Annotated in this window: 63 protein-coding genes; 37 read left to right on the top strand and 26 right to left on the bottom strand. The window is 62.4% G+C overall.

The genetic code is table 11. The features are described 5' to 3' along the window. Positions 1-688, top strand: a 688-nt coding sequence (locus tag NKJ06_RS19235) for a P1 family peptidase (RefSeq protein WP_352810410.1), incomplete at its 5' end; no start/stop codon positions are given. Positions 689-702: 14 nt separating this feature from the next. On the opposite strand, the gene NKJ06_RS19230 is transcribed toward NKJ06_RS19235, so the two are convergent. After that, on the bottom strand, positions 703-957 hold the full coding sequence (locus NKJ06_RS19230; protein WP_352629121.1) for a DUF2171 domain-containing protein: 255 nt from the start codon (positions 955-957) through the stop codon (positions 703-705). 129 nt (positions 958-1,086) lie between these two features. Here NKJ06_RS19230 and NKJ06_RS19225 point away from each other — a divergent pair, with 129 nt between their 5' ends. The 4 genes from NKJ06_RS19225 (at position 1,087) to NKJ06_RS19210 (ending at position 4,455) form a co-directional block, all read left to right on the top strand. Continuing rightward, entirely contained in the window at positions 1,087-1,812 is a 726-nt protein-coding gene (locus NKJ06_RS19225) for a DUF2259 domain-containing protein (RefSeq protein WP_352629123.1), read from the top strand. Between the two features lie 110 nt (positions 1,813-1,922). Continuing rightward, positions 1,923-2,336, top strand: coding sequence for a hypothetical protein (locus NKJ06_RS19220; protein ID WP_352629125.1), 414 nt, complete (start codon positions 1,923-1,925; stop codon positions 2,334-2,336). 59 nt (positions 2,337-2,395) lie between these two features. After that, a complete protein-coding gene (gene purB / locus NKJ06_RS19215; RefSeq protein WP_352629127.1) occupies positions 2,396-3,697 on the top strand; it encodes an adenylosuccinate lyase in 1,302 nt (433 codons plus the stop codon). An 8-nt stretch (positions 3,698-3,705) separates the two neighbouring features. After that, a complete protein-coding gene (locus NKJ06_RS19210; protein ID WP_352629128.1) occupies positions 3,706-4,455 on the top strand; it encodes a metallophosphoesterase family protein in 750 nt (249 codons plus the stop codon). 21 nt (positions 4,456-4,476) lie between these two features. Here NKJ06_RS19210 and NKJ06_RS19205 read toward each other — a convergent pair whose 3' ends face one another. Continuing rightward, on the bottom strand, positions 4,477-5,295 hold the full coding sequence (locus NKJ06_RS19205; protein WP_352629130.1) for a VOC family protein: 819 nt from the start codon (positions 5,293-5,295) through the stop codon (positions 4,477-4,479). 243 nt (positions 5,296-5,538) lie between these two features. Between NKJ06_RS19205 and NKJ06_RS19200 the strand changes: the two genes are divergently transcribed. Then, positions 5,539-6,093 carry an RBBP9/YdeN family alpha/beta hydrolase gene (locus NKJ06_RS19200; protein ID WP_352629133.1) on the top strand — a complete coding sequence of 185 codons (555 nt, stop codon included), beginning with the start codon at positions 5,539-5,541 and terminating at the stop codon, positions 6,091-6,093. A 6-nt stretch (positions 6,094-6,099) separates the two neighbouring features. Here NKJ06_RS19200 and NKJ06_RS19195 read toward each other — a convergent pair whose 3' ends face one another. Together NKJ06_RS19195 and NKJ06_RS19190 are read right to left on the bottom strand one after the other, a co-directional pair. After that, on the bottom strand, positions 6,100-6,873 hold the full coding sequence (locus NKJ06_RS19195) for an HpcH/HpaI aldolase family protein (protein WP_352629135.1): 774 nt from the start codon (positions 6,871-6,873) through the stop codon (positions 6,100-6,102). 167 nt (positions 6,874-7,040) lie between these two features. Continuing rightward, positions 7,041-7,361: a DUF1476 domain-containing protein gene (locus NKJ06_RS19190; protein ID WP_352629137.1), complete on the bottom strand. Its 321-nt coding sequence runs from the start codon at positions 7,359-7,361 to the stop codon at positions 7,041-7,043. A 275-nt stretch (positions 7,362-7,636) separates the two neighbouring features. On the opposite strand from NKJ06_RS19190, the gene purC reads away from it, so the two are divergent. From purC to NKJ06_RS19155, 7 genes are all read left to right on the top strand, one after another. After that, the gene (gene purC, locus NKJ06_RS19185; protein ID WP_352629140.1) at positions 7,637-8,431 is read left to right on the top strand and encodes a phosphoribosylaminoimidazolesuccinocarboxamide synthase; all 795 of its coding nucleotides are present in this window, start codon (positions 7,637-7,639) and stop codon (positions 8,429-8,431) included. 44 nt (positions 8,432-8,475) lie between these two features. After that, a complete protein-coding gene (purS, locus tag NKJ06_RS19180; RefSeq protein WP_027028126.1) occupies positions 8,476-8,718 on the top strand; it encodes a phosphoribosylformylglycinamidine synthase subunit PurS in 243 nt (80 codons plus the stop codon). A gap of 18 nt (positions 8,719-8,736) precedes the next feature. After that, positions 8,737-8,991, top strand: coding sequence for a hypothetical protein (locus NKJ06_RS19175; protein ID WP_352629141.1), 255 nt, complete (start codon positions 8,737-8,739; stop codon positions 8,989-8,991). After that, positions 8,988-9,656 (top strand): phosphoribosylformylglycinamidine synthase subunit PurQ, encoded by a 669-nt coding sequence (gene purQ / locus NKJ06_RS19170; protein WP_352629143.1) that lies wholly within the window; start codon positions 8,988-8,990, stop codon positions 9,654-9,656. The genes NKJ06_RS19175 and purQ overlap by 4 nt, the downstream gene beginning before the upstream one ends. Positions 9,657-9,737: 81 nt before the next feature. Next, entirely contained in the window at positions 9,738-10,403 is a 666-nt protein-coding gene (locus NKJ06_RS19165; protein ID WP_352629145.1) for a glutathione S-transferase family protein, read from the top strand. Continuing rightward, positions 10,400-10,807, top strand: coding sequence for a hypothetical protein (locus NKJ06_RS19160; protein ID WP_352629147.1), 408 nt, complete (start codon positions 10,400-10,402; stop codon positions 10,805-10,807). The genes NKJ06_RS19165 and NKJ06_RS19160 overlap by 4 nt, the downstream gene beginning before the upstream one ends. A gap of 4 nt (positions 10,808-10,811) precedes the next feature. After that, the gene (locus tag NKJ06_RS19155) at positions 10,812-11,453 is read left to right on the top strand and encodes a Pr6Pr family membrane protein (protein WP_352629149.1); all 642 of its coding nucleotides are present in this window, start codon (positions 10,812-10,814) and stop codon (positions 11,451-11,453) included. Between the two features lie 60 nt (positions 11,454-11,513). Here NKJ06_RS19155 and NKJ06_RS19150 read toward each other — a convergent pair whose 3' ends face one another. Continuing rightward, entirely contained in the window at positions 11,514-11,765 is a 252-nt protein-coding gene (locus NKJ06_RS19150; protein WP_352810408.1) for a DUF1127 domain-containing protein, read from the bottom strand. 93 nt (positions 11,766-11,858) lie between these two features. Here NKJ06_RS19150 and NKJ06_RS19145 point away from each other — a divergent pair, with 93 nt between their 5' ends. Next, complete coding sequence (locus tag NKJ06_RS19145) at positions 11,859-13,277, top strand: aminotransferase-like domain-containing protein (protein WP_352629153.1); 1,419 nt, start codon at positions 11,859-11,861, stop codon at positions 13,275-13,277. Between the two features lie 77 nt (positions 13,278-13,354). On the opposite strand, the gene NKJ06_RS19140 is transcribed toward NKJ06_RS19145, so the two are convergent. Then, positions 13,355-13,519: a hypothetical protein gene (locus tag NKJ06_RS19140; protein ID WP_352629155.1), complete on the bottom strand. Its 165-nt coding sequence runs from the start codon at positions 13,517-13,519 to the stop codon at positions 13,355-13,357. A gap of 273 nt (positions 13,520-13,792) precedes the next feature. On the opposite strand from NKJ06_RS19140, the gene purL reads away from it, so the two are divergent. The 5 genes from purL to NKJ06_RS19115 all read left to right on the top strand — a co-directional run bounded on the left by purL (position 13,793) and on the right by NKJ06_RS19115 (position 18,855). After that, positions 13,793-16,024, top strand: a complete 2,232-nt coding sequence (gene purL / locus NKJ06_RS19135; protein WP_352629157.1) for a phosphoribosylformylglycinamidine synthase subunit PurL — start codon at positions 13,793-13,795, stop codon at positions 16,022-16,024. Continuing rightward, positions 16,021-16,533 carry a hypothetical protein gene (locus tag NKJ06_RS19130; protein WP_352629159.1) on the top strand — a complete coding sequence of 171 codons (513 nt, stop codon included), beginning with the start codon at positions 16,021-16,023 and terminating at the stop codon, positions 16,531-16,533. Before purL ends, NKJ06_RS19130 begins: the two co-directional genes overlap by 4 nt. A 133-nt stretch (positions 16,534-16,666) precedes the next feature. Then, a complete protein-coding gene (locus NKJ06_RS19125; protein WP_010909092.1) occupies positions 16,667-16,900 on the top strand; it encodes a BolA/IbaG family iron-sulfur metabolism protein in 234 nt (77 codons plus the stop codon). A 180-nt stretch (positions 16,901-17,080) separates the two neighbouring features. Continuing rightward, positions 17,081-17,416, top strand: a complete 336-nt coding sequence (grxD, locus tag NKJ06_RS19120) for a Grx4 family monothiol glutaredoxin (protein ID WP_006332883.1) — start codon at positions 17,081-17,083, stop codon at positions 17,414-17,416. Between the two features lie 170 nt (positions 17,417-17,586). Continuing rightward, positions 17,587-18,855: a multidrug effflux MFS transporter gene (locus NKJ06_RS19115; RefSeq protein ID WP_352629161.1), complete on the top strand. Its 1,269-nt coding sequence runs from the start codon at positions 17,587-17,589 to the stop codon at positions 18,853-18,855. Positions 18,856-18,914: 59 nt separating this feature from the next. On the opposite strand, the gene NKJ06_RS19110 is transcribed toward NKJ06_RS19115, so the two are convergent. The 4 genes from NKJ06_RS19110 to rpsD all read right to left on the bottom strand — a co-directional run bounded on the left by NKJ06_RS19110 (position 18,915) and on the right by rpsD (position 21,898). Further along, positions 18,915-19,322, bottom strand: a complete 408-nt coding sequence (locus NKJ06_RS19110) for a UCP034077 family protein (protein ID WP_352629163.1) — start codon at positions 19,320-19,322, stop codon at positions 18,915-18,917. Between the two features lie 84 nt (positions 19,323-19,406). Further along, on the bottom strand, positions 19,407-20,234 hold the full coding sequence (locus NKJ06_RS19105; protein WP_352629165.1) for an inositol monophosphatase family protein: 828 nt from the start codon (positions 20,232-20,234) through the stop codon (positions 19,407-19,409). Continuing rightward, the gene (ttcA, locus tag NKJ06_RS19100) at positions 20,224-21,111 is read right to left on the bottom strand and encodes a tRNA 2-thiocytidine(32) synthetase TtcA (protein ID WP_352810407.1); all 888 of its coding nucleotides are present in this window, start codon (positions 21,109-21,111) and stop codon (positions 20,224-20,226) included. The genes NKJ06_RS19105 and ttcA overlap by 11 nt, the downstream gene beginning before the upstream one ends. 169 nt (positions 21,112-21,280) lie before the next feature. Next, positions 21,281-21,898 (bottom strand): 30S ribosomal protein S4, encoded by a 618-nt coding sequence (gene rpsD / locus NKJ06_RS19095; RefSeq protein WP_352655828.1) that lies wholly within the window; start codon positions 21,896-21,898, stop codon positions 21,281-21,283. A gap of 376 nt (positions 21,899-22,274) precedes the next feature. On the opposite strand from rpsD, the gene NKJ06_RS19090 reads away from it, so the two are divergent. Next, entirely contained in the window at positions 22,275-22,481 is a 207-nt protein-coding gene (locus tag NKJ06_RS19090; protein ID WP_352810406.1) for a hypothetical protein, read from the top strand. A 118-nt stretch (positions 22,482-22,599) separates the two neighbouring features. On the opposite strand, the gene NKJ06_RS19085 is transcribed toward NKJ06_RS19090, so the two are convergent. The 3 genes from NKJ06_RS19085 to NKJ06_RS19075 form a co-directional block, all read right to left on the bottom strand. Continuing rightward, positions 22,600-22,782, bottom strand: a complete 183-nt coding sequence (locus NKJ06_RS19085) for a DUF3008 family protein (RefSeq protein ID WP_352810405.1) — start codon at positions 22,780-22,782, stop codon at positions 22,600-22,602. Between the two features lie 66 nt (positions 22,783-22,848). Further along, on the bottom strand, positions 22,849-23,637 hold the full coding sequence (murI, locus tag NKJ06_RS19080; protein WP_352810403.1) for a glutamate racemase: 789 nt from the start codon (positions 23,635-23,637) through the stop codon (positions 22,849-22,851). Next, positions 23,630-24,550 carry an RNA methyltransferase gene (locus tag NKJ06_RS19075; RefSeq protein WP_352810402.1) on the bottom strand — a complete coding sequence of 307 codons (921 nt, stop codon included), beginning with the start codon at positions 24,548-24,550 and terminating at the stop codon, positions 23,630-23,632. The genes murI and NKJ06_RS19075 overlap by 8 nt, the downstream gene beginning before the upstream one ends. Positions 24,551-25,137: 587 nt before the next feature. Here NKJ06_RS19075 and NKJ06_RS19070 point away from each other — a divergent pair. From NKJ06_RS19070 to NKJ06_RS19050, 5 genes are all read left to right on the top strand, one after another. Then, positions 25,138-26,103, top strand: coding sequence for a right-handed parallel beta-helix repeat-containing protein (locus NKJ06_RS19070; RefSeq protein ID WP_352810400.1), 966 nt, complete (start codon positions 25,138-25,140; stop codon positions 26,101-26,103). Positions 26,104-26,691: 588 nt separating this feature from the next. Continuing rightward, on the top strand, positions 26,692-27,753 hold the full coding sequence (locus tag NKJ06_RS19065) for a right-handed parallel beta-helix repeat-containing protein (RefSeq protein WP_352810398.1): 1,062 nt from the start codon (positions 26,692-26,694) through the stop codon (positions 27,751-27,753). A gap of 252 nt (positions 27,754-28,005) precedes the next feature. Beyond that, positions 28,006-29,217, top strand: coding sequence for an NADP-dependent isocitrate dehydrogenase (locus NKJ06_RS19060; protein WP_352810397.1), 1,212 nt, complete (start codon positions 28,006-28,008; stop codon positions 29,215-29,217). A gap of 23 nt (positions 29,218-29,240) precedes the next feature. After that, positions 29,241-29,855 (top strand): glutathione S-transferase family protein, encoded by a 615-nt coding sequence (locus tag NKJ06_RS19055; protein ID WP_352810396.1) that lies wholly within the window; start codon positions 29,241-29,243, stop codon positions 29,853-29,855. A gap of 19 nt (positions 29,856-29,874) precedes the next feature. Further along, complete coding sequence (locus NKJ06_RS19050; RefSeq protein WP_352810394.1) at positions 29,875-30,456, top strand: demethoxyubiquinone hydroxylase family protein; 582 nt, start codon at positions 29,875-29,877, stop codon at positions 30,454-30,456. Positions 30,457-30,459: 3 nt separating this feature from the next. On the opposite strand, the gene NKJ06_RS19045 is transcribed toward NKJ06_RS19050, so the two are convergent. The 4 genes from NKJ06_RS19045 to recA form a co-directional block, all read right to left on the bottom strand. Continuing rightward, a complete protein-coding gene (locus NKJ06_RS19045) occupies positions 30,460-30,939 on the bottom strand; it encodes a DUF2269 family protein (RefSeq protein ID WP_352655810.1) in 480 nt (159 codons plus the stop codon). Then, on the bottom strand, positions 30,936-32,249 hold the full coding sequence (locus tag NKJ06_RS19040) for an SDR family oxidoreductase (protein ID WP_352810393.1): 1,314 nt from the start codon (positions 32,247-32,249) through the stop codon (positions 30,936-30,938). Before NKJ06_RS19040 ends, NKJ06_RS19045 begins: the two co-directional genes overlap by 4 nt. Positions 32,250-32,258: 9 nt before the next feature. Beyond that, a complete protein-coding gene (alaS, locus tag NKJ06_RS19035; RefSeq protein ID WP_352810392.1) occupies positions 32,259-34,925 on the bottom strand; it encodes an alanine--tRNA ligase in 2,667 nt (888 codons plus the stop codon). 298 nt (positions 34,926-35,223) lie between these two features. Continuing rightward, complete coding sequence (gene recA, locus NKJ06_RS19030; RefSeq protein ID WP_057145834.1) at positions 35,224-36,321, bottom strand: recombinase RecA; 1,098 nt, start codon at positions 36,319-36,321, stop codon at positions 35,224-35,226. 281 nt (positions 36,322-36,602) lie between these two features. Here recA and NKJ06_RS19025 point away from each other — a divergent pair, with 281 nt between their 5' ends. From NKJ06_RS19025 to NKJ06_RS19005, 5 genes are all read left to right on the top strand, one after another. Continuing rightward, the gene (locus tag NKJ06_RS19025; RefSeq protein WP_352810391.1) at positions 36,603-37,547 is read left to right on the top strand and encodes a carbohydrate kinase family protein; all 945 of its coding nucleotides are present in this window, start codon (positions 36,603-36,605) and stop codon (positions 37,545-37,547) included. Positions 37,548-37,622: 75 nt separating this feature from the next. Further along, a complete protein-coding gene (locus tag NKJ06_RS19020; RefSeq protein WP_352629185.1) occupies positions 37,623-38,540 on the top strand; it encodes a pseudouridine-5'-phosphate glycosidase in 918 nt (305 codons plus the stop codon). Between the two features lie 236 nt (positions 38,541-38,776). Next, positions 38,777-40,051, top strand: coding sequence for a tyrosine-type recombinase/integrase (locus tag NKJ06_RS19015; RefSeq protein ID WP_352810390.1), 1,275 nt, complete (start codon positions 38,777-38,779; stop codon positions 40,049-40,051). Next, on the top strand, positions 40,048-40,269 hold the full coding sequence (locus tag NKJ06_RS19010; protein WP_352810389.1) for a hypothetical protein: 222 nt from the start codon (positions 40,048-40,050) through the stop codon (positions 40,267-40,269). Before NKJ06_RS19015 ends, NKJ06_RS19010 begins: the two co-directional genes overlap by 4 nt. Continuing rightward, positions 40,266-40,487: a DUF2158 domain-containing protein gene (locus NKJ06_RS19005; RefSeq protein WP_352810388.1), complete on the top strand. Its 222-nt coding sequence runs from the start codon at positions 40,266-40,268 to the stop codon at positions 40,485-40,487. Before NKJ06_RS19010 ends, NKJ06_RS19005 begins: the two co-directional genes overlap by 4 nt. Before the next feature lie 180 nt (positions 40,488-40,667). Here NKJ06_RS19005 and NKJ06_RS19000 read toward each other — a convergent pair whose 3' ends face one another. The 7 genes from NKJ06_RS19000 to NKJ06_RS18970 form a co-directional block, all read right to left on the bottom strand. After that, complete coding sequence (locus NKJ06_RS19000) at positions 40,668-41,036, bottom strand: hypothetical protein (protein ID WP_352810386.1); 369 nt, start codon at positions 41,034-41,036, stop codon at positions 40,668-40,670. A gap of 3 nt (positions 41,037-41,039) precedes the next feature. Beyond that, positions 41,040-41,318 carry a hypothetical protein gene (locus NKJ06_RS18995; RefSeq protein WP_352810385.1) on the bottom strand — a complete coding sequence of 93 codons (279 nt, stop codon included), beginning with the start codon at positions 41,316-41,318 and terminating at the stop codon, positions 41,040-41,042. 116 nt (positions 41,319-41,434) lie between these two features. Beyond that, on the bottom strand, positions 41,435-41,689 hold the full coding sequence (locus tag NKJ06_RS18990; RefSeq protein WP_352810384.1) for a hypothetical protein: 255 nt from the start codon (positions 41,687-41,689) through the stop codon (positions 41,435-41,437). Then, the gene (locus NKJ06_RS18985; RefSeq protein WP_352810383.1) at positions 41,686-42,873 is read right to left on the bottom strand and encodes a hypothetical protein; all 1,188 of its coding nucleotides are present in this window, start codon (positions 42,871-42,873) and stop codon (positions 41,686-41,688) included. The genes NKJ06_RS18990 and NKJ06_RS18985 overlap by 4 nt, the downstream gene beginning before the upstream one ends. After that, on the bottom strand, positions 42,870-43,793 hold the full coding sequence (locus NKJ06_RS18980) for a YqaJ viral recombinase family nuclease (protein WP_352810381.1): 924 nt from the start codon (positions 43,791-43,793) through the stop codon (positions 42,870-42,872). The genes NKJ06_RS18985 and NKJ06_RS18980 overlap by 4 nt, the downstream gene beginning before the upstream one ends. Further along, the gene (locus tag NKJ06_RS18975) at positions 43,790-43,972 is read right to left on the bottom strand and encodes a hypothetical protein (RefSeq protein ID WP_352810380.1); all 183 of its coding nucleotides are present in this window, start codon (positions 43,970-43,972) and stop codon (positions 43,790-43,792) included. Before NKJ06_RS18975 ends, NKJ06_RS18980 begins: the two co-directional genes overlap by 4 nt. A 220-nt stretch (positions 43,973-44,192) precedes the next feature. Further along, on the bottom strand, positions 44,193-44,621 hold the full coding sequence (locus NKJ06_RS18970; protein WP_352810379.1) for a helix-turn-helix domain-containing protein: 429 nt from the start codon (positions 44,619-44,621) through the stop codon (positions 44,193-44,195). 164 nt (positions 44,622-44,785) lie between these two features. On the opposite strand from NKJ06_RS18970, the gene NKJ06_RS18965 reads away from it, so the two are divergent. From NKJ06_RS18965 to NKJ06_RS18935, 7 genes are read left to right on the top strand one after another with little or no spacing between them, the layout of a single operon-like run. Continuing rightward, positions 44,786-45,076, top strand: coding sequence for a helix-turn-helix domain-containing protein (locus NKJ06_RS18965; protein ID WP_352810377.1), 291 nt, complete (start codon positions 44,786-44,788; stop codon positions 45,074-45,076). Between the two features lie 54 nt (positions 45,077-45,130). Further along, the gene (locus tag NKJ06_RS18960) at positions 45,131-45,415 is read left to right on the top strand and encodes a hypothetical protein (RefSeq protein WP_352810376.1); all 285 of its coding nucleotides are present in this window, start codon (positions 45,131-45,133) and stop codon (positions 45,413-45,415) included. Continuing rightward, on the top strand, positions 45,412-45,822 hold the full coding sequence (locus NKJ06_RS18955) for a VRR-NUC domain-containing protein (RefSeq protein WP_352810375.1): 411 nt from the start codon (positions 45,412-45,414) through the stop codon (positions 45,820-45,822). Before NKJ06_RS18960 ends, NKJ06_RS18955 begins: the two co-directional genes overlap by 4 nt. Then, a complete protein-coding gene (locus tag NKJ06_RS18950; RefSeq protein WP_352810374.1) occupies positions 45,819-46,322 on the top strand; it encodes a hypothetical protein in 504 nt (167 codons plus the stop codon). The genes NKJ06_RS18955 and NKJ06_RS18950 overlap by 4 nt, the downstream gene beginning before the upstream one ends. After that, entirely contained in the window at positions 46,319-46,522 is a 204-nt protein-coding gene (locus NKJ06_RS18945) for a hypothetical protein (RefSeq protein WP_352810373.1), read from the top strand. Before NKJ06_RS18950 ends, NKJ06_RS18945 begins: the two co-directional genes overlap by 4 nt. Further along, entirely contained in the window at positions 46,519-47,295 is a 777-nt protein-coding gene (locus NKJ06_RS18940) for a hypothetical protein (protein WP_352810372.1), read from the top strand. Before NKJ06_RS18945 ends, NKJ06_RS18940 begins: the two co-directional genes overlap by 4 nt. A gap of 1 nt (position 47,296) precedes the next feature. Beyond that, the gene (locus NKJ06_RS18935) at positions 47,297-47,590 is read left to right on the top strand and encodes a hypothetical protein (RefSeq protein WP_352810371.1); all 294 of its coding nucleotides are present in this window, start codon (positions 47,297-47,299) and stop codon (positions 47,588-47,590) included. An 11-nt stretch (positions 47,591-47,601) separates the two neighbouring features. Here the strand turns inward: NKJ06_RS18935 and NKJ06_RS18930 are convergent, their stop codons facing one another. Together NKJ06_RS18930 and NKJ06_RS18925 are read right to left on the bottom strand one after the other, a co-directional pair. After that, complete coding sequence (locus NKJ06_RS18930; protein ID WP_352810370.1) at positions 47,602-47,805, bottom strand: helix-turn-helix domain-containing protein; 204 nt, start codon at positions 47,803-47,805, stop codon at positions 47,602-47,604. 3 nt (positions 47,806-47,808) lie between these two features. Continuing rightward, a complete protein-coding gene (locus tag NKJ06_RS18925) occupies positions 47,809-47,940 on the bottom strand; it encodes a hypothetical protein (protein WP_352810368.1) in 132 nt (43 codons plus the stop codon). Positions 47,941-48,055 lie beyond the last annotated feature (115 nt).

Genomic DNA, 48,055 nt, shown 5'->3' with positions numbered 1-48,055 from the left:
CCGGCTCGACCTGCGCAATGGCGGCGACAAGGATTGGGGCCGTTATCCGCCCTACCGCGCGCTTGGGTATGAAGCAGCGCAAAAGGCCGCTGCCGATTTCGAACTCGGCACCATCGGCGCCGGCACCGGTACGTTGACCTCGGGGCTGAAGGGCGGCCTCGGCTCGGCCTCGACGCTGCTGGACAATGGCGTCACCATCGGCGCACTGGCCGCCGTCAATCCGACCGGCTCAGCAACCATCAGCCGAACTCGCCATTTCTGGGCGGCACCGTTCGAAATCGGCGACGAATTCGGAGGACTTGGTTATCCCTCGCCGATGCCGGACGACGCGAAAACGATCCTGCTGAAATACCGCGACAAGCATATGGGCAGACAGGCCGGCGGCAACACCACGATCGCCGTCATCGCCACCGACGCGGTTCTCACCAAGGCCGCTGCAAAGCGCCTGGCAATCTCAGCGCATGACGGCTTCGTGCGCGCCATCTGGCCGACACACACGCCGGCCGATGGCGACCTGGTATTCGCGCTGGCAACCGGCACGAGCGGCATCGAACTCACCGCCGACGCGGCAATCGACCTCTATGCCGCGGCCGGCGCCACGATGGCGCGCGCCATCAGCCGCGGCGTGTTTGCCGCGACGCCGGCCGAAAACGATCTGTTTCCGGTCTGGTCATCGCGCCTGGGATAAACAGAGGCCCTCGATCATACTCGATCGGATTTTTCTTCCTCGAAGGTCACCGCGACATCGGAATTCGCGGACAGCCACACCTTGTTGCCGTCGACCTCGGCAATCAGGCTCACGGGAACATAATGGTGATGGCCCTTGTGAGCGCCCTGACCGCTATCGGCCTTGGTCAGCTTGATGCGCTGGCCGTCGACCTTGTCGACGGTGCCGACATGCACGCCATCGGCGCCGACGACTTCCATATGCTCGCGAATTTTGCTGGTGTCGGTCATGGTGGTTCTCCATTGGGACTGCCGACATTAACAAATGAGGGGCCGATTGGATGCATCGGCTTTCGCACCGCACGACGTTTTGATTCTGTCGTGCTAGTGGATTGAAACGATCACGGGGGGTGAAGACCGATGCGAATGCTATTTCTGTTTGCAGTTGCCCTGCTTGCACAGTTTGCGACCTCGATCGCCGCACGTGCCGGCGATGTCGCTGAACTTGAAATCCTCGGCTTCGCCAAGGACGGCAGTGTCTTCGCTTTCGAGGAATATGGCGTGCAGGATGGATCGGGCTTTCCCTATGCCAACCGCTACTACATCGACACCAGCACCGACAGCTTTCTCAAGGGCACGCCGATCCGGGTGCGGCTTGAGGACGAGAATGCCAAGCTGGACGCGGCGCGCCTTCAGGCCCGGCAAAAAGGTGAAGCCATCGTCAGTCAGGCCGAGCTGAGCGCCAACCGCGGCATCACCGCGGGTTTCAACCCGGTGACCGAACTTTCAGCCGATCCGCACCGGATGGCGGTCAACCCGCGCCCGATCTTCTCTCCGGTCGATCAGCCGCTCGAATTCCGGCTGGACGAGCTGGGCATGAACAACACCGAAGGCTGCGAGAGCCAGGGCGAGATCAACGGTTTTCGCTTGCTGCGTATCGAGGCCCAGGATGGCGGCACCACCAAGCTGCTGCACGAGGACAAGGCGATACCGAAAAGCCGGGGTTGCCCGAACGGCTATAGCATCGGCGCCGTGCAGACCTTTTCAATGGACAGTCTCAGCGCCTACGCGGTGCTGATCGCGGTGCGCCAATACGGCTTCGAGGGGCCGGACTTTCGCTGGATCGCGGTGACCGGCCGCCTGTGACACCTTTTGTTGTTCAACCCGCCAGGCGCGATCGTGCGCTGAACCGCCTTTGCCGCGCGGTACCGACGCCGCGCATAGCGTTTTTCGGCGCCTTGTTGTGGGCGGTGACGATGGGGGCCAGCGCGCTGGTCAACCTGTTCTTGAACAACTGGGAGACCCCGGCGAAAATCCGCATTGTCACCCTGCTGTTCGCGGTGGGAGCTGCGCTGGCCTTTCCGATTGGCCTGTTTGCCGCGAAGCTGGTCTCGCAGGGCAGGCGCTGGGAGGTCGCCTTCGCAGCAGCCTTTGTGTGCCTTGCCGCAGCAACGGTCGGCCTGACCTCTGGGCTGTTTGCGCTGCAGTACCGCTCCTACTATGCAGAGTGGCATGCACCTGCCTTTACCCACACCTGGGCCCTCCAGTTCGTCTTCACGACCTTGATTGCGCTCTACCAGTTCGTGGTGCTGGGCATCCGGCTTTATTTTCCGCTTGGTTTCGTGGCCTTGTTTGCCGCGAGCGTCTGGTTTGCGCGCCAGCAGCGTTGAGCATTTTGCTCGCCTCTGTTAGGACGCGGGCAAACCTCTCGATACGTCAGGACTGACCGATGATCCCTCGCTACTCCCGACCGGAAATGGTCGCCATCTGGTCGCCCGAAACCCGGTTTCGCATCTGGTTCGAAATCGAAGCCTATGCGTGCGATGCGCTGGCCGAACTCGGCGTCATCCCCAGGGAAGCGGCCAAAACCATCTGGGAAAAGGGCAGTGCGGCAAAATTCGATGTCGAGGCGATCGACGAGATCGAGCGCGTCACCAAGCACGACGTCATCGCCTTCCTGACCCATCTCGCCGAATTCGTTGGGCCGGACGCCCGTTTCATCCACCAGGGAATGACGTCGTCGGACGTGCTCGACACCTGCTTTGCCGTGCAGCTTACCCGCGCCAGCGACATCCTGCTCGCCGACATCGACGGCCTGCTTGCAGCGCTCAAGCGCCGTGCTTTCGAGCACAAGGACACCGTCACCATCGGCCGTAGCCACGGCATCCATGCCGAGCCGACGACCTTCGGCGTCAAGCTGGCGCAAGCCTATGCTGAGTTCTCGCGCTGCCGCGAGCGCCTGGTGCATGCGCGCGAAGACATTGCCACCTGCGCGATTTCTGGCGCGGTCGGCACCTTCGCCAACATCGACCCCTATGTCGAGGAACATGTGGCGGCAAAGCTCGGCCTGAAGCCCGAGCCGGTGTCGACTCAAGTGATCCCCCGCGACCGCCATGCCATGTTCTTCGCCACGCTGGGCGTCATCGCCTCGTCGATCGAGCGGCTGTCGATCGAGATCCGGCATCTGCAGCGCACCGAAGTGCTGGAAGCGGAAGAGTATTTTTCGCCGGGCCAGAAAGGCTCCTCGGCAATGCCGCACAAGCGCAACCCGGTGCTGACCGAAAACCTCACCGGCCTTGCCCGCATGGTGCGGTCGATGGCGCTGCCGGCGATGGAGAATGTGGCGCTCTGGCACGAGCGCGACATTTCGCACTCGTCGGTCGAGCGCATGATCGGGCCGGACGCCACGGTGACGCTCGATTTCGCGCTGTCACGGCTGACCACCGTCATCGACAAGCTGCTTGTCTATCCCGACAACATGCTGAAGAACATGAACAAGTTCCGCGGCCTCGTGCATTCGCAGCGCGTCATGCTGGCGCTGACGCAGGCCGGCCTGTCGCGTGAAGACTCCTACCGACTGGTGCAGCGCAACGCCATGAAGGTGTGGGAGCAAGGCGCTGATTTCCTTGAAGAACTGCTCGCCGACAAGGAAGTGACCGCAGCGCTGCCGGAAGCAGAAATCCGCGAGAAATTCGACCTGGGCTATCACACCAAGCATGTCGACACGATCTTCAAACGGGTGTTTGGATAGAATATTCAATGCGACTGGCTGTTATTTCAGACGTCCATGGGAATCTGCGCGCGTTGGAGGCAGCTCATGCGCGCATCAGGGAAAGTTCTCCGGATATCATTGTCAATTTAGGCGACTGTGTCTCCGGCCCGTTATGGCCCGAGGAAACCGCGCAATATCTGGTCGCCGAGAACTGGCCAACCGTGCGCGGGAATCACGACCGCGTGCTTGTCGAGCCCCCTGTTTCCGGGTTGGAAGATGTTGACGCGTTTACCCGTCAATGCCTCTCACCGGCGTCCCTGGCATGGCTTTCGGCATTGCCGATCACCTTGCCACTCGCTCCTGAAATCCTGCTCTGCCACGGCAGCCCCAGCGACGACGAGGCGTTCCTGCTTGAAGAAGACGGCGTCGACCACTTTTATCCGTCCGGAGAAAATCAGATCAGGAGCAAGCTCGGAAATACCGATGCCAGCCTAATCTTGTGCGGCCATACCCACACGCCACGCCTCGTGCATCTGTCCGACAGTCGGCTGATACTCAATCCCGGCAGCGTGGGCGTCCAGGCCTTCCCCGGCCTCACCGTGACCGGCAGCCCGCATGCGCGCTTCGCAATCGCCACGCGCAACAACGGCGAATGGTCTTTCAGCCAGCACGTGATTGGTTATGACTGGGCGCAGTCCGCCGTGCGTACGGCGGCAACTGGGTTCACCAGTTGGTCGCACGGATTGCTGACGGGTCACGCTGCCGGATCCAGCTATGAACCACCTAGCGGCATCTGAACCGGCGACAAGCCTCCGATCCTATCGGCCAGCCTTGCCGGGAACAGTCCTGATGACCGTGCCCCAGGGATCTTCGCGGGTTACCGGGCTGGTCACATTGTCCGAGCGCATTTCAACCCAGGCCAGGCCCGACCGCGTGGAATCGCGGCGGCCGGCGCCCGAACTCTGCCAGGCGTTGGCGCCGATGTGGTGGTGATAGCCGCCGGACGACAGGAACACCGCCTGGCCGCCATATTTCGCCACCGTGTCGAAGCCGAATTCCTGGTTCCACCAGGCTTCGGCGTCTTCCGGCCTGCCGACACGCAGGTGAACATGGCCGACAATGCTGTTTTCCGGCGCTCCCTGCCAGCCGGCGTCGCCCGCCGGCACTTCGGCAACGACAGACGGAATGTTCAGCCGTTCGGTCGCCATCGCGATCTTGTCGCCATTCCACTTCCAATCCTGCGAGCGGCGGTCGGCATAGATCTCGATGCCGTTGCCCTCGGGATCGGTCAGATACAGCGCTTCGCTGACCAGATGGTCGGAGGCACCCTCGATAGCGATCTTGTCGGCGATGGCATGGTTGATCCAGCGACCGAGATCGGCGCGGCTGGGCAGCAGGAAGGCGGTGTGGAACAGCCCGGCGCTGCGCGGATCATCCGGCTTTGCCGAAGGATCGGCCTCGATGACCAGCAAGGGACGGTTGGCGGCGCCCAGCGTAATCGCACCGTCGGCACGGCTCAATTCCTGCAGACCGACGACGCTGCGGTAATATGCGGCAAGACTTTCGGCATCGCGCGCTTTCAACCCAACGCGGGCAACGCTGACCGGCGTGGTGGCGGCAAAGGGCAGTTCACTCATCAAATGCTCCGTTCGACCGGCCTGTGATGAAGCTCCCAAGGTGAGAAGCCCCGCGCCGCCAATCATCATACGTCGTGTCAGTTCCAAAGTCAGGGTTCCCGCACACGGCTGTTTCTTTTCGTGACCACAGATCGTCCATCGGCATCGTTCACACAAGACGCGAAGAAGCGAACATCGTGTTCACTATCAAGAACGCCGTTCATGGCCATTGCATGAAGCGACGCCCCTCGCTATCTCAGCGCCATGAAGGTCAAGGAAGCAGATATTCTCATCGTGCCGGGCTACACCAACTCCGGCCCCGACCATTGGCAGAGTCGCTGGCAGTCGAAGCTGTCGACGGCGCGCAGGGTCGAGCAGGCGGAGTGGTCGAAGCCGGTGCGCGAGGACTGGACGGACAATGTTGCCAAGGCGGTCAACGAAGCGGAGCGTCCGGTCGTCATCGTCGCGCACTCGCTCGGCGTGGCCACGGCGGTGCAAGCCATCCCACAGTTCCGCAAGCCGGTTGCCGGAGCCTTCTTCGTGGCGCCGCCCGATGTCGCCAATCCGGAGATCAGGCCGAGGCATCTGATGACCTTCGGCCCCTACCCGCGCGAGCCGCTGCCTTTTCCGTCCATCGTGATCGCCAGCCGCAACGATCCGTTCTGCGCTTTCGATGTCGCCGAGGACATTGCCGGAGCGTGGGGTTCGCTGTTCGTCGATGCCGGCGAAACCGGTCACCTCAACGCGGATTCGGGCTTTGGTCCGTGGCCCGAAGGCTCGATGACCTTCGCCAAATTCCTGACGGACCTGAAGGCCTGAGCTCCCTCAGGACCCGATCGAATCCCTGACGCTGTTGATCAGGGTTTTTGCACCAAGCCCGATCAGCGCGTGTTCCGAGCCCATGGCCAGCAGGCGGTAGCCCATCGCCACGACACGACCGGCAATTGCCGGGTCGACAACATAGATCGCCGCATGTTTGCCGGCCTTGCGTGTGCGCACGGCGACCGACGCCACCGTCTCCATCATGCTTTCCAGCGTCGAATTGACCGTGGCGCCATTGCTCCAGGCGATCGAGAAATCCGACGGGCCAAGGAAGATGCCGTCGATGCCGGGCGTGTCGAGAATGCCGTCGAGGGCATCGAGGGCGGCGCGCGTCTCGACCATGGCGAAGGCCATGGTGCGCTGGTTGGTGTCGCGCAGCCATTCGGCCTGGTCGCCCTTGCCGTGGCGTGGAAAAGCGTAGGTCGGGCCCCAGGAACGCTCACCGAGCGGCGGGTATTTCATGGCGGCGGCGAACAGTTTTGCGTCAGCCACCGAATTCACCATCGGCGCAATGACCGCCTCGGCGCCAAAATCGAGCGCGCGGCTTGCCATGTCGAAACGGCCGACGGGAATGCGCACCAGCGCCGGCTTGCCGGCAGCGAGCACCGGCACCAGACCGCGCAGCACGCTGTCCTCGTGATGGCCGCCATGCTGCATGTCGAGCGTGACGGCATCAAAGCCCTGCTTGGCGACGATTTCGACGGTCAAGGCATCCGGTACGCCGGACCATGCGGTGAACAGCGTTTCATCGGCCGCGAGGCGGGACTTCAGGGACATGACACTTTCCTTGTTAACGATCGCAGTTCAGCCGGAAACCGCGGCAAAGGCAAAGAAAAACCGCCCGGATAGGCCGGGCGGTCGATTGGTCCAATCATTCTTTCGTCTGTCGCAGCTTCTTTATCGCAAAACCGTGGGACACTTTTGCGGAACCTGCTTCGGTCGGATCAGGTGTTCTTGATCTGCTCGATCGCCTGCGCCATCAGCTCGTCCATGGTACGGCGGATCTGATGGTCCGACTGGTCGATGCCGGCCGCATCGAAATCCTTGCGGATCTTGCGGAACACGTCGTGATCGCCGGCTTCCTCGATGTCGGAAACAACCACTTCCCTGGCATAGGCGTCAGCGTCGGTGCCGGACTTTCCGAGCTTTTCGGCGGCCCACAGGCCGAGCGCCTTGTTGCGGCGCGCCGAGGCCTTGAACCGAAGTTCCTCGTCGAAAGCAAACTTGCGCTCGAAGCCCTCTTCGCGGTCTTTCATGCTGTTCATGGCGTCCCTCCGGGTCAAATTCGATTCGTCGGCAGTGAATATGTGTGTTGCAGATGCACAAACCAAAAGGTCGCGGGCCGGTCAATACGCTTCGTTGCATGCTGCGCTGCGGCATTTCAGTCCCGAAAGCGGTTGATTGGAAGGATTTGCCGATTGAGCAAACGATGTGATTGGGATAGACCCGGCATTGAACCCTACCGTAGCCGCACTATTTCAGGCAGACGGACAGGAAATGGTCTGATACCGCCTGTCCGGAACCCCAGAGAAAAAATCAGATGAAAAATCGCCGCCGCATTTATGAAGGCAAGGCCAAGATCCTCTATGAGGGACCCGAGCCGGGTACGCTCATCCAGTTCTTCAAGGACGACGCAACCGCGTTCAACAAGAAGAAGCATGAAGTCGTCGACGGCAAGGGTGTGCTCAACAACCGTATTTCCGAGCACATATTCAACCATCTCAACCGCATGGGCATCCCGACCCATTTCATCCGCCGGCTCAACATGCGCGAGCAGCTGATCAAGGAAGTCGAGATCATTCCGCTCGAAATCGTCGTGCGCAATGTCGCCGCCGGTTCGCTGTCCAAGCGCCTCGGCATCGATGAAGGCACCGTTTTGCCGCGTTCGATCATCGAATTCTACTACAAGGCAGACGCGCTCGACGATCCGATGGTGTCGGAAGAGCACATCACCGCGTTCGGCTGGGCGAGCCCGCAGGAGATCGACGACGTCATGGCGCTGGCCATCCGCGTCAACGACTTCCTCTCCGGCCTGTTCATGGGCGTCGGCATCCAGCTCGTCGACTTCAAGATCGAATGCGGCCGCCTGTTCGAGGGCGACATGATGCGTATCGTCGTCGCCGACGAGATTTCGCCGGATTCCTGCCGCCTGTGGGACGTGGCGACGCATGACAAGCTCGACAAGGACCGTTTCCGCCGCGACATGGGCGGCCTCGTCGAAGCCTATCAGGAAGTTGCCCGCCGCCTCGGCATCATGAACGAGAACGAGCCGCCGCGCCCCACCGGCCCGGTGCTTGTCGCCTCGACCGACGGCCTCAAAGGCAAGCCGCACTGAATAGCGGCTTGCAACCCGATAGTCAGAACAGGAGCATGTCCAGCGTGATCAAGGCCCGCATTACCGTCACACTCAAGAACGGCGTGCTCGACCCGCAAGGCAAGGCGATCGAACACGCGCTGTCGGGCCTGGGCTTTGGCGGCGTGGGCGCGGTGCGGCAGGGCAAGGTGTTCGACGTCGAGCTGGCGGAAAGCGACAAGGCCAAGGCGGAGGCGGACCTCAAGGCGATGTGCGACAAGCTGCTGGCGAACACGGTAATTGAGAATTATAGTGTGACGCTTACCTGAGGTTGTGTCGGAGGCACTATGTCGGAAGCCACGAATGACTTGATGTTCGAGCTTCTGAAGCGCGTGCATCATGAAATTGGTGAACTTCGTCAGGATGTGTCCGAGGTGAAGCGTGAGTTGAACGTGCTTCGAGGCCATATGGTCGCAATACAAAGCGATATTCATAACATCTATGGCATTCTCGCCCGTCACGACGACCGCCTCGAACGCATAGAACGTCGTCTCGACCTGCGAGAACTTGCCGAAGCACAGAGGCCTTACGAACCGAAATGAAATCAGCTGTCGTCCTTCTGCCCGGCCTCAACCGCGACCGCGACATGATCGCGGCGCTGACCAAGATTTCGGGAAAGCCACCGGTCACTGTCTGGCAGACCGACACCGAAATCCCCGATGTCGACCTGATCGCCATTCCAGGCGGTTTTTCCTTTGGCGATTATCTGCGCTGCGGCGCTATCGCCGCGCGCATGCCGGTCATGCGGGCGGTGGCCGAAAAGGCAGCCGCGGGCGTGACGGTCATCGGCGTCTGCAACGGTTTCCAGATCCTGGTCGAGGCCGGCCTGCTGCCGGGCGCCTTGATGCGCAACACCTCGCTGAAATTCGTCTGCCGTCAGGTGAAGCTTGAGATCACCAACGCCAACACCATGTTCACCCGCCGCTATCAGCCAGGCCAGATCATCCGCACGCCGGTTGCGCATCATGACGGCAACTATTTCGCCGACGCCGACACGCTTGCCCGTCTCGAAGGCGAAGGCCAGGTGGTGTTCCGCTATGCGGACGGCACCAATCCCAACGGCTCGATCAACGACATTGCCGGCATCATCAACGACCGCGGCAATGTGCTTGGCCTGATGCCGCACCCGGAAAACCTGATCGAAGCAGCCCATGGCGGTACTGACGGCCGTGGACTGTTCGAAAGTGCGCTTGGCATTGCCGCCTGAAATCGAGGCGGGCGTCTTGAAAACAGCCGGACATTCCTGTCTCTTTGGGGCAAGTCCGCTTTATGGGGGAGAAAAACGGTCATGAAACTCTATTCGCGACCGTTGTCGCCCTACTCGTCGATCGTGCGGGCGCTGGCCTACATCAAGGACGTGCCGCTCAAGATCATCGCGCCGCCGCCCGGCTTTCCCATCCCGGAAGAATTTCGCGCCATCTCACCGATGAACCGGATTCCGGTGCTGATCACCGGCTCGGGCGAAACGATCGTCGAATCGGTGGTCATCGCCGAGTATCTCGAAGAACGGTTTCCGGAACCGGCACTGCTGCCGCCCGATTCCAAGGACCGCGCGCTGGTGCGCATGTTCGCCCGCATCACCGATCTCGATGTGCTGACCCCGATGATGAAGCTTTTCGAGCTTCATTCCATGCCGAAGCGAAACAGTGCCGAGATCGACGCCCAATTCATCCGCCTGCACCGCGGGCTGGCAGCGATCGAAGCCCGAATGGCGCAAGGGCCCTTCGCGCTTGGTGACGATATCAGTTTCGCCGACGCCTGGCTGACGCCGACGCGGTTCATCTTCAACAATTTCCGCGCCATGACAGGACGCCACGACCTGCTCGACGCCTATCCCAAATTCGACGCCTATGAGCAGATCGCCTCGCAGCATCCGGCATTGTCGCGGGTGTGGGGCGAGATGACCGACGGCCTGAAGATATTTCTGTCCGAGCTTGAGATGGGTGCCGCTTGACCAGGGGCCAGACGATCGCGCTGGTTGCCGCGGCGGCTTTCGCTCTCACATCCTGCCAATCGACCCCGAAGAGCACGCCTGTGCCCTCGGGCAAGAGTGCAGCGCTGCTGGCCATGGAACAGGTGGCGATATCAGCCCATAAATGCTGGATCGCCAGCAAGGATCCGGCCTTCAAACAGTATCAGATGGCCAATGAACTGAATTCGTTCAGCGGCACGCCGCGTTTCCTGCTGGTGCCGGCCAAGCACTACGGCGGCAAACCGTTGCTGGTCGTGCAGGCGCAAGGCAATTCGAGCCGCGTCGACGTGTTCGGCCCGCTGATGAACGATCCGCTCGGCGCGCGCATCGGTTCGGACATTGCCCGCTGGCAAGCTGGCAATCCGGCCTGCGCGGCGACCGCATAGGGCCATGGGCCGTTTCCTGCAGGTCGCGGGTCTGGTCATTGGTCTGGCCGGGCTCGTCCTGCAGTTCTGCATCAGCATTCCGGCGTCGATGGAAGCGGGCCGCAGCCTGCTCGGCTCCATCATTTTCGTTTTCAGCTTCTTCACCATCCTGACCAATATCGGCGCGGTGCTGGTGTACACCTCGCTGCTGTCGCCCACCGGCTATGCGTGGCTGCCGGCATTCGCCGGGACGCGCATACGGGCCGGCGTTGCTGTTTCGATCGCCCTGGTCTTCATCATCTACGCCACGGTTCTGGCACAGCTTTGGCAGCCGCAGGGACTGTTCCTGCTCTGCGACGTCCTGCTGCACTATGTGACGCCGGCGCTGTTCGTACTGTGGTGGCTGATATCAGGCGCCGACGGTCGGACGCGGTGGAGCGACATTTCCTGGTGGGTGCTTTATCCCGTAGCCTATCTGATCTATGCGCTGATACGGGCGCCGCTTGCCGGCGAGGTGCCCTACCCGTTCCTGGATGTCGCCAGGAACGGCGCAGCCAGCGTCGCCATCTCGGCGGCGGCCGTCACCGGGCTTTTTCTCGTGCTGTGCATGATCGTCGTCCTTGCCGACCAAGGCATTGCGCGCACCAGGGCATCAAGCGTCCGATAGGGCTATGCGGACCTACGGTCCGCATTTCCTTTTTGGGCCATGATCTTCCCAAAAACCGGGTCAGTCCCAGAACGCCCTGATACCCTCGCGGTGGGCATCGCAGCGCGAGACGCCGATATCCTTGAGCTGATCGTCGGTCATCTCCAGCAGCACCAACCGACTACGGCGGCGCTCCAGCAGATGGTCGATCCATTTTGCCAGCGACCTGAGCACGCGTACCAGGCGGCTGACAAAGCCGCTCCGGTCCGATGGGCGTGCCGATTGGCCTGATAGTTTGGCGCTCGAATGACGGATTGTAGCGATTGTGTTCATTTTATTTCTGCCAGAATTCCAAATTGAACCTTTTTTGGCGCAATGCTGATATGTATTGACTCACAATTCGGTGCAATATAGAAAATTGTCACCATGACAACTTGGCTTCCAGATCTCAGTTCCGGCTCCGGCCCGCTGTATCAGCGCCTGGCGGATTCCATCGAAACGGACATCGACCGGGGGGTGATCGACGTCGGCGCCAAGCTGCCGCCGCAACGCGACCTCGCCTACGACATCGGCACCACTGTCGGCACGGTCGGCCGGGCCTATCAATTGCTGCGCGAGCGCGGGCTGGTGAGCGGCGAAGTCGGGCGTGGAACCTATGTGCTCGGCCAACGCGCCGATGGGGCGAAACCGAGCTTGCTGGCTCCAGACCTCAGCGCGGAAGGCACACGCCATATCGACGCGCCGCGCGGCAAACTGCGTTTCGACAGCACGGCAGCACCAGATATCGGCCAGGGCGCTGATGTCGCCGATGTTCTGTCGCGCACGGCGCAGGACCATCCGCATGAGATTTCGAGCTACACGCGGGATTTCCCCGACCGCTGGTACGAAGCCGGGGCCCGCTGGCTGTCGCGCAATTCGTTTCGCCCGAATGCCGACGCCATCGTCCCCACGCTCGGCACCCATGCCGCTGTGATGGCGGCGATCGCCGCGCTCACCACCCCTGGCGACTATGTCGCCTTCGAGCACCTCACCTACTCGCAGATTTCCCGCAGCGCCGGCCTGATCGGACGGCGCACCGCGCTGGTGGCGTCTGACGACGAGGGCCTCGACCCGCAGGATTTCGAGCGCGTCTGCGCGCAAAAGCATCCCAGGATGATCTTCCTGATGCCGACGGCGCAAAATCCGACGCTGGTGACCTTGTCGGCGGCGCGCCGCGAAGCAATCGCGCGTGTCGCACGCGAATACAATGTCGTCCTCATCGAAGACGATCTCTACGGCAATTTGACCGATGATCCGACGCCGTTGCTGGCCGAATATGCCCCAGAACGCACCATCGTCGCCGGCGGCCTGTCGAAGTCGGTCGCAGCCGGTGTGCGCGGCGGCTGGCTTTCCTGCCCGCCCGCCTACCGCCACCGCATCCGCGTCGCCCACAAGATGATGACCGGCGGCATGCCCTTCCTGCTGGCGGAGGTGAATACAAGGCTGGTGCTGTCGGGTCAGGCGGATGAGATACGCAAGCGCAGCATCGCCGAAATCCGCGCCCGCATCGCCATCGTGCGCGAGACTTTGGCCGGTTTCGCGTTCAAGTCACACGACAGCGTGCCCTTTGTCTGGCTGACCCTGCCCGACCCCTGGCTCTCCGGCACCTTCAAGAATGCCTGCCTGGAGCATGGCGTGCTGATCGACGACGAGGACGAATTCAAGGCCGGCCGTTCCGAGCAGGTTTTCCACGGCGTTCGCTTCGGCGTTTCGCAGCCAAGACAACGCAAGGACATCGCCGAAGGCGTTGCGGTCATCCGGCGACTTCTCGAGGAAGGCCGTGCCGGCTACGACAGCTTCTCCTGAGCCAATTCGCGACTGACGCGCCCTTCATTTCTGAAGCGTCGGCTTGGCGCCGAGCGGCCCCTAAATCCTAGCTCGGATCAGCCCTCTGCCTTGAAGTTCTTGGCTTCCTTCTCGGCCTTTTCTTTCCCGTGCTTCTCAGCCAACTCCTTGGCCTGCCCAGGCGAAACGTCGGTGGTCTCCGCGATATGCATAGCCTCCTTGTCCGAGAGGCGATTGTCTTTCTTGCCTTGCTTGGTGGCCATGTCCAAATCTCCTGATTGGTTGGAGACCTAACGGCCGGGATGTCATCCCGTTCCCAAATGGCGGTGCAGAAGCGGTTCACGAACGAACAACAACGTTCCCCACTGCCGCTACGTGCCGATCGATGGGCGCGCCAAAGCCGCGATCTCGTCGCACCCGTCGTCACCTTGTAGCTTTCCGCTGTTTTTCAGCATCCGATGGGGTGTATTGGCTCCCAAGCTTGCGATAAGACGAAACTCAAAATCCCAACGCGCCCCGGATAAAAATCGCCGCCCATGACCATTTCCAATTCCGTGCCGATCACCGCCGAACTCATCGCCGCGCACGGGCTGAAGCCCGACGAGTATCAGCGCATTCTCGATCTTGTCGGGCGCGAGCCGAGTTTTACCGAACTCGGCATCTTCTCGGCGATGTGGAACGAGCACTGCTCCTACAAATCCTCGAAGAAGTGGCTGCGCACGCTGCCAACCACCGGTCCACAAGTCATCCAGGGCCCGGGCGAGAATGCCGGCGTGGTCGACATCGGTGACGGCGACTGCGTCGTCTTCAAGATGGAGAGCCATAACCACCCGTCCTACATCGAGCCCTACCAGGGTGCGGCGACCGGCGTCGGCGGCATATTGCGCGACGTCTTCACCATGGGCGCGCGGCCGATCGCGGCAATGAATGCACTGCGCTTTGGTTCACCTGACCATCCCAAGACCAGGCACCTCGTCTCCGGCGTGGTTTCCGGCGTCGGCGGTTATGGCAACGCCTTCGGCGTGCCGACGGTCGGCGGCGAGGTCAATTTCGACGCCCGCTACAACGGCAACATCCTGGTCAACGCTTTTGCGGCCGGCATAGCCAAGACAGACGCGATCTTCCTGTCCGAGGCCAAGGGGGTCGGCCTGCCGGTCGTCTATCTCGGCGCCAAGACCGGCCGCGACGGCGTCGGCGGCGCCACGATGGCGTCGGCTGAATTCGACGACAAGATCGACGAGAAGCGCCCGACCGTGCAGGTCGGCGACCCCTTCACCGAAAAATGCCTGCTGGAGGCCTGCCTCGAACTGATGGCCTCGGGCGCCGTCATCGCCATCCAGGACATGGGTGCTGCCGGCCTCACCTGCTCGGCGGTCGAGATGGGCGCCAAGGGCGATCTCGGCATCGAACTCGATCTCGATAAGGTGCCGGTGCGCGAAGAGCGCATGAGCGCCTATGAAATGATGCTTTCGGAAAGCCAGGAGCGCATGCTGATGGTGCTGCGCCCCGAGAAGGAAAAGGAAGCCGAAGCGATCTTTCACAAATGGGGGCTCGACTTCGCCATCGTCGGCAAGACCACCGACGATCTGCGTTTTCGCGTGCTGCACCAAGGGGATCAGGTCGCCGACCTGCCGATCAAGGATCTTGGCGACAAGGCACCGGAATATGACCGGCCATGGGTCGAGCCGAAGAAGCCGGCACCGCTGGGCGCCAATGACATTCCGCAGGCCGATGTGGCCGATGCGCTGTTGAAGCTGCTTGGCGGACCGGATCTTTCCTCGCGCCGTTGGGTCTGGGAGCAATACGACACGCTGATCCAGGGCAATTCGCTGCAGCTTCCCGGCGGTGATGCCGGCGTGGTCCGGGTCGAAGGCCATGCCACCAAGGCGCTCGCCTTCTCGTCGGACGTGACGCCGCGCTATTGCGAGGCGGACCCCTATGAGGGCGGCAAGCAAGCGGTGGCCGAATGCTGGCGCAATTTGACTGCCACCGGCGCCCTGCCGCTGGCTGCCACCGACAATCTCAATTTCGGCAACCCGGAGCGGCCCGAGATCATGGGCCAGCTGGTTGGCGCGGTGAAAGGCATCGGCGAGGCCTGCCGCGCGCTCGGCTTCCCGATCGTCTCCGGCAATGTTTCGCTCTACAACGAAACCAATGGCCAGGGCATTTTGCCGACACCGACCATCGGCGGCGTCGGACTGATCGCCGACTGGTCGAAGATGGTGCGGACCGGCTTTGCCGCGCAAGGCCAGATGATCCTGCTGGTCGGCGCGCCGGCAGCCTGGGGAACGCATCTCGGCCAGTCGGTCTATTTCAGGGACATCCACGGCCGCACGGATGGCCCGCCGCCGCCGGTCGACCTCGATCATGAAAAGCGCGTCGGTGACCATGTGCGCGCTCTCATCGCATCCGGCATCGTCACGGCGGCCCATGACGTGTCCGATGGCGGTATCGCCGTTGCACTCGCCGAAATGGCGATGGCATCAGGCATCGGTGCCTCCGTCCCCGGGCTTGTCGGCACCGATCCCATTCCGGTCTGGTTCGGCGAGGATCAGGGCCGCTATCTCCTGACGCTGTCGATCGACCCGCATGGCGATGAATGGGACGCCATCCGCAAGCAGCAGGGCGAACTCGGCATTTTCGCGCCATGGATCGGCTCGACCGGCGGCAGCGCGTTGAAGCTTGGCGAGGCGCGGGCAATCCCGGTCAGCGAATTGACCGGGGCCCACGAAGGCTGGTTCCCCCGCTTCATGGATCAGGCCATTTGAGCAAACTGGCTGCCCGGGCGCTGCTTGCAGTCGTCTTCTGGCCGTCGCTGTTCTTCTTCTGGTTCCTCGGGCCGTTCGTCTTTTTCCTGCTGTCGACGACCTCGAGCGAGATTTGCGCCCGGCTGGAAACGCGCTCGCAGTTTCTTGCCGCGGCCAACGGCGCCATCCCGATGCTCGTCGCGCAGAACCTCATCTACGCGATCCCGATCATCTGCCTGGTGCTGTGGGGCCGCCTTGCGCCGGATCCGGCACGGGCAAGACATATCGTCAATTGCATCAAGCTTTTTGCCTGCGCGGTCGTCATAGGGGCGGCGTGGGAGTACGGCTCGTCGCTTGTCTGCGACGGTTACGGCCAACCGTTCTTCTCGCCGCTCTGGCGAATGACGAGTTATCTTCCCATTGTCAGCCTGGTTATCAACGTTCCCCTCTATGTGCTGGCCTTCAGCCTTGGCCGCGCGTTTTCGACGCGTGACGACATCCAGGGGGACGGACCAAGCACACCGGCCTAGGTCTTCCCTGTGGTTCTCGGACCGTCTTGCCCTTGGCGGGACAGAACGGCTTCAATCCGGACCGGAAAGGCTTTAGGCTCGCCCGACTCTCATCTCATGGCCGGCTACCGGCTGCTCGAAACAGGATTCTGCCATGGCAATGGATGCCCACGACATCGAAAAACTGATCAAGGACGGCATTCCGGACGCCAAGGTGACGATTCGCGATCTTGCCGGCGATGGCGACCATTATGCGGCCGAGGTGGTGGCCGAAAGCTTTCGGGGAAAAAGCCGCGTGCAGCAGCACCAGATGGTCTATGACGCGCTGAAGGGCAATATGGGCGGCGTGCTGCACGCGCTGGCGCTACAGACCAGCGTTCCGGACTAAGGCAGTCCACCCGACACGTAGGGACGGCCAGGACGCGCCTCAAGCCGCTTGGCCCAACACAGCCCATCCTTTGCGCCATTTCAGCCACGGCACGGCTAAAGTCTTGTTTCGAGCAATCGTTGGGTTTATTTGAAGGGAAATGTTTCGAGCCTGACTCCCACAGGCGGGAAAGGATATTCCATGAGCGGTATCAACGACTACATCGACAACGAAGTGAAGGGCAACGACGTCGTCCTTTTCATGAAGGGCACGCCCGGTTTCCCGCAATGCGGATTTTCCGGCCAGGTCGTCCAGATTCTTGACTATATCGGCGCCGACTACAAAGGCGTGAATGTTCTGGACTCCGCCGAGCTGCGCCAGGGCATCAAGGAATATTCCAACTGGCCGACGATCCCACAGCTCTACGTCAAGGGCGAATTCGTCGGCGGCTGCGATATCATCCGCGAGATGTTCCAGGCGGGCGAACTCCAGACATTCCTCGTCGAAAAGGGCGTCAGCGTCAAAGGCGCCGCCTGACTTCTGTTTTCGTGCTTGTCGCCCGCTAAGACCGCCGCACAGTTTTGGGCGACGTGCATGAAACGCCAGGGCGGCCCCACCTCGGCAATTTTTATGTCCTGAACTCAGGACCGAGACGAGCCAATGCGCCGGCCCGCCGGCGCATTTTCGTTTGAGAGATCGGACTTGCCGTGGACCAGCCAAAATCAGCGCCGCAATCGGCAAGCAAACTGCCCATTCCACGCTGGGAGTTCATCGCGCTGTGCGCCGCGCTGATGGCGCTGAACTCGCTGGCCATCGACATCATGCTGCCGGCTCTGCAGCAGATCGGCGCGTCGCTTGGCGTCGAAAATGAAAACCACCGGCAGTACGTCATAACGGCCTACATTCTGGGCTTCGGCGGCGGCCAGCTGTTCTTCGGGCCGATCTCGGATCGCTTCGGCCGTCGCGCACCGCTTGTCGCCGGGCTGGTGATCTATGTCGCCGCGGCTGCGGCGGCCGCCGTTGCACCAAGCTTTGAAACACTTCTCTTGTGCCGGGCCGTGCAAGGCATCGGTGCTGCCGCCACCCGCGTCATTGCCGTCTCGATCGTGCGCGATACATTCGACGGCCGGCGCATGGCCGAGGTGATGTCGCTGATCTTCATGGTGTTCATGGCGATCCCGGTCATTGCTCCCGGCATCGGCCAGTTCATCATGCTGTTTGCAACCTGGCACTGGATCTTCGTCACCATGGCCGTCGGTGCGCTCATTGTCTCGGCCTGGTCGCTGCTGCGCCTGCCTGAAACATTGCATCCCGAACATCGCCGGCCGTTGACCGTCAACTCCATTGTCGGCGGGTTTCGCATCGTGCTCACCAACCGCATTGCAATCTGCTATGCCTTCGCCAGCACCTTCATTTTCGGCGCCATGTTCGGCTTCATCGCCTCGGCGCAGCAGATCTATGTCGACATATTCAATGTCGGCGAGATGTTCCCGGTCATCTTCGCCGGGGTTGCGGGCGTGCTTGCCTTCTCCAACTTTCTGAACTCGCGCCTTGTCGGCCGTATCGGCATGCGCCGCCTGTCGCAGAGCGCGCTGCTGTTGTTCCTGGTCATTAGCCTTGCCTGGCTGGTCGTTTCGCTGGAAATGAAGATGCCGCTCTGGCTGTTCATCACCTTCTTTGCCTGCGCCATGCTTCCGTTTGGCGCGCTTGGCGCGAATTTCAATGCGTTGGCCATGGAGCCGCTCGGCCAACTGGCCGGCACGGCGTCGTCAATCCTGGGATTCATGCAGACGTTTCTCGGCGGCATTCTTGGCACGCTGATCGGCCAGGCTTTCAATGGCACGGTGACGCCGCTGGCCGCCGGCTTCTGCAGCGTCTCGGTCGCGGCGCTGCTGATGATTTTCATCGCCGAGCGCGGCAAGATGTTCCAGCCGCAGAATCCACCCGTTTCAGGGCACATCACCGACTTGCACTAATTTGTTGTTTTTGCGCATGTCGTTGTCCCAAAACCGGAACCACTTTTGGGCGACATGCATCAGGACGCACCTTCAAGGGCTGCCGTGAAGCGAGGGGCAAGCATACGCCCCGCGATGGCTTCGCCCATGCTGTCCGAAAAGGGCAATGGCAGGGCGTCGTCGAGTGCCCTGAGGATTGAAGTCACGAAGGCCCGGCTGAGCCGGGCATCGGTCCCCAGATCGGAATATGTGGCGCGAGGCTTGCCGATCAGTGTGCCGTTGCGACGAAGCGAGAACCGCAGCGTCAGGGACATGCCGGCGGTTCCGGGCGGCGGCTTCCAACAGGCGTAGATTGCGTCGGACATCTCTTTTATCGTGTCGACGGGATCGGGACTGCGACAGCTGCGCTCTTGCGATCTTGCTTCGTGGGAGCTGGCAAACAAGGCGGCGGCAAGAGCCGCCGCGACGATTGCGAACCGAAGTTTCATTCGAGAGCCTCCGGATCTGCGTGAGATTGCAAAGTTCCTTCAGCCGGACACCGCCGGTTCGGACACTGGCCGCAGGACCTGATCCTATTGCGCCCAAAGCTCGCGGCGCAATTCCTGCCAGCTTTCCCGATCGGGCGCGACAAGCAGGCCGCCGCCGACATGCGAGGGCAGATAGGCGCTGCCATCGAAACGCGCGGCATGACCACCGGCCTCGGTATGGATCAGCACGCCGGCCAGATGATCCCACGGCATCAGCTTGTTGTAGACGACGAAGTGGGCATGGCCGCTGGCCAGCAGGCGGTATTCGTGCGCCGCGCAGCGATAGGCAAATTGCGACAGGATCTTCGTCTGGTTGCGCGCCAGCCGCGACCGCTCCGGCTCGGGCATGTATTGCCAGGAGACCGAGCCGGTCATTTCCGAGATCGGCACGGGTGCCGCGACATGTACTCTCTCGACGCTGCCATGCGCGTGCCTGATATGGCTGCCGGCCCCCCTGGCGCCGATCAGCCAGTCCTTGCCGACCGGATCGTGGATGATGCCGGCGACGGTCTCGCCCTTGACCACGACCGCCAGCATGACGCCGAACAGCGGCACACCGGAGGCGAAGTTGAAAGTGCCGTCCACCGGGTCGATGACGAAAGCCAGATCGGCCTCGCCCAGACCCTCTAGCAGCGCTGGATCGTCGGAACAGGCCTCCTCGCCGACGACCATCGCCTGGGGATAACGCTCGCGCAGCCGCGCGGTGATGAGCCGCTCGGCACTGACGTCGGCTTCCGTCACCAGGTCGGCGGCAGAGGTCTTCTGGCGGATGTCGCCTTCGCCCAGCCGGCGAAAGCGCGGCATGATTTCGGCTTTTGCGGCGTCGGACAGAAGGCCAGCGAGCCAGTCGATCGCGGTGTCGTCAAATGTCATCGGCTTGCCTTGTGCTGAGGGCCTCATTGAGCGCCGCGAAATCGAACAGGTTTCTGTCGAGCAGATGCGATGGCCTGCTGTTGGACAATGCGCGCAGCATCGTGTCCTTGCGGCCGGGCATGCGCTTTTCCAAGTCCTCGAGCATGGCCTTCATGGCGTTGCGCTGAAGACCTTCCTGGCTGCCGCAGAGATCGCAGGGAATGATCGGGAATTGCATCGCCGCAGCGAATTTTTCGAGATCGACCTCGGCGCAGTAGCTCAGTGGCCGCAGCACCATGACGTCACCGTCGTCGTTGAGCAGTTTTGGCGGCATGGCGGCGAGACGGCCGCCATGGAACAGGTTCATGAAGAAGGTTTCGAGAATGTCCTCGCGATGGTGGCCGAGCACCAGCGCCGAGCATCCCTCTTCGCGCGCAATGCGGTAGAGATGGCCGCGCCTGAGACGCGAACACAGCGAGCAATAGGTGCTGCCCTGAGGCAGCTTGTCGGTGACGACGGAATAGGTGTCCTGATATTCGATCCGGTGCGCAATGCCGTATCTGTCGAGATAATCCGGCAGGATGTGTTTGGGGAAATTCGGTTGGCCCTGATCGAGATTGCAGGCCAGCAATTCGACCGGCAACAGCCCGCGCCATTTGAGGTCGAGCAGCACGGCGAGCAGACCGTAGGAATCCTTGCCGCCCGACAGGGCGACAAGCCAGCGTTGGCCGGGCTTCACCATCGAGAAATCCTCGATCGCCTGTCGGGTCAGCCGCAGCAGCCGCTTGCGCAATTTGTTGAACTCGACCGACGACGGCACATCGGCGAACATCGGATGAAAGCCGCCCTCGATGTCGCTGGCTGGTTCAAGCGATTCGGCATCTGGCAGCATGTTCATGGCGTCAGTTCCAAAATCCGGGAGCAACGACGGTTCGGCACTTCGTTGCGCCCGGGATTAGCGGAGATGGCCGACAAAGAAAAGGCAGACAAAGAAAAGGCCGCCTCGACGGGCGGCCTTTGCATGGTATCGCAAAACGCATTCGCTCAGCGCGAATGGAATTCGTCGCTTAGCGCGAATAGAATTCGACGACCAGGTTCGGTTCCATCTGCACGGCGAACGGAACGTCAGCCAGGCCGGGGATGCGCGAGAAGGTCGCGACCATCTTGTTGTGATCGGCTTCGATATAGTCCGGCACGTCGCGCTCGGCGAGACCGACCGCTTCCAGAACGATGACCAACTGCTTCGACTTTTCGCGGATTTCGACGACGTCGCCCGGCTTGCAGCGGTACGAGCCGATGTTGACGCGCTTGCCGTTGACGTTGATGTGGCCGTGGTTGACGAACTGGCGGGCGGCGAAAATGGTTGGCACGAACTTGGCGCGGTAGACGACCGCGTCGAGACGCGATTCGAGCAGGCCGATCAGGTTCTCCGAGGTGTCGCCCTTGCGGCGGTCCGCCTCTTCATAGACCTTGCGGAACTGCTTTTCCGAAACGTCGCCATAGTGACCCTTCAGCTTCTGCTTGGCGCGCAGCTGCAGGCCGAAATCGGAAAGCTTGCCCTTGCGGCGCTGGCCATGCTGGCCGGGGCCGTATTCACGCTTGTTGACCGGGGACTTCGGGCGGCCCCAGATGTTTTCGCCAAGACGGCGGTCGATCTTGTACTTCGCGGATTCGCGCTTGCTCATCGCATTCCCTTTTCAAAACAACACACCCGGAGCCTCATGGTCCGGGTGAAGGAAACGCGCCCTCCTCTGGCCTCCGTTTTCGAGACCTGACAGGGTTTTCCCACGCAACGCGGCGGAAAACCCACGGGACACGTCATTTCAAACAAGATCGGAAACGATTAGGCTGCCTGATCTTGCGCATACAAAACAAACACCGGACATCGCTGCCCGGTGGTGGCGGCTGGTTAAACCGAGATTTAACCGGTGTCAAGCTTTTGCATGGCGCGGCGGAACGCGACTGTATACCGTCCCCGATGTCGATGCGATGCCGGATGTGGTGGGAGGTTGTGCGCCAACGGCACCAGGAAGTGACCGGAGCTAGAGGAGCATGACTAACATGAAGAAATTCTTCCTTACGTTGGCAGGTGCGGCGGTACTGGCCGGATCGATGGCAGTTGCACCAGAGCCGGCGGAGGCCAGGCATTGGCAAGGACACCGGCACCACCAGGTTTGCCGCATCGTGGTGAAGAAAAAGGTGGTCTGGCGGCACGGCCACAGACACGTCGTTCGTTACAAGGTGCGGCACTGCCGGGGGCGCTGGTAAGTTCCGGTTCGGCCTCAGGCGGCCACATCATCTCAAAGCCCGCGGTTTGGCCGCAGGCTTTTTTGATTTCTCTCGTGAACGACTTCGTTATGCGCTGCGAAGCATGCAAGGCCGAGAGCTAATGCTTCTTTTCCGGCAGCCCCTTGCGCTTCGTCTCGGCGAATTCCTCGAGCTGCTTTTCGCTCATCGATTCGTACATTCCCTTGGAAGCGCCTTGGAGTTCGCTCTTCTTCGTCTCGCCGCGCTTGGCCGACAAGGCTGCGCCGGCGGCCTTCTGCTGGGCTTTCGAGGTGGCTGGCATGGCTGTTTCTCCTTCATTGCCTGATTGCCTGAGGGAAACGCGACGCGCCAACCAATGTTCCGGATGTCAGGCGACCGTCAGGCCAAAGCCCTGCATGAGCCGGCTGGTGGCGAAGTCCATCTTGCCGGAGGTGAAGACGGCAATGTCAGGCTCACCCACCGGCAGCGGCCCGTCGACCGGTGCAAGCAGCGACATGGCGCGGCGGGCGATCGCTTCGGCCGGGTCGATCCAGTCGACCGGCCAGGGCGCGGTCTTGCGCATGCGATTGGCCAGGAACGGATAGTGCGTGCAGCCGAGGACGACGATATCGGTGCGGGCGCCGTCCTTCTCGACAAAGCATGGCGCGATCTCCTCACGCACGATCTCCTCGTCGACGAACCCCTCTCGCATGTAAATCTCGGCCAGCGGTGCCAGCCGGTCCGAACCGACAAGCCGTACGTGGCATTTCTGCGCCCATTTGCTGATCAGGTCGCGCGTGTATTGGCGCTTGACCGTGCCGGGCGTCGCCAGCACCGAAACAAGCCCTGAGCGCGTACGCTCCGCCGCCGGCTTGATCGCCGGCACCGTGCCGACAAAGGGATGGCCGGGGAATTTCTCGCGCAGTGCGTCGATCACCAGCGTCGACGCCGTGTTGCAGGGAATGACCGAAATCTCGGGCTGGAATTTTTCCAGCAGCGCGCCGAACAGGCCAAGGATATGAGCGTTGAGCGCCGGTTCCTCCCAGGCGCCGTAGGGGAACGCGGCATCGTCGGCGACGTAGACGAAGCGGCGATCGGGCATCAGCACGCGCGCCTCGCGCAGCACGGTCAGCCCGCCTATGCCCGAATCGAACATCAGGATCGGCCGCTCAGTCATTGTCGGTTCCCTTGCCGCCCAGCGGCGGCGTGTCATTGTCGTCGCCATTGGCGTCGGGCGCCCGGCGACCCATTTCCGCCTTGCGGGCGCGCGCGGCGGCCGCGGGCAAACGCCTTGGATCGTCGCCCGGGGAACCATCGCCGCGCGGCATCGCCGGCGAAAACCGGTCGAGCGACGAGATGATGCCGCGCAGCACCTTGAGCTCCGGTTCGGCAAAGCCGGGGCGTGTCAACACCGCGCGCAGATTGTCGACCATCTTCGGCTTCTTCGGTGCCGGCCTGAAATAGCCGCGCGCTTCCAAGGCGCCTTCCAGATAGGCGAACAGGCCGTGCAGCTCTTCCTTGCTTGCCGGCTTCATGTCCGGACCCGAAAAATTGGTCTTCGTCTCGTCTTCGAGGCCGGACTTCATCCATTCGTAGGACATCAGCAGCGCGGCCTGGGCGATGTTGAGCGAGGAGAAATCAGGATCGACCGGAAAAGTGACGATCTCGTCGGCAAGGCCGACCTCGTCATTGTAGAGGCCGAAGCGCTCTCGACCGAACAGGATGCCGGTGCGCTGACCCATTGCGTGACGCGCCCGCAGAAGCCTGCCCGCCTCCACCGGCCCACGCACGGATTTGAAGCCGTCGCGCTGCCTCGCCGTGGTGGCGAAAACGAAATTCAGGTCGGCGAGCGCCGAGGCCAGATCGTCGAAGACGGTGACGGCATCGATGACATGGTCTGCGCGGCTGGCGGCGGCGCGTGCCTTCTCGCTCGGCCAGCCGTCACGAGGGTTGACCAGGCGCAACTCGACCAAGCCGAAATTGGCCATGGCGCGGGCGACCATGCCGATGTTCTCGCCGAGCTGCGGCTCGACGAGGATGATCGCCGGGCCGGTGGTCACGAGGCCGCGCTGAAAGTCCGTTCCTGCCATGTGTTCCAAGTGATTGCGCTACGAAGTCTCCGCGTCCTGCCATATCGATAAGGCTTTTTGAAGAGTTGTAGGCCGGTTGGCAGACAAATAGCCTTATGTCGCCCTTTTGGGTTTGGTCGAAAAGCCCAGACGCGCTTCACTACCGGCTCGGGCAATGGTCACATGTGTACAAGCATACGAGAGTGCACTCTGCCGCCTCAAAAGATTGGTGAGACGCGGCATCGCACTCGTTGCCTCAACAACAAGATATCCAGCATTACTACTGCCTATAAGCCCACCAAGGCACCCCCAAACAGCTGACAGATTTATCGACCGGTTTATCTCTTTTTCTGGTCGCGATATTATCCTTCCGCGTGGATCATCTAGGCTCATCATGCTATTTATTTACTATGATGCATCGCGTCGCTAGGAAGCTAGATTAGAAAGGGTTAATATCAAAACCGCTTGGGGTTTAATGTGTATCGGCGAATGACATTTGGAAGACGGAGTGCGTCTTCCAGACTCACGTCGTTTATCTGCCTCCCAAGCATTTTGACACGAATTTCAACGGCCAACGAGAGCGTTGGCCAAAACCTCAGGAGGGGCAAATGAACATCGTACGATTTTTCCTTTCACTTGCTGTGTTGCTTTTGGCGTCAGTTTTCCTGATCGCACCAGCTTCCGCGCAGGCACCTCGGACGTGGGTTTCCGGCGTTGGTGACGACGTCAATCCATGCAGCCGCACGGCGCCTTGCAAGACCTTCGCCGGCGCGATCTCGAAAACCGCCGCCGGCGGCGAAATCAACTGCATCGATCCAGGTGGCTTCGGCGCAGTGACGATCACCAAGGCAATCACCATCTCTTGCGAGGATGTTGAGGCGGGCGTGTCGAATTCATCGACGAATGGCGTGGTCATCAACGCGGCGGCGACCGACATCATCGTTCTTCGCGGTCTCGATATCGACAGTGCGTCGGCTACTCCCGGTCTCAATGGAGTTCGTTTTCTTGCCGGCGGCGCCTTGCATGTCGAGGAGTGCATCATTCGTGGCAACACCGGTGCCGCACCGAACGGCGCAGGCATACTCTTCTCCCCGTCGGGCACAGCCGAGCTTTATGTCCACAACTCGACCGTCAACGGCAACAATGACGGCATTCGTATTCAGCCGACCGGGGCCGGTGTCGCGAAGGTCATGATCGATAGCAGTACGATCGAGAACAACAACCTTGCCGGGTTCAAGGCTGATGGCACAAGCAACACTGGCGGATCCAACACGACAATTGTAAACAGCAGTGCTTCAGGCAACACCAATGCCGGCATCAGCATATTCAATCCGGGCGGCGGGCCGGCCATCAACATCATGGTCGACAGTGTCGCCGTGGCCAACAACGGCGTGGCCGGTGGCCTGCGTGTGGACGGAGCGAATGCGACCGTGCGCATCGGCAGATCGACGATTTCCGGCAATGGCCTTGGCACGGCCATCCTGAACGGTGGGGTGATCTCGTCCTATGGCAACAATCAGATCAACGGCAACACCTCCGACGGTCCAAACCCGCCAACCATTCCGCTGAAATAGCTGACGGGACGATACACGCCACAAAACGCTTCGCGCGGGATGCCGCGCGAAGCAAGCAGTCGAAGCGGTTCGGGCCGGCGAGAGTTAGTTTTACATGCCTCTGGGTCAGGCCGGAAAGGCCAGCGGCTGAACGTTCAGTCAGGTCGGACGCATGACAGGCAAGCCCCTGGGTGGCGCCTTGTGCGCGCGTCCTGCCATATCGATCCATCCCTTTGAAATCAGCCACTTTACTTCGCCCTTCCCGGTTGCGCGAAAGTTCCGATGCGTGGATAAGTGAACAAAGCAGATGAACCGCATGTTCGTCCCTTCAAAAGATTGATGGGATGCGGCATCGCACTCGTGCTGTCTCAAGACATCCTGCCTATTACACCTGATGGCCGATCATGGCGCGCCAAACCGCCGACAAAAATCCAGGCGGGTGCTAACTGTCGGCATTTGGCGACATTTTCCTCTCATCTACGATCCGAATGCAAATTCTTTACTTTGACGCGTCGCGTGACTGGAAAAGCGAATTAGAAGGCGATAACATCCAGACCGCTTGGGGTGACGTGCAATCGACGGATGGTCTTTGAATATACGGAGTGTGCCTTGCACGCTCCTGTAATTTTTTCACGCCCCAAGTATTTCGAAACGGGTTTCGATGGCCAACGAGGGCGTTGGCCACAAGCTCAGGAGGGGCAAATGAACATCGTACGATTTTTCCTTTCACTTGCTGTGTTGCTTTTGGCGTCAGTTTTCCTGATCGCGCCAGCTTCCGCGCAGGCGACACGGACGTGGGTTTCCGGCGTTGGTGACGACGTCAATCCGTGCAGCCGCACAGCGCCTTGCAAGACCTTCGCCGGCGCGATTTCGAAAACCGCCGCCGGCGGTGAAATCAACTGCATCGACTCGGGTGCCTACGGCGCGGTAACGATCACCAAGTCAATGACCATCTCTTGCCCGGAGGTCGAGGCGGGCGTGCTGCATTCATCGACGAATGGCGTGGTCATCAACGCGGCGGCGACCGATGTCGTCGTGCTTCGCGGTCTCGATATCAATGGTGCGCCGCCGACCTCGCCTGGTCTCAACGGAGTTCGGTTTCTTGCCGGCGCCGCCTTGCATGTTGAGGAATGTCTCATTCATGGCAGCATTGGTGCCACACCAAACGGCGCCGGTATCTTGTTCTCGCCGTCGGGCACGTCCGAGCTTTATGTCCACAACTCGACCATCATCCGCAACAATGACGGCATTCGTATTCAGCCGACCGGGGCCGGTGTCGCGAAGGTCATCATCGACAGCAGCAGTATCGAGAACAACAACCTTGCCGGGTTGAAGGCTGATGGCACAAGCAACACTGGCGGATCCAGCACGACAATTGTAAACAGCAGTGCTTCGGGCAACACCAACGCCGGCATCAGCATATTCAATCCAGGCGGCGGGCCAGCCATCAACATCATGGTCGACAGTGTCGCCGTGGCCAACAACGGCGTGGCCGGTGGGCTGCGTGTGGACGGAGCGAATGCGACCGTGCGCGTTGGCAGATCTACAATTTCCGGCAATGGCCTTGGCACGGCCATCCTGAATGGCGGCGCGATCTCGTCCTATGGCAATAACCAGATCAACGGCAACACGTCCGATGGTCCGAACCCACCAACCATTCCACTGAAATAGCCGGCGACGGTCGGGCTCAACTCGATCCGGCCAGCGCGACCATTTTCGTCGATCTGGCGAAACGGTTCTCAAAAAGAGGCGATGCCCAGCCTGGCGCGGCATCGCCTCTTTTATTCACGATTGGTCCAGCAGAAAGCTCGCTGCTGCCCTGCCCTGGTTTGCACCACCCGGATCGCTTTGCTATAGGCGAAGTCCCTATCTTGGCGGGCCCGGCCCTGCCTTCACCCAACTGTTGAACGAGGCATTCTTTCCATGGCGAAAATAAAGGTGGCGAACCCGGTCGTCGAACTCGACGGCGACGAGATGACCCGCATCATCTGGCAGTTCATCAAGGACAAGCTGATCCACCCTTATCTCGACCTGAAGCTCGAATATTACGACCTCGGCATCGAGCATCGTGACGCCACCAACGATCAGGTGACCATCGATTCGGCAAACGCCATCAAGAAATACGGCGTCGGCGTGAAATGCGCGACGATCACGCCCGACGAACAGCGCGTCGAGGAGTTCAAGCTGAAGAAGATGTGGAAGTCGCCGAACGGCACCATCCGCAACATTCTCGGCGGCACGATCTTCCGCGAACCGATCATCATGAAAAACGTGCCGCGCCTGGTGCCCGGCTGGACCAAGCCGATCATCGTCGGCCGCCACGCCTTCGGCGACCAGTACCGCGCCACCGATTTCCGCTTCCCCGGCAAGGGCAAGCTGACGATCAAGTTCGTCGGCGAGGACGGCAAGGTGATCGAGCATGACGTCTACGACGCACCGGGCGCCGGCGTCGCCATGGCCATGTACAATCTGGACGACTCGATCCGCGAGTTTGCACGGGCGTCGCTGAACTACGGCCTGCTGCGCAACTATCCGGTCTATCTGTCGACCAAGAACACCATCCTCAAGGCCTATGACGGCCGCTTCAAGGACATTTTCCAGGAAGTCTACGAGGCTGAATTCGAGGCCGAGTTCAAGTCGAAGAAGCTGTGGTACGAGCACCGTCTGATCGACGACATGGTGGCTTCCAGCCTGAAATGGTCGGGCGGCTATGTCTGGGCCTGCAAGAACTATGACGGTGACGTCCAGTCCGACACTGTGGCGCAGGGTTTTGGCTCGCTCGGCCTGATGACCTCGGTGCTGATGACGCCGGACGGCAAGACGGTGGAAGCCGAAGCCGCGCACGGCACCGTCACGCGTCACTACCGCCAGCACCAGAAGGGCGAGGAAACCTCGACCAATTCGATCGCCTCGATCTTCGCCTGGACGCGCGGCCTCGCCCACCGCGCCAAGCTCGACGACAACGCCGAACTGAAGCGCTTTGCCGAGACGCTGGAAAAAATCTGCATCCAAACTGTCGAGTCCGGCTTCATGACCAAGGACCTGTCGCTGCTGATCGGCCCCGATCAGCCTTGGCTTTCGACCACCGGTTTCCTCGACAAGATCGACGAGAACCTGCAGAAGGCGATGGCCTGAGGCGCGAGCCCCGGAAGGCTACCATGGCCAAGCCCGCCGTCTACGGGGCGGATTACAGCGTCTATGTGCGCATCGTCCGCCTCGTACTCGCGGAAAAAGGCATCGACTACGCGCTTGTGCCGGTCGATGTCTTTGCCACTGATGGCATTCCCGCCTGGTATTTCGAGCATCACCCGTTCGGCCGCATCCCGGCCTTCGAGCATGACGGGTTTCGGCTCTTCGAGACGAGCGCGATCGCGCGCTATGTCGATGAGGGTTTTGACGGACCGGCCTTGCAGCCGAAGGATCCTCGCGGCCGCGCAACCATGAACCAGATCATCGGCATGCTCGACGCCTATGCCTACAGGTCGATGGTCTGGGAGGTCGCCGTCGAGCGGCTGGAGAGCGCCGCGCCCGACGAGAAGCTGATTGCCAACGGGCTGCGCCAGGCCGAAACGGTGCTCGGGGTGCTTACCTCACTCAAGGCTCCCGGACCGTGGCTGCTCGGCGACCAGCTCACGCTGGCCGACCTGCACGCGGCACCCATCATCGCCTATTTCCTCAAGGTCACTGAGGGGCAAAAGCTGCTCGCAGAATTTGCCGACATCCAGGCATGGTGGGACCGCATCGCAAAACGTCCGAGCTTGGCAGCCGGTTGAGAGGTATTCAGGCACGCCCATGGCTGACCTTTCTCACCAGGACGCGCTCACCGTTGCCAGAATAGTCAGGGTCAACCACGCAGGCGAGTTCGGCGCGATCAGAATCTATTCGGCGCAGATTCTTGTCGCCAAGCGCTTTTGGCCGGATTGCGTGCCATCATTGTCGGAGATGCTCGGGCACGAGCGCGTTCATTGCGCCGCGTTTCGCGCCGCCATGCCGAGCCGGCAGTCGCGACCGTGCCGGGTGATGCAATTCTGGAGCTGGGGTGGCTGGCTGCTGGGTTTTGTGACCGCCCTGCTCGGTCCGCAAGGCATCTGGGCCTGTACCGCAGCCGTGGAAGCAGCGGTGCACCGTCATCTCGACGATCAGCTTTTCTTTCTGGCCAACCGTGATCGCGAATTGCACGGCGTCATCCTGGCGATCCGTGAGGAAGAGCTTGCGCATCTCCATCACGCCGAAGAGCAGCTGAAATCGCCCGGCCCGGCGCTGAGCCTTGTGCGGTGGCTGATTTCGATCGCCACCGACGTCCTCATCTGGCTGTCCACCTGGGGCGATTCCAGCAGAATGACGCGCGCGCTGAAGGCTGCAAAGCAGGCCTAGGCGCTAAAGCCCTATTGCGGGCCTTGTGACCATCAGCCAGAGAATGGCAAGCACGGCGGCGAAAGCCGGGAAGCCGCACGCAAACCAGATGCGAAACAGGCGCTTTTCCTCAGGAGGAAGCGGCGCGTTTGCGCTGGCCGCCTGCCGCGCCAGGTTGCGGATGCGGATCTGGATCCAGACCACCGGCAGCCAGAACAGGCCGGTCACGACATAAAGCAGCAAGGACAGCACGATCCAGCCTTCGGAGAGCGGCCAGCCCGCGGCCTTCGCCAGCAGCACACCCGTGATCGGCTGCACGACAACGGCGGTCGCCGTGAAGATGGTGTCGGCGATGACCACCGTTCCGGCGACATGAGCGACGATATCGGCGCGGCCGGTGCGCTGCGCCATCAGCATGAAGAAGGCGATGCCGGCGCCGGTGCCGAACAGAACCGTGGCGCCGATGATATGCGCCCATCGCAGCATGTCGGCCCAGAGGCTCATCGCTCGTCCAAAATCGCCAGCGCCACCAGGGCAAGGCAAAGTGCAGGTACAGTCTTGACCATTGCTCCCAGAGGGTCGAGCCACAGATCGGGGGTGAACACGGTCGCCGCACCAAGATAAAACAAGGAGATGGCAATCATCCCCAGCAGTGCGAGCCGCGCGAAGGCCCGCACAAGAACAGCGGCTCCGACAGCGATGTCGGCGGCACTTCCGGCAAGAACCATTCCAAGGGCGAAGGCCGGCGACAGGCCATGCGCGACCAGAATGTTGGCCGCCGCATCCTGCCTGATAAAACCGACAATGCCGGAGACCAGCCAGAACAGCGACAGGACGCCGAACACGATCGGTTTCAGCAGCCAAAGTCGCGCAAACCATCGCTCCTGGACATGGGCCGGCATGGCGGCCAGCGTTGCTTCCAGCGGCTGCAATTTGTGATCCGAAATCTCGCTCCAGGATTTGGCGTTGCCGGTCACGCCACGCGCCAAAGCGGCAAGGGCTGCGCTGCGCAAAGGCGATCGCCAGCCAAACAGGCCAAGACCATCGGCAACAACAGCCGCGAGCCGGCCGAGAAAGGCCGGCATCGGCACAATGCGGGCTGCCGGCAAGCCAAGCCATGCACGGAACGCAGCCAGCACATCGGCGAGCGAGCGGGCACTGGCTTCGACGAGATCGACGGAGAGACGCGGCGGCAAGGATCCGGCGACCGCGCGCGACACCGCCTCGGCAACGTCGGAGACGGCCACTGTCTGGATCGGCTGGCGCGCCATGACGGCAGGAACAAAACCGGGAAAGGCCGCAAGCGCGCGTAACAGTGCCGTCCCGCCATAGGCGGCGGGCGCGATCACCAGGCCAGGGCGCAGGATGGTCCATTCCAGCGAGGAATTTGCGACAGCCTTGTCACCTTGCGCCTTGGTGCTGAAAAACGCATCCGCCGCAGCGGGATCGGCACCGATGGCGGAGATCTGGACGAAGTGGCTGATACCGGCCTGTTCGCAGGCAGCGACCACCGCCGTCACCGCGGCACGATGGATGGCGTCGAGGCGATCGCGCGGGCCGTCCTGCAGCGCGCCCGCCGCATTGACCACCGCATCCATGCCGGTGACCACCGGCAGCCAGTCTTCAGCGGCAAGCAGTCTCGCAATGTCGGCCGCAATCCAGCGCACCGCCGGCCAGCGCCGCTCGGCATCCCTGACATCGCGGCCGAGGCCGGTTACCTGATGCCCATCGCGCTGCAGGCGGCCGACGATGGCTTCGCCGATCAATCCGTAGCCGCCAAGGACGAGCACTTTCTTGCCGTGGCTTTCGGGCATGGGCGGCTTTCAGGCGGCTTCGAGCGCAGCCCTTACCGCAGCGATCGCATCATTGGCCCTGGACGCATCCGGACCGCCGGCCTGGGCCATGTCTGGCCGTCCGCCGCCGCCCTGCCCGCCCAGTGCGGCGGAGGCCACGCGCACCAGATCGACAGCGCTGAAACGGCCGACGAGATCGTCGGTGACGGCGACCACGACGCTCGCCTTGTTGTCCTCACCGGCGCCGACGAAGACGACGACGCCCGAACCCAGCGAGGTCTTGCCGGCGTCAGCCAGCGGCTTCAAATCCTTCGGCGAAACACCGGAAACCGCCTTGCCGAGGAAGCCGACACCCGCGACGGTCTCGTTCTCCGACGGCGCACCAGCGGTCGCGCCGCCGCCCAACGCCAGCTTCTTGCGCGCTTCGGTCAGTTCCTTTTCGATCTTCTTGCGCTCGTCGAGCAGCGCCTCGACACGCGCCGGCACGTCGGCCGGCGAGATCTTCAGCGTCGCGGCGACCGATTTCAGACGTCGGTCCTGCTCGTCGAGATGCTTGCGTGCCGCCTCGCCGGTTAGCGCCTCGATGCGGCGCACGCCGGCAGCGACCGCGCTGTCCGACACGACACGCACCAGGCCGATATCGCCGGTCGCCCTGACATGCGTGCCGCCGCATAGCTCGACCGAATAGGGCCGGTTGGCCTTGGCGCCATGCACGCCCGTGCCCATCGAAACGACGCGCACTTCGTCACCATATTTCTCGCCAAACAGCGCCATGGCGCCTTCGGCGATGGCATCGTCGACCGACATCAGACGCGTGTTCACCGGGCCGTTCTGCACGACGATCTCGTTGGCCATGCGCTCGACCTCTTCGAGATCCTCCGGCGAAATCGGCTTGTTGTGCGAGATGTCGAAGCGCAGACGCTCCGGCGCCACCAGCGATCCCTTCTGCGCGACATGGCTACCCAGGACCTCACGCAGCGCCTCATGGATCAGATGCGTCGCGGAATGGTTCGCACGCAGCCTGGAGCGCCTGTTGTGGTCGACCTTAAGCTCGACCGCCGCGCCGGCCTTGACCGTGCCGCTGGCCACCTTGCCGATATGGACGAACAGCCCATCGGCCTTTTTCTGGGTGTCGGAGACCTCGATCGAGAAGCCTTCGCCCGAAATGATGCCGGTGTCGCCCATCTGGCCGCCGGACTCGGCATAGAACGGCGTCTGGTTGACGACGATCGCCACCGCATCGCCCTTGCCGGCGCTGTCGATGGTCTTGCCGTCCCGGACCAGCGCCTGGATGATGCCTTCGGCAGCTTCAGTCTCATATCCAAGGAACTCGGTGGCGCCCGCCTTCTCGCGCACCGAAAACCAGACGGTTTCGGTGGCCGCATCGCCGGAGCCAGCCCAATGCTTGCGCGCTTCGGCCTTCTGCTGCTCCATGGCATTGGTGAAGCCGGCAAGATCGACCGAGATGCTGCGCTGGCGCAGCGCGTCCTGCGTCAGATCGAGCGGGAAGCCGTAGGTGTCGTAGAGCTTGAAGGCCGTCTCGCCATCCAGCATGTCGCCGGCATGCAGCGTTTCCGTCGCTTCCGAGAGCAGGCCGAGGCCGCGCACCAGCGTCTTGCGGAACCTGGTCTCCTCGAGCCTCAGGGTCTCGGTGATCAACTGTTCGCCGCGCACCAGTTCCGGATAGGCCTGGCCCATCTCGCGCACCAGCGCCGGCACCAGGCGCCACATCAGGGGATCGCGGGCACCGAGCAACTGCGCATGACGCATGGCGCGGCGCATGATGCGGCGCAAGACATAGCCGCGGCCTTCGTTTGATGGCAGCACGCCGTCTGCCACCAGGAAAGAGGACGACCGCAGGTGGTCGGCGATGACACGGAAGGACGCGACCGTCTCCTTGTCGGGACCGTGCCCGATAGCGGACGACGCCGCCTCGATCAGATGACGGAACAGATCGGTCTCGAAGACGCTTTCCACCCCTTGCAGGACGGACGCCATGCGCTCCAGGCCCATGCCGGTGTCGATCGACGGGCGCGGCAGGTCGATGCGCTCCTCCTTCGTCACCTGTTCATACTGCATGAACACCAGGTTCCAGAATTCGAGGAAACGGTCGCCGTCCTCTTCGGGGCTGCCGGGAGGGCCGCCCCAGATGTGCTCGCCGCGGTCGATGAAAATCTCCGAGCACGGCCCGCAGGGTCCGGTGTCGCCCATCGCCCAGAAATTGTCCGAGGTGGCGATGCGAATGATGCGATCATCGGAAAACCCGGCGATCTTCTTCCAGAAGCCAGCCGCCTCGTCGTCCGTGTGGTAGACGGTGACCAGCAGCTTGTCCTTGTTCAGCCCGAACTCCTTGGTGATCAGGTTCCAGGCAAGCTCGATGGCGCGCTCCTTGAAGTAGTCGCCAAAGGAGAAATTGCCGAGCATCTCGAAGAAGGTAAGATGGCGCGCGGTGTAGCCGACATTGTCAAGATCATTGTGCTTGCCGCCGGCGCGAACGCTCTTCTGGGCGGTCGAGGCGCGCGAATAGGGCCGCTTCTCCAATCCGGTGAAGACGTTCTTGAACTGCACCATGCCGGCGTTGGTGAACATCAGCGTCGGATCGTTGCGCGGCACCAGTGGGCTCGACGCGACGATCTCGTGACCTTCCTTGCGGAAGTAGTCGAGAAATGTCGACCGGATTTCGTTCACGCCACTCATGAATGCTGCCTTTTCGAGAGAGCCGCCGGCAAACCGGCGGAAAATGGGCTCTGCGTCTTAGAAGATAAGACTTGGCCTTTTAGCCGCCGCGCTTCACCCTGTCCAGAAACACGGAATTGGTCCAATGCGCAGCCTTTGCGGGCAGTTCGAACCCGCCTGGCTTCGCAGCCGAAACGCAAAACCGCCGGCGCTGGGCCGGCGGTTTCAAAACGCAATAAACGCGGAACTCGATTACATAAGCCCGAGATAATAGAACGCGATTATGGCCGAACTCCGGCCAACATCGCGGACGAAGCTGTTACATCGCGCCGGATTCTTCCTCGAAACCGTCGTCGCCACCTTCGGAGCCGCCATTCTCAAGGAACTTCTCGGCAATCAGCCCGGCATTCTGCCTGAGCGCCAATTCGATCTCGCGCGCGGTGTCGGGATTGTCGCGCAGGAACAGCTTTGCATTCTCGCGGCCCTGGCCGAGACGTTGCGAATTGTAGGAGAACCAGGCGCCCGACTTCTCGACCACGCCGGCCTTGACGCCGAGATCGACCAGTTCGCCGGTCTTGGACACGCCCTCACCATACATGATGTCGAACTCGACCACCTTGAAGGGCGGCGCCAGCTTGTTCTTGACCACCTTGACGCGGGTCTGATTGCCGACGACCTCATCGCGGTCCTTGACCGAGCCGATGCGGCGGATGTCGAGGCGCACCGAGGCGTAGAATTTCAGCGCGTTGCCACCGGTCGTGGTTTCGGGCGAACCGAACATGACGCCGATCTTCATGCGGATCTGGTTGATGAAGATGACCATGGTGTTGGAACGCGAGATCGAGGCGGTCAGCTTGCGCAGCGCCTGGCTCATCAGGCGGGCCTGCAGGCCGGGCAGCGAATCGCCCATCTCGCCTTCGATTTCGGCGCGTGGCGTCAGCGCAGCGACCGAATCGACCACCAGCACGTCGATGGCGCCGGAGCGCACCAGCGTGTCGCAGATTTCCAGCGCCTGCTCACCGGTGTCGGGCTGCGAGATCAGGAGGTTCTCCAGATCGACGCCAAGCTTGCGGGCATAGACGGGATCGAGCGCATGCTCGGCATCGACGAAGGCGCAGATGCCGCCCTTCTTCTGGGCTTCGGCCACTGTGTGCAGGGCCAGCGTGGTCTTGCCCGAGCTTTCCGGCCCATAGATCTCGACGATGCGGCCGCGCGGCAGGCCACCGACGCCAAGCGCGATGTCGAGGCCAAGCGAGCCGGTCGGCACCGTTTCGATCTCGACGACCTGCTCGTTCGCGCCGAGCCGCATGATCGAGCCCTTGCCGAAAGCCCGCTCGATTTGCGACAGCGCCGCATCCAGAGCCTTTGATTTGTCCACCGCTTTGTCCTCTACCAGCCGCAAAGAATTCTGAGCCATGATACATCACCCCTTGGTCGTCAATGAAGGCCGGACAATCCGTAATCCCTGCCTATTTGTACCTTTTTTGTTCTCGTTTGGCAAGAGGGGTCAAATATCTGAAAAACAACCAATATCCGGATTTGTTCTTTTTTCGTACCAGGAACTCGTGCAGGACCGCATCCCGCATCGGGCCAGCCGGCTCGAGTGTTTCGATCTGCCGAATCGCTGCCTTGCATGCGAAGTTCCGTCACGCAGTCTAGCGCTTGTGCGGCTGGAATAACAAAGGTCATATCGCCGGCATGCTGAAATCCGCGAAAATACTGGCCGTAGGTGGCGCCCATATCGACCGGCGTGGCCAGGTGTCGGGCCCCTACGTGCCCGCCGCATCCAATCCGGGCACGATGCGCGAGGATGTCGGCGGCGGCGTCTTCAACGCTCTGCGCAGTGCCGTGCTGCGTGGCGTCTCCGCGTCGCTGCTCTCGGTGCGCGGCGGCGATGCCGCTGCCGATACCGTTTCACGAGCCATCGCCGCGGCAGGCATTGCCGACCTGTCCGCGGTGTTCCTCGATCGCACCACGCCGAGCTATACGGCGCTGATCGACAGCGAGGGCGAATTGATCGTCGGCTTTGCCGACATGGCGCTCTATGACCTGGCGTTTCCCAAGCAGATCAGACGCTCCAGGGTGCGCGAGGTAATCGCGGCCGCCGATGCCATCTTCTGCGATGCCAACCTGCCGACGGCGGCACTGGAGCGGCTGGTTTCGCTTGCTGCCGGCAAACCCGTCTTCGCCATTGCCATTTCGCCGGCCAAGATCGTGCGTTTGAAGCCGGTGCTCGGCAATCTGGCCGTCGTCTTCATGAACCGGCGCGAAGCGATCGCGCTGGCAGACCTGGACGCGGCGGCTTCCCCGCAAGACATCGTCGCCGGGCTGAAACGCGCGGGGCTCAAGAGCGGCGTGGTGACGGCGGGCGGCGGTGCCATGCTGGGCTTCGATGACGCCGGCGTCTTCTCGATCCTGCCGCCGCCGCCAAGAAAGGTCGCTGACGTCACCGGCGCCGGCGATGCGCTGGCGGGCGCAACGGTTGCTGCCTTGCTGCGCGGCCTGCCGCTGCGGGTGGCCCTGCGCGAGGGCATTGCCGCGGCGACGCTGGCCATCGAAAGCGCCGACGCCGTTCCGGATTTCACCGCGGCGACCTTCGCGGAAGCGTTGGCTCTTGTGCCGGATGCGCAGGAAGTGGCATGAGACCGGCAAATTCATAGTGCCGGAGTTTTTTCGCGCGCCCAACCAGATGCGCTTCACTCCGGATTGGAGATCCAGATGACCCCAGAGACAGCCCGCCCCTTCATCGACATCCACGCGCCGGTGGCGCAGGCCCTGGCCGCCGGCCGGCCGGTGGTGGCGCTGGAAAGCACCATCATCACCCATGGCATGCCCTACCCCGACAATGGCGCCATGGCGGCCGATGTCGAAAAGATCATTACCGACGGCGGCGCCGTGCCGGCGACGATCGCCGTGGTCGGCGGCCGCATCAAGATCGGGCTTTCGGACGGCGAGCGCGAATCGCTGGCGATGACCGGCGACGCCATGAAGCTGTCGCGCGCCGACCTCGGCTTCGCGGTCGCGCAAGGGCGCACCGGCGGCACCACGGTCGCCGCCACCATGATCGCGGCGCATATGGTCGGCATAAAGGTGTTTGCCACCGGCGGCATCGGCGGCGTGCACAAGGGTGCCGAAAAGAGCTTTGACATTTCCGCCGACCTCGACGAACTGGCGCGCACGCCGGTCATCGTCGTGTCGGCCGGCGCCAAGGCCATCCTCGACATCGAAAAGACGCTGGAAGTGCTGGAAACGCGCGGCGTGCCGGTGATCGGCCATGGCTGCGAGACGATGCCGGCCTTCTGGTCGCGGCATTCGCCGTTCCGCGCGCCGCTAACCCTGCACAAACCGGAAGAGATCGCGCATTTCTACCAGACTCGGGCTTCGCTGGGGCTCACCGGCGGCATGCTGATCGCCAATCCGGTGCCCGAGAACCACGAAATACCGGCCGAAGAGATGGCAGGTTACATCGAAGCCGCGCAGAAGGCAGCGGAAGCGCTCAACGTGACCGGCAAGGCGGTGACGCCGTTCCTGCTGTCGAAAATCCTCGAACTGACCGGCGGCCGGAGCCTCAAGACCAACATCGCGCTGGTGGAGAACAATGCAAGGCTGGCGGCGAGGATTGCCAAGGCGCTTTAGGGAGTGCCGCCAAGGTCGGCGGGACAGCACCCCCCTCTGTCCTGCCGGACATCTCCTCCGATAGGGGGGGGTAAGTGACCGTAAGCTGGGTTAAAGAATAGCGCTGAAAGGGCCACAAAGGTTGACTTCTCCATAAGCCGGGTTTAATTCTTGTAAGCAGCAGTAGGCGTTTCGGTCTAGGGAAGCGTCTAGGGCTTGGAAAATCTCTTACACGCTCTTACAAGGACGCGACCGAAATGAAAACCGCTCACGCAAAGCTCTCGCCCGCCGACCGCGCAGCCCGGCTCGCCTCGGCCCTCAAGGCCAGCCAGCCGGCCCCCGGTCGCTACGCCGACGCCCGCAACCTTTACCTGAACGTCTCGCCGACCGGCGCAAAGTCTTGGGTTTTCCTTTGGCAGGCCAACGGCCGGCAGCGCGAGCTTGGCCTCGGCTCTTACACGGGTGCCGGCTCGACCACCTCGCTGTCGCTCAAGCAAGCCCGGCTGGCCGCCGACGCGGCGCGCGTCCAGATCGCCGCCGGCATCGACCCCATCGCCGCCAAGGTGCAGGCCCGGCTGGCCTCGGTCACCTTTGAAGCCCTGTTGGACGAGAAGCTCGCGACCTTGAGCAAGGACTGGAAGGCCAAGGGCGAAAGCATCGAGCAGGAAGACGAGTGGCGGCGGTCGCTCAAGAACCACGCCGGCAAGCTGATGCCGATGCAGGCCGGCCGGATCAACCGCGACGACGTGCTGGCGGTCCTCAAGCCGATCTGGATTGCAAAGGGCACGACCGCCGAGCGGGTGCGCTATCGCATCGAGAAGGTCCTCGACCTCGCCATCGCCAAGGGCGCGCATGCCGGCCCGAACCCGGCGGCCTACGCCGGCTATCTCGCCGAGCATCTTGGCAAGAAGGCCTCCAAGGCCAAGGCCGACAGCCACGCCGCCCTGCCTTACGCCGAGGTGCCCGGCTTCATGGCCAAGCTGCTGCCGCTCAAGGGCACCGCCTCCAAGGGCCTTGCTTTCACCATCCTGACCGCGACCCGCACCGACGAGACGCGCCTCGCCCGCTGGAGCGAGATTGATCTGGACAAGGGCCTCTGGGCGATCCCGGCTGAGCGGATGAAGGCCGGCGTTGAACACATCGTCCCCCTCTCGACCACCGCAATCAACCTGCTCCGCTCGGTGCCGCGCCTCGTTGGAAACGACTTCGTTTTCACCGGCAAGATCGAAGGCTCGGCGGTCGGCGCAACCGCTTTCAGCGACAAGCTCACCGACCCGGTCAAGAAGGGCGGCCTCGGCCTCAAGGGCCGCGCCACGGTCCACGGCTTCCGGTCCACCTTTTCCGACTGGGTTGGCGACGAGACCACCTTCGCCAAGGAAGACCGGGAGTTCTGTCTGGCGCATGGCCTCGACGCGGTTGAAGGTGCCTATCGCCGCGCCACGGCAGTCGAGAAGCGCCGCGCGATCATGCAAGCTTGGGCGAACTATTGCGAGGGCAAGACCAGCGTCGTTGCCCTGCAGGTGGCGGCATGACACCGCACCGCAAGACAATCGACAAAATGAACGCCCGCAAGCCCCCGGAGCCGAAGCGCGAATATGTCGAGATGCTCGACGGCCGGGTCTACTATTCCGACGACAACTGGCAGACGGTTTACTTGATCCCGGTCGGCGGCCGGGGCCACCGGATCACCGGCAAGGAGGCGGACCTCGCCCGCTTTCTTGCGGTCTCCCAGTCGAGCGCCGGCCCATGAAAACCGAGGAGACGGAAATGCCCAAATTTGCCGCTGGCGACATTGTAAGGCTCAAGGGTGGCGGCCCGGCGCTGACCATTGAATATCAAATGGCCGGGTCTACGGAGAGCGGTCAATACAGGGTCGTGTGGTTTGCTGCGGACGGCACCTTGTGCCGGGACGCGCTTACCGGCGATCTGCTGGACGCCGTCGCTCAGCTGAGCGCGGGCCCGTCATGAGGGACCACCTCGTCTTCCTGACCATTTTCGGGCTTTGCTTGGCGCTTGGCTGGGCATTGCCGTGGTTCTTCCTGCCCCACTAAGGCCAAGCAATCGCCGCCTCGTGCGGCTCAGGCACAAAAAAGGGGCGGTGCAAAACTCAACGCGCACCGCCCCAAGTCAATGGGAACTCACGATAGCTTACGCCGGCTCCCCGGTCGAGCCACCGGCCGGCGGCGGCTCATTCGCGGCCGGCGTGTTGGCGACGACAGCGGCGGCGAGCGATGCGGTGTCGGCATCGATGTCATCCGCGATCTTGTTCAACGCGGTCGGGTCCTCGGCGTTGTCGCGGATCAGCTGCGACAACTGGCTGAGCAGGGTGACGGCCGACTGCTGGGCCGAGGTGAGGTTCGCCACGGAAGCGGCAAGGCGGTCGGTAACGGCAGACATGTGGTGCGTCCTTTCGAGGAGGGTGTGGAGCAGCCGGTGGATATGCTCCAAAGATTGCATGACATCATCGTGCTGCCGGCTCAGCAGAATGTTTGCGGTGCGCGGGTTGCGGGCGGGCATGGCTCACCCCCGCGCTTCGGTTTGCTTGGCAGGCCTGCCGACGTGGCGCTTGCGCCCATTGGTCGGCGTGGGCCTCTGGGGATCGCGCTCGGCCATCTTCTGGCGCTGATAGGCGACGCACTCGTCGTAGACCAGCATCGGCTTGCCACCCGGATAGACGCGCTGCGGCCAACCGGGATCGTTGATGTGGTCGTAATACGAGACCCGGTGCTTATAGCCGAGCATCGTCTTGACGAAATAGTCGATGGTGACGAAGCGCGGGTGTTCTATCGGCTGGTCCATTGCTGGCCTCCAAAATCAATTCTGTGCGGCCACGCAGGCCCGCCAACGCGCGCGGGCCGACCGGCTGGTGGGTGAGTGCGGCCGGCGGCTGTCGCCTTTGTGTGGCCGCGTGTGCCTCAAAGGTCGAACTCGATGTCCAGCTGCCGCCCAGGCGCGATCATGGTCGTGCGCAATTTGGCGACCTCGTCGGCCAGCGTACCGGCGATCTTGTCGACATCGGCGTCGGCGAACTCGTAATTATAGCGGCCCTGACCGCCCATATTGGCCAGCACCCGAATCGCCTTGATCACCTTTTTCGTGCGCGCCGTGGCCAGCCGCTCGAACTTGGCGCGCTTGCTGACTTCTCGAGCCAGATCGGTTGCGTCGTTCATTTCGCCGCCTCCAGATACTCGCGCGCCTGCTCGACCGGCATCTCACCCTTGGCAACGCTGGCGGCGGTTTTGCCGCTAAGCTTGATGAATGTCGCCAGCTTCGGGCTCTGATCGAGAAAATCGTGAACGGCGACGTCCAGCCGCTCAAGCCGCTCCTCGGCCGGCCGGTCCTCCTCGGCCAGTTGGAGCATGCGTTCGATGATGCCGGCGTGCGGATCATCATCGACCGCTGCCGCCTGCGAGGGCGAGGGGGGCTCGGGGCTGGCGGCAGCGGTCTCACCACCGGATCGTGCGGGCTCGGCGGTGTTTCCATTTACCATCGTTTTTTCATCGGCGAAATCGTCCAGGCGGTGCTTGCCCTGATCCCCGGCCGGCGCGGCCTGCTCTTGCAGCGTGAGCGGCGGGAATGTCTCGTCCCATGTCGCCATGCCGTCCTCGGCCGCCTTGCCCATGGCGATGATGCGGGCGATGTCGGGAGCGAGCCATTGGTCGGCCGCTCGCCCGACCACCGCCTCGACGCGCTTCAAGTCGACCTTGAGGCCGATCCGCTCGGCGGTGTTGCGCCGCCATTTTTCGATGTCGCCGCCGATCCTGCCGACCAGCGCCTCCTTGGCCTCCTCGAACGCAAAGTCGGCGAATGTCTGCAAAGCGTTCACCACCACGTTGCGGATCGCCTTCGATGCGCCGATCTGGAAGGTGATGTCCTCGCGGCGCTGATCATCGGAGCCGCCCAGCTTGGCCGCGCCCTTGCGCTGCTGGAACGGCCTCGTCAGCGCATAGCCGGTCTCAAGATCAACGAAGCGCGCATGGTATAGGATCACATTCCCAAGGTCCTGCGCCCGGCAGTCGACCTCGCAATTGCCGTAGAGCCGCGCCAGATCGTTGGCCAGCTTGATCGACGGGCCCTCGATCCAGTCGGTGCGGTTTTCCTTCCGGTTCTTGACCGGGAACCGATAGTACCAGTCGGTGCCAGCGGCCGACGCCAGCACCTTGATCTTGCGCAGGACCGACGCCTCGTCGCGCCGCACGGCCACCGCCTGCGCGCCAAACACCAGATTGCTCTGCTGCGCCCCGACGCTCGCCGGCACCATCGCGCCGCCTTCCTGTGAATTGCCTGTGGACGAACTGTTAGCAAACTCGTCCAGCCGGGATCGCCTGTCCTCTCGGGTCGCTGTCTCGCTCATGCTGCTTTTTCCTTCTCCTCGATCCGGGTGACGCGCAGCGGTCGCGTGGTCGTTTCGGCGACCGTGTAGGCCTTGCGCTTCTGGGTCTTCCAGCTGATCTTCCAGCCGGGCAGTTCAGCGCGCTCGGCCTCGCCGAGCGTGTCCTTGATTTCGGTGTCGATGGCCTCAATGCCCTTCTCGATGTCCGCCAGTTCGCTCTTGAGCGTTTCGCGCAGCGGCAGAAGTTCACCCAGCCGATTGTCTCCGGCCAGATTCAGCACCGGCTCGGCCACCGACTGCGGGAACATCGCTGCGAGCGTCTCGGCGTCCTGCTTGTAGTCAGCAGCCGGGCGCTTGCCGGCGGCGACGTTGGCCCAGAACTCGGCCGCAAGGGTGCGCACCTTGGCCTCGGCCGCTTCGTGGCGCGGCACCGGGTGCAGGTAAAGCTCGGCGGTATAGGTGTCGATCACCAGTGCCGCGAGATAGCTGCGCGCCGCGTCGAGCAACATGCCCTCGGTCAGCGTCTGCAACTGGTAGTGCATCGGCGGGCCGAGCGCCCATTCGCGTTCGTAGGTCGGCCGGGCAACCACCTTGCACTGGATGTTGGTGAGCCCAGGCTCATCGGTCGCGGCGACGGCGTCGGGCGTTGCGCCCAGCCGCAGTGCCTCGTCGCGCAGGTAGACCTTGGCCGGGCGCACTTCCCAGTCGGGCTGCTGGTCGCGGATCGCCTCAAGCACGGCGGCCTCAAGCCACCGGCCTCGCCGCATCGACGGGTTGTCGCCATCGGGCATCAGCAGCCCGGTCTTCTCGGCGTAAAGCTTGAGCGCGCTCTTATAGGGATCGAGGCCGACTGCCGCGCCGATGTCGGACGCGGTCAGGTCGCGCGCTCGCCAAGCCAGCCACGCCATGCGGTCTCTGATCGGAAAGCGGCTGACGGTCATTCGTCCTCCTCCGGCACCCGCACAAGGTCGAGGTTGGCAGGCAACACGCCCTCGTAAAGCCGCTCCAGCTGGACCGCGTCGCAGACGTACTTTTCGCCATCGACCAGCACCTCGTAGGACACCTCCGGGTGCCCGGCGTCGTGCCAATAAACGCGCTTGAAGATTTGAGCCGGTTGCATGGTGTTTATGCAACCACGCTTCAAATTCTCTGGCAATGGTAAACCGGCGGCCAGCGGAAAAATTTCAATGGGGTTGTGGATAGCCTCTTAATTCGAGCGACCCGAGCCTACGGTATCGCGGCCGGCGCTGGGCACAGCCGGGCTACAAAAAAGCCGACCCGATGAGGGGCCGGCCGAGGTACGAACGGGTCCTTGGGACGGACCTCTGATTTGGAAACTCTCAGCCCGCCTTTGCAGGCTCCTTATGCGGCTTCTTGGCCGAGAGCGCGGACCATGATTTGACGGCCGCTTCGCAGTTGTTGTTGAGCATTTCCTCCAGCACCGGCAGTTCGGCTTCATCGACCCCTTCGAGCATGGCACGACGATCCGAACGGTTCATCACGGTGCGCCAAAGCTCTTGGTTTTCATCGGGTCCGCAGGCCAATAGCTGCCACGGTTGCAGGCTCATCGCCTTGGCGAGCGCCTCCAAGGTGTTCTGGGTATAAGTGGTCTTCCCCCTTTCCAGCTGAGAAATCATCGAACCGCTGATGCCAGCGATTTCGCCTAGTTTGTCGACACTCAGACCGAAGTGCTTTCGCCACTCCTTGACGTAGTGCACCACCTCTCTGGTGATGCGTACGCGTGTCGGTCTGTTGATCGGCACCTTCATCGCACAACACTCTCCTTTCGTTTATCAACAGTTACGCTCTTATTTTGCCTTACGCCCACATATCTTGTCCAGCGGCGTTTAAGACCGCTATCCACAACCCCCCTTCACCTCGCCGTGATTTTTCCCATTGACCGGGCTTCTGAAGCGTAGTTTCAATAGTGGCCATGGACCAGACGACGCTCTCACCCGACAAGCCGACGAACGTTGCTTCGCTACGCCGCGCCCGACCGCGCTCTGAGCCAAACCGGCTCAGGGAATGGCTGCAACGCAAGCCCCGGCCGATGACAAAGCAGCGCTTCGCCGATCTGATCGGCTGCACCGCCGCCTACGTCTCGATGCTGCTGGCTGACAATGCGCCATGGCCCGGCCGCGAGATTGCGCGCCGCATCGCCATCGTCACCGAGGGTGAGGTCACGCCGAATGATCTTGCGGGCTACCCGCCCGACGACGACTGAAAACACCAAAATTTCAGGAAATCGGCGGGGGCCTTAACGGGAGAGGAGGATGAGATGCGCGTGGACGAAATCATGGTGAAACCCCCGACCGACCGAGTGATGGTGGCGACCTTCGATGAGAGGGACCTTCAGCTGCTGCTGTTCGAGGCTCTGATGGAGTTGAAGCACCCGGCCAACGTCTCGCGAGACGAGGCGCTTGATCAGGTCGAGCGGCGCAATCCAGAGCTTGCCGAGGGCCTGCGCCGCGCCTCGCTCGCGACCATGCGCTACATCTGCGAGCGCTTCGACGCGGCCGAGGTCGACCTTGCAACGGTTGCAACGGAAGGCCCGGTGCAATGAAGCATCAACCAGCCCGCCCAGGCGTCAGGAAAGGCCGCACGGCGCTTGTCTTGCCGTTGGAGGTCAAGACGCACGTTGCGGTCGCCGACGCGCTCAGGATCGGCGCTGTGGCCGGCTGGCTTTGGTCCCATTTCCCGGCCGGCGAGCGCCGCGACGAAAGGACCGGAGCGCGGTTGAAGCGCATGGGCCTCAAGAAGGGCGGGTCGGACTTCCTGCTGATCAGCCCCACCGGCCAGCATCATTGGCTGGAATTGAAGCGCGGCGGCTCGCCGCTCACCAAGGAGCAGGAAGATTTCCGCGACGAGTGCCTGTCGCGCAACGTGCCATGGGCGGTCGCCCGTTCGTTCGATGAGGCGATCCATCAGCTGACCGAGTGGGGAGCCATCCGGCTCAGCGTGGCGGCATGATCGAGGTCGAGCTTTCGCCGGAGGAGATTGAGGTCGGCAAGGCGATTGCCGTGGCTCGGCGCACCAGTGCCATCGACCTCGGCCGCAAGCATCGCTACGGGGCAACGGACGCGAGCGTCGACATGGACAAGGAGACGCGGGGCGTGCTGGGCGAGGTCGCCTGCTGCAAATGGCTGGGCGTCTACTGGCCGAACTTCGGCCTCGTCGTCGGCGACGTCGACTGCGGCGTTTGCGAGGTCCGCGCGGTCAGCAAGGCCAGCCATTGCCTGATCTTGCATGATCGCGATGACGACAACGAGGCGCACGTCTTGGCCGTTGTCGGGCCGCTGCCGTTGGTACATCTCGCCGGCTGGATCGTCGGTCGCGCCGGCAAGCGCCTGAAGAACTGGTCCGACCCGCAAAAGAGCAATCGCCACGCCTATTTCGTCCCCCCGGCTGATCTGCGCCCGATGGAGGAGCTTCCGCTTTACCTCGCGGCCAAAGAGGAGGCCGCGGCATGAAAGACTGGCTGCACGATGACGACCGGCAGATCGCGTCGATGCTTGGCGTGAGTGTCCGCAAGTGGCGCGACGCCCGGCGCTGCTTCGTAGAGCATGACCTGTTGCGCGTCGAGGATCACCCGGTCGAGGGACCAATCCTGCGGTTTGTTCATCCCGAACACCTCGCGGCTGTCGGGCTGATGCTGGGGTCGCGCCGATGACCAGCGTCCCGATCATGCCGCTCAACGTCGACAAGCTCCTATCCGACAAGAAGGTGCAGCGCCTGATGCGTGGCGGTGAGACCAGAGCTTTCTGGGTGTGGTTCCTGACCCAGATGTGGGCAAACAAGGCGTGGCTTCCCGCCGACGAGCGCATCGTGAGCGACATGCTGGACGTCGACGTGAGGCGCTGGCGGAACAAATACAAGCCGATTTTCGAGCAGCTACTTCTTCAAGAAGTCGACCCGGTTGTCGGGCACATCTATCGGCATCAGCATTTGTCAGATGTCTGGGACCGTGTTGCCAAACGCATAAGCGAAACGCATGCGTCTTTGGCCAGAGCTAGAGCCGGAAAGGCCGCAAAACATGGGAAAACCCCTTCTGTCACAGAGCCGAAAAAACCGCCTGCCGCAGAGCCTGTTCAAGCGCCTGCCGCAGAGCCTTCCGCAGGCTTTAATAAAAACCTTGAAAAGAAAGGCGGGCCGCCGCCCATCCCAAGGCTGGGTGGCTCGCCTTTCTCTGCGCCAACGGTCGACGTCCCAGCGCTTCCTCCGCGAGGGCTAAACGGCCACGCCGAGCGCTCGGCTGTCGCCGGCTCGCCCAGCCTGAAGGGCGGCTCACCGGCGAAGCCATCGGATGCGCTGTTGCGCTCAAGGCTGGTCGCCAAGCGCCTGGACGAAGATGACGAGCCACAAGCCTCGCGGCCCTCAGGCGATACCGGCCTGTTCGGGGCGCTTGAGGCGGCAATCAGACACGGCAAGAGCGAGGAGGACTGAGATGGCGACGACGCAGAGGCCACGCACGACACCGGACTTCAACGCCCAGCGGATCGCGGCGCAGCGCTATCGCAAGCGATGGGAGCAGATGGCGGCTCAGGGCGCGCACCCGGTGGTGATCAATCGCCGCGATCACCCGGAGCAGTGGCGCGCTTGGCTTGCCGCTCACCGGCTCGCGGGACGCATGGCGTCGGTCGATCTGATGCTTGATCGCTCAGAGGCCACGGTGCCGTGCCTCAATCCGCACGATTTCGATTTGCCAGAGGCACCGGCTGATCGCCGGGTGAAAGACTGATGGACGTGCGCTCAGACCTTGGGCCAGTTGCGCGGCCGATAGCCGGCCTCGTAGGCGCGCATCAGGCGATCCAGCAGCGGCGGTACCGGGTGCTTGCCGGCGATGCCCTCGAACTCGGCGACGCGCACGGCGTGACCGTAACCGAGGACTTCGGCAAGCTGCGCCTGCGTGAGGCCAAGCGCCTTGCGGATGTCGCGGAATTTGGTCGGCGTCATCGCTCAGGCCGCCTTGCGCTTGAGCCAAGCCTGCGCGTCGGCCTTGGTGGCGAATTTGCCGGAAATCGGGGTCTGGTGCGGGCCGCGCACAACGTACCAGCCGCGCAGGAGTTTGTTGAAAACGATCTTGGTCATGGCTCAGGCCTTCAAAAGCGCGTTGGCGAGATTGGTGAGGTGATAGGCGATTTCGGCGAGGCGCTCCTCGGGGTCGGTCTGATCGGGAGAAACGTAGTCGTGCGCCATCTCGTAT

Source organism: Mesorhizobium sp. M0293 (assembly GCF_040321735.1).
Classification (GTDB): domain Bacteria; phylum Pseudomonadota; class Alphaproteobacteria; order Rhizobiales; family Rhizobiaceae; genus Mesorhizobium.
This window is presented reverse-complemented; position numbering and strand designations above follow the sequence as displayed.

Bases quoted from the DNA above. Each gene is read 5' to 3' on its own strand.
- NKJ06_RS19015 (WP_352810390.1), top strand. From the start codon at position 38,777: ATGAAAACCGCTCACGCAAAGCTCTCGCCCGCCGACCGCGCAGCCCGG.
- NKJ06_RS18990 (WP_352810384.1), bottom strand. From the start codon at position 41,689: ATGAACGACGCAACCGATCTGGCTCGAGAAGTCAGCAAGCGCGCCAAG.
- NKJ06_RS19085 (WP_352810405.1), bottom strand. From the start codon at position 22,782: ATGCCAGCCACCTCGAAAGCCCAGCAGAAGGCCGCCGGCGCAGCCTTG.
- NKJ06_RS19110 (WP_352629163.1), bottom strand. From the start codon at position 19,322: ATGAAACTTCGGTTCGCAATCGTCGCGGCGGCTCTTGCCGCCGCCTTG.
- NKJ06_RS18980 (WP_352810381.1), bottom strand. From the start codon at position 43,793: ATGACCGTCAGCCGCTTTCCGATCAGAGACCGCATGGCGTGGCTGGCT.
- NKJ06_RS19155 (WP_352629149.1), top strand. From the start codon at position 10,812: ATGGGCCGTTTCCTGCAGGTCGCGGGTCTGGTCATTGGTCTGGCCGGG.
- NKJ06_RS19090 (WP_352810406.1), top strand. From the start codon at position 22,275: ATGAAGAAATTCTTCCTTACGTTGGCAGGTGCGGCGGTACTGGCCGGA.
- NKJ06_RS18925 (WP_352810368.1), bottom strand. From the start codon at position 47,940: ATGACCAAGATCGTTTTCAACAAACTCCTGCGCGGCTGGTACGTTGTG.
- recA (WP_057145834.1), bottom strand. From the start codon at position 36,321: ATGGCTCAGAATTCTTTGCGGCTGGTAGAGGACAAAGCGGTGGACAAA.
- purC (WP_352629140.1), top strand. From the start codon at position 7,637: ATGAAAAATCGCCGCCGCATTTATGAAGGCAAGGCCAAGATCCTCTAT.
- NKJ06_RS18995 (WP_352810385.1), bottom strand. From the start codon at position 41,318: ATGGACCAGCCGATAGAACACCCGCGCTTCGTCACCATCGACTATTTC.
- purB (WP_352629127.1), top strand. From the start codon at position 2,396: ATGATCCCTCGCTACTCCCGACCGGAAATGGTCGCCATCTGGTCGCCC.
- alaS (WP_352810392.1), bottom strand. From the start codon at position 34,925: ATGAGTGGCGTGAACGAAATCCGGTCGACATTTCTCGACTACTTCCGC.
- NKJ06_RS19225 (WP_352629123.1), top strand. From the start codon at position 1,087: ATGCGAATGCTATTTCTGTTTGCAGTTGCCCTGCTTGCACAGTTTGCG.
- NKJ06_RS19145 (WP_352629153.1), top strand. From the start codon at position 11,859: ATGACAACTTGGCTTCCAGATCTCAGTTCCGGCTCCGGCCCGCTGTAT.
- NKJ06_RS19010 (WP_352810389.1), top strand. From the start codon at position 40,048: ATGACACCGCACCGCAAGACAATCGACAAAATGAACGCCCGCAAGCCC.
- NKJ06_RS18960 (WP_352810376.1), top strand. From the start codon at position 45,131: ATGCGCGTGGACGAAATCATGGTGAAACCCCCGACCGACCGAGTGATG.
- NKJ06_RS19150 (WP_352810408.1), bottom strand. From the start codon at position 11,765: ATGAACACAATCGCTACAATCCGTCATTCGAGCGCCAAACTATCAGGC.
- NKJ06_RS19025 (WP_352810391.1), top strand. From the start codon at position 36,603: ATGCTGAAATCCGCGAAAATACTGGCCGTAGGTGGCGCCCATATCGAC.
- ttcA (WP_352810407.1), bottom strand. From the start codon at position 21,111: ATGAACATGCTGCCAGATGCCGAATCGCTTGAACCAGCCAGCGACATC.
- NKJ06_RS19220 (WP_352629125.1), top strand. From the start codon at position 1,923: ATGGGGGCCAGCGCGCTGGTCAACCTGTTCTTGAACAACTGGGAGACC.
- NKJ06_RS18945 (WP_352810373.1), top strand. From the start codon at position 46,319: ATGAAAGACTGGCTGCACGATGACGACCGGCAGATCGCGTCGATGCTT.
- NKJ06_RS19210 (WP_352629128.1), top strand. From the start codon at position 3,706: ATGCGACTGGCTGTTATTTCAGACGTCCATGGGAATCTGCGCGCGTTG.
- murI (WP_352810403.1), bottom strand. From the start codon at position 23,637: ATGACTGAGCGGCCGATCCTGATGTTCGATTCGGGCATAGGCGGGCTG.
- purL (WP_352629157.1), top strand. From the start codon at position 13,793: ATGACCATTTCCAATTCCGTGCCGATCACCGCCGAACTCATCGCCGCG.
- NKJ06_RS19165 (WP_352629145.1), top strand. From the start codon at position 9,738: ATGAAACTCTATTCGCGACCGTTGTCGCCCTACTCGTCGATCGTGCGG.
- NKJ06_RS19055 (WP_352810396.1), top strand. From the start codon at position 29,241: ATGGCCAAGCCCGCCGTCTACGGGGCGGATTACAGCGTCTATGTGCGC.
- purQ (WP_352629143.1), top strand. From the start codon at position 8,988: ATGAAATCAGCTGTCGTCCTTCTGCCCGGCCTCAACCGCGACCGCGAC.
- NKJ06_RS19125 (WP_010909092.1), top strand. From the start codon at position 16,667: ATGGCAATGGATGCCCACGACATCGAAAAACTGATCAAGGACGGCATT.
- NKJ06_RS19105 (WP_352629165.1), bottom strand. From the start codon at position 20,234: ATGACATTTGACGACACCGCGATCGACTGGCTCGCTGGCCTTCTGTCC.
- NKJ06_RS19230 (WP_352629121.1), bottom strand. From the start codon at position 957: ATGACCGACACCAGCAAAATTCGCGAGCATATGGAAGTCGTCGGCGCC.
- NKJ06_RS19200 (WP_352629133.1), top strand. From the start codon at position 5,539: ATGAAGGTCAAGGAAGCAGATATTCTCATCGTGCCGGGCTACACCAAC.
- NKJ06_RS18940 (WP_352810372.1), top strand. From the start codon at position 46,519: ATGACCAGCGTCCCGATCATGCCGCTCAACGTCGACAAGCTCCTATCC.
- NKJ06_RS18955 (WP_352810375.1), top strand. From the start codon at position 45,412: ATGAAGCATCAACCAGCCCGCCCAGGCGTCAGGAAAGGCCGCACGGCG.
- NKJ06_RS19205 (WP_352629130.1), bottom strand. From the start codon at position 5,295: ATGAGTGAACTGCCCTTTGCCGCCACCACGCCGGTCAGCGTTGCCCGC.
- NKJ06_RS19040 (WP_352810393.1), bottom strand. From the start codon at position 32,249: ATGCCCGAAAGCCACGGCAAGAAAGTGCTCGTCCTTGGCGGCTACGGA.
- NKJ06_RS19190 (WP_352629137.1), bottom strand. From the start codon at position 7,361: ATGAACAGCATGAAAGACCGCGAAGAGGGCTTCGAGCGCAAGTTTGCT.
- NKJ06_RS18930 (WP_352810370.1), bottom strand. From the start codon at position 47,805: ATGACGCCGACCAAATTCCGCGACATCCGCAAGGCGCTTGGCCTCACG.
- NKJ06_RS19140 (WP_352629155.1), bottom strand. From the start codon at position 13,519: ATGGCCACCAAGCAAGGCAAGAAAGACAATCGCCTCTCGGACAAGGAG.
- NKJ06_RS19195 (WP_352629135.1), bottom strand. From the start codon at position 6,873: ATGTCCCTGAAGTCCCGCCTCGCGGCCGATGAAACGCTGTTCACCGCA.
- NKJ06_RS18965 (WP_352810377.1), top strand. From the start codon at position 44,786: ATGGACCAGACGACGCTCTCACCCGACAAGCCGACGAACGTTGCTTCG.
- NKJ06_RS19075 (WP_352810402.1), bottom strand. From the start codon at position 24,550: ATGGCAGGAACGGACTTTCAGCGCGGCCTCGTGACCACCGGCCCGGCG.
- NKJ06_RS19020 (WP_352629185.1), top strand. From the start codon at position 37,623: ATGACCCCAGAGACAGCCCGCCCCTTCATCGACATCCACGCGCCGGTG.
- NKJ06_RS18985 (WP_352810383.1), bottom strand. From the start codon at position 42,873: ATGAGCGAGACAGCGACCCGAGAGGACAGGCGATCCCGGCTGGACGAG.
- NKJ06_RS19175 (WP_352629141.1), top strand. From the start codon at position 8,737: ATGTCGGAAGCCACGAATGACTTGATGTTCGAGCTTCTGAAGCGCGTG.
- NKJ06_RS19045 (WP_352655810.1), bottom strand. From the start codon at position 30,939: ATGAGCCTCTGGGCCGACATGCTGCGATGGGCGCATATCATCGGCGCC.
- NKJ06_RS19070 (WP_352810400.1), top strand. From the start codon at position 25,138: ATGAACATCGTACGATTTTTCCTTTCACTTGCTGTGTTGCTTTTGGCG.
- rpsD (WP_352655828.1), bottom strand. From the start codon at position 21,898: ATGAGCAAGCGCGAATCCGCGAAGTACAAGATCGACCGCCGTCTTGGC.
- grxD (WP_006332883.1), top strand. From the start codon at position 17,081: ATGAGCGGTATCAACGACTACATCGACAACGAAGTGAAGGGCAACGAC.
- NKJ06_RS18970 (WP_352810379.1), bottom strand. From the start codon at position 44,621: ATGAAGGTGCCGATCAACAGACCGACACGCGTACGCATCACCAGAGAG.
- NKJ06_RS18935 (WP_352810371.1), top strand. From the start codon at position 47,297: ATGGCGACGACGCAGAGGCCACGCACGACACCGGACTTCAACGCCCAG.
- NKJ06_RS19005 (WP_352810388.1), top strand. From the start codon at position 40,266: ATGAAAACCGAGGAGACGGAAATGCCCAAATTTGCCGCTGGCGACATT.
- NKJ06_RS18975 (WP_352810380.1), bottom strand. From the start codon at position 43,972: ATGCAACCGGCTCAAATCTTCAAGCGCGTTTATTGGCACGACGCCGGG.
- NKJ06_RS19060 (WP_352810397.1), top strand. From the start codon at position 28,006: ATGGCGAAAATAAAGGTGGCGAACCCGGTCGTCGAACTCGACGGCGAC.
- NKJ06_RS19000 (WP_352810386.1), bottom strand. From the start codon at position 41,036: ATGCCCGCCCGCAACCCGCGCACCGCAAACATTCTGCTGAGCCGGCAG.
- NKJ06_RS18950 (WP_352810374.1), top strand. From the start codon at position 45,819: ATGATCGAGGTCGAGCTTTCGCCGGAGGAGATTGAGGTCGGCAAGGCG.
- NKJ06_RS19050 (WP_352810394.1), top strand. From the start codon at position 29,875: ATGGCTGACCTTTCTCACCAGGACGCGCTCACCGTTGCCAGAATAGTC.